We start from the raw sequence: 56073 nt of genomic DNA, 5'->3' as shown, positions 1-56073 counted from the left end.
CGCGCACCTGGGGCACGGTCATGTCCAGCTCTAGAGCAATATCTTCAACCTTGGCGGTGCGACCTTTTTCCTGAGAAATCTTGCGCTGGGCTTTTTTGATTTTGTTCAGCTTTTCGGTAATGTGCACCGGCAGGCGGATGGTGCGGCTCTGGGTTGCGATCGCGCGGGTAATCCCCTGGCGGATCCACCAGTAGGCATAGGTGCTGAAGCGATAGCCCTTAGTCGGGTCGAACTTTTCGACGGCGCGCTCCAGGCCCAATGTACCTTCCTGAATTAAGTCCAGCAGCTCCAGGCCGCGATTCTGATATTTCTTGGCAACTGAGACCACCAGCCGCAGGTTAGCCTTGATCATATGCTCTTTCGCCCGCAGGCCGTTGGCCTTAGCCTGATCGAGCTCAGCCACGGAAAGATCGGTAAGCTCAGCCCATTCCCGCTTGCCCTGAGCCAGAATCGGCTTGAGTTCAGCGATGGGAACCTCAGCCACCCGCGCCCAGCGCTCCAGGGAAGGCCGATGGCCAAGCTGAGCCGTCAGCTGATCGCAGGTATCAAGCAAGCGCACATAGATCTGGAGAATCCCCCCCTTTTCCGCTTCGGTCTGACGGCGGTTGAGTAGCTCAATGTACTGCTGCACATACTGCGCCTCAGCGACTTCTTCGTCTCGCTGCAGCAGGCTGACCCGGCCAATTTCCTGGAGGTAGAGCCGCACCAAATCTGTCGTCTGGCGCGGGATTGGCTTTGCCTCGGAGCTGTCGGACCCGTCTGAGTCATCATCTGAACCTATTAGCGATTGAATTTCAAAATCGCTGGGTTCCCCATCCTCATCGCCAGGCTGATGGGCGGCTTCCGTCAGGGCGGCAGACGCGACACTGCTGTCTTCTTCGGCACTGGGATAGTAGGACGTCGCTTTCATAGGGTTTATGGATAGCTTCAAGGGGGTATTAGACTTCTAATTGGGGTTATTGTGCCCAGTCCCGAACCTAGGAAAACAGGAATGTTCAGGATATCGCTAACTATCTGTCCAATCACACAGTCTGCTGCGTAGAGTGGCTTCAGCGTAGAAGCACTGATTTCCTGACGCAGAAAATGCGGATTTGGGCTCGATTGACGACTGTCTAATCGATACCTATAAGCAAATCTCAGTTCGAAAAAAACGTTCGAGCAGCTATTCCAGGTTTCTCACTGGCACAAGGCTGGAAACCGCCAGAGTATCTGTCTAAAAAACTTTGGAAAATCAGCTCAAAAAGCTTTCTGAATAAGGAAAATGCTGCTTTCTGTAGCCCTGATTTAAAGCCGGAAGGTGGCCCTCAAACTTGAAAAAAAGCAGGTGATTTAGCCGCCGCCAAAGCGATCTGTCACATTTGTTGAAGCGGGTCAAATCAGGCCGCGTCGTCAATCACCGCACTGCGGTCGAGCAGCAGCAGATCGCGGAGCTGATCCGTATCCAGCTCGGTTAGCCACTGCTCACCGCCGCCCACAACCTGTTCAGCCAGGGCTTTTTTGCCCTCGATCATGTCGTTGATGCGCTCTTCTAGCGTTCCCGTACAGACAAATTTATGCACCTGCACATTGCGGGTCTGGCCGATCCGAAAGACCCGGTCGGTGGCCTGATTTTCCACTGCCGGATTCCACCAGCGGTCGAAGTGAAAGACGTGGTTGGCCCGGGTCAGGTTGAGGCCGACGCCCCCTGCCTTGAGGGAAAGGATAAACAGCTTGGGACCGTTCGGGTCCTGCTGAAAGCGGTCTACCATGGCCTCGCGGTTTTGCTTAGAGGTGCTGCCGTAGAGAAACATCGCCTCTTCTTTCAGATGGGCTTCGAGGTGGCGCTCTAACAGCTTGCCCCACTCGGCAAACTGGGTGAAGATCAGAGCGCGATCGCCCTCGGCAATCACCTCCTCCAGCATTTCATCTAGCCGCTGGAGCTTGCCCGATCGGCGGTACTTGCCAAGCGAATCCTGCTTGAGGAACTGGGCCGGATGATTGCAGATCTGCTTTAGCTTGGTCAGCAGCCCGAGAATCAGGCCGCGCCGCTGCACGCCCTCGGCCTCGTCGATGGTGCTGAGCGTTTCCTCCACCAGCTTTTGATACAGCCGGGCCTGCTCGGCGGAGAGTCCGCAGAAGACAGTCATCTCCTGCTTTTCGGGCAGGTCTTGAATGATGCTGCGGTCGGTCTTAAGCCGTCGCAGGATAAAGGGCTGCACCAGCGATCGCAGCGTCCGCAAGGAAGCCGTATCGCCGTAGCGCTCAATTGGTGTAGCAAACCGCCGTCGGAAGAAATTCTGCGGCCCTAAATAGCCTGGGTTGAGGAAATCCATAATTGACCAGAGCTCCGACAGCCGATTTTCCACCGGTGTTCCGGTCAGGGCAATGCGAAAATCGCCCTCCAGCTGCCGCACTGCCTGGGACTGCCGAGCGTCAGCATTTTTAATATTCTGCGCTTCGTCCAGTACTAGACCGCGCCACTGCACTCGCTTCAGGTCCTTCAGGTCGCGGTGTACCAGGGTGTAGCTGGTAATAATCAAATTGGCCTTGGCCGCTGCCTTAGCGAAGGTCGCACCGCGGGGACGCTTATCGCCGTGATAGACCAGCGTCTTCAGCTCAGGACCAAAGCGCCGCACTTCGCGATCCCAGTTGGTCAGGACAGAGGTCGGGCAGACTAGCAGCACCGGGCCGTCCAGCGCCTTCTCCTGCCGCAGGTAAAGCAAAAAAGCGATCAGCTGAATCGTCTTGCCCAGACCCATATCGTCTGCCAGGCAGGCCCCTAGCCCCCACTGCTCCAGGAAAGCCAGCCAGGAGACGCCGCGGGCCTGATAGGGGCGAAGCTGACCATGGAAGCCGTCGGGTTCCGTCATCGGGTCGAGGGTCTGATTGCCAGTGGTCAGCGTGGTAATCAGATCCTCGAGCTGGCCAGACGCTTCAAACTTGACCACCGGCAGCTTATCGATCAGCTGATTGTCGCCGGTGCTGATGCGCAGTGCATCTTCGACCGACAGCTGATTTTGCGCCTGCCGTTTGGCAAAAAAATCCTTTGCCGCCCGGACATCCTGCGGCCTCAGCTCCACCCACTGGCCGTTGATTTCTACCAGCGGCGTGCCCTGGGTCACCAGCTGATTAAACTCTTCCTGAGTGACGGTTTGGCCGCCAATCGACAGCTTCCAATTGAATTTTAGCAGGCTCTGGAGCCCCAGCCGCTGCTGCTGGCGACCGGGCGCAGCAGCGCTGACCTGGAGTCCCAAACGGCTGTTTCCCTCGGCGTTGGAATCGACCAGGTTCGAGGGCAAAATCACGCCGAAGCCATTGTCCTGCAAGCGCCAGGCCGTCGCCTTGATGAACTGGTAAGCCTGAATCGGGTCGAGGGTGCAGGATTCTGGGCTCTGAGTGGTGAGCGATTCTTTGATCGGTTCGTACAGTCGAGCAGCTCTGCCCAAACCGGCCAGCAGCGTTTCCTGAGGGGAGTCAATACAGCGATCGCGCTGACAAAACCGGTCCACCGGATGCTGCCAGACCGTCGCCGCATCGACCCGAAAAGACTCGTCTGCGGTTGCCTGCAGCCCGTAGTGTAATGTCCAGTCGAGCTGGCCAGAGGGGGGTGGCTCCAACGCCAGGCAGGTGCGAAATGCAGCTACCGCGTCGCCGACGTTTTGCAGCGGGGCGGTCCAGGTATTCAGGGCGTCGTTGAGGCGCACCAGCCCAGCGGGGGGCGCTTCAAAGTGTGGATTCTTGGCCGCTAGCGCATTCACCCATTCCCGCAGCGGCAGGTCCTTACTCAGGGTTGCATTGGCGGGCAGGGGCTGGCTCTGGGCCACAGTGCGAACCTGATGACTGACCAAGGTCTCTAGAAAACTGCGGAGCAGCGGCTGGGGCGCGGCAGGGAGATTGACCCAGGGCGCCAGGGATGTTTCCTTAGCCAGGGCTTCGGTCTGATAAAACCGGCAGGTGAGGGGCATGCGATCGCTAAACTGCTGTAGCCGGGTCTGGTCTACGGCGCTGTCGAGCAGGATCTGCCACTGCGCGATCGCGCCTTTGCGGTCGGCGCTAACGGTCGGAATAAACTTAGCCCGCACCAGCAGGTCCAAACCCCAGCGGGTGACGTGCGACCAGTAGCGCAGCTCGGCCCCGATGATTGAGCCGCTGTCGGCCAGCCCCAACGGCAGGCTGTTGAGCAGCTGCATCGCGGCAGCGGGCGGCAGCAGCAGTCCCTCCACCTGCCAGGGATAGAGCACGCTGTCGGCAGCCGAAGGCTCCGATGCTTCGGCAGAATGCTGAGGTAGAACGCTATCACTCGACCGCTGAGCGGGCAGCGCTACGGTCAAAGACTGCCAGTGAGTAGCGGTCTTGGCCTTTACTACTGTGCCACCGGTACGCTTGCTGCGGCTGGACTGGGGCACCGTCAGATAGTCAAGCAGCCAGCCCAGATCAAGCGCCTCCGGCAGGGACTGCTGAGCTTGAATCAGATCGGCCAGCTCGTCGCGACTCACCTGGTAGGGGTAGGTCGGTACCGGTTCGGTCATTCCCTCGGCGTCTAGCCGCCGCCAGGTTTCACCCCAGAGGAAAAACCGCTGCAGGTCTGGTCGCCAACTGCCGTGTAAGATTGCCATGCAGAATCAGTCACTCAACGTCATCAAAGTCATCAAAAATTTGGAGCCAGCTCAGGTTTCGAACTGCTCATAGGCCGCGACGATGCGCTGTACCAGCGGGTGGCGCACGACGTCGGCCTTAGTCAATTCACAAAAGGCGATGCCGCTCACCTTGGCCAGAATGCGAATCGACGCGGCCAGCCCGGAGTCCTGATAGCGGGGCAGGTCGGTCTGGGTGACGTCGCCAGTCACCACCATACGAGACTTGAACCCCAGGCGAGTCAAGACCATTTTCATCTGAGCTGGCGTCGTGTTTTGGGCTTCGTCCAGAATCACAAAGGCGTTACTCAGGGTGCGACCGCGCATGTAGGCCAGCGGCGCAATTTCGATGATACCGCGCTCCATCAGGCTGGGAATTTTCTCCGGGTCGAGCAGCTCATGCAGGGCATCGTACAGCGGTCGCAGGTAGGGGTTGACCTTCTGCTGGAGGTCGCCCGGCAGAAACCCCAGGCGTTCGCCTGCCTCGACGGCAGGGCGGGTGAGAATCAGCCGCTCGTACTCATCGTTCAGCAGCGCCTGCACGGCCACCATCGCTGCCAGAAATGTCTTGCCAGTGCCAGCTGGGCCGGTACAGAAGGTCAGGTCGCTAGAGCGCAGGGCCTGCACGTACTGGCGCTGCCGAAAGGTCTTGGCCCGAATCGTTTCGCCCCGGCGGGTGCGAGCGACGACGTCTTTTTGTAGGCTCTCTAGCTCGGCTTCGCGGTGGGTATCGAGGGCGTGGATCGCCGTCATGATATCCGCGATCGCAACCGTCTGCCCCTGCCCCCAGGTCGGCTCCAGCGTCTGAACAATCCGGCGGCTGCGGTCCATTTGAGTCTCGGTGCCGATAATTGTCAGCTCACTGCCCCGAAGCACCAGCTTGGCCCCGGTCTGCTGGGCAATGCGCCTGAGATTTTCCTCATGGGGGCCGGCCAGCGCCATGGCGATTTCCGGACTGGAAAATTCAAGCTTAAAAGTATTTCCCATGCGATCGCAGACTGCAAATGAGGGCCATAGAGCGAGCCGAATCGCTATTGCTGACGGCGCTTGGGTGGACTGTAGGCAGGTCGCGATCGGCGATCGCTAGACCGAGGCTGCCCACCCCGCTCCTGGCTGCCGCCCGTGGGCTCTCCGTAGACGTTCAAATTTGCCGTAATGTCATGGAGCTTTCCCGTCGCCATGACCACATTGCGAATCGCCTTGATGTTGCGTCCGCCGCGGCCAAATACGCGCCCCTTGTCTTCACTCTCGTCAAACGCCAGGCGAATCCAAATCCGCTTCCCGCCCGATAGGGATTCAAAATGAACTTTTAGGGACTCTGGCGCGTCTAAAAAAGGCTCTACCAGATATCGCACCAACGCTTCAAAATCAGGTGTGGTCACAGAACCCAAATCTAGCTACTCAGCTGCTCGTAAACGTTTGCCCGCTTCAAAATATGCTCAACCGTCTTGGTCGGCTGAGCGCCTTCTTTTAGCCATTTGACGATGGCAGGTACCTCTAGCCGGGTCTCGTCAGTCCGGGGGTTGTAAAAACCCAGCTCTTCTAAAGGCCGACCGTCGCGCCGATCCTGTGCCTTCATCGCGACAATTCGATAGCTAACCTCGCGCTTTTTGCCGTAGCGCTTCAATCGCAATTTAATCATGAACTTCCGAAAAACCTATTGGCAACGCCATTACAGTCAATATTCAACCTTTTGAAAGCAGTCCACAGCGGTGCGGAATGCCCTAAAGCACTTAATCATATCACCTACTTCCCCCTGGTGACCGTACCCAGGCAAAAACGGCCTAAGCTAGACTGCCTAGACTGCTTTGCCTTCGATGCCAAAACCTAGCCGTCTGTCAAAGTTCTTTCCTCAGGTTTCCAGTCGGATTGCTAGTCCTCATGGTCTTCGAACGGATCGCTGAGCTGCTTCCCCGGGGGGCCAAAAGCCGTGTAGACGGCGAAACCAGTGAAGCCGAGGACCAACGTCCCGACCGAAACGATAAGAACTGTTGCAGAATCTATCATGATGCTTAAGCTTTTAGCGACACTGATTTTATGATATTAGATATTACAGAATATTAATCAACGTTTATCACAGGTAACCCATGGCACAGCGCACGCGGTTGGGCAATCTTCTCAAGCCCCTAAACTCTGAATATGGAAAGGTTTCCCCAGGCTGGGGAACGACGCCCGTGATGGCTGTTTTTATTTTGCTTTTCCTAGTTTTCTTGCTGATTATCCTTCAGCTTTACAACTCTTCACTCATTCTCAACAACGTCAACGTTGATTGGAGAAGTCTCGGTATCTAACACTTGCCGAGACAGGTTGCTGAGCCGAGCTGAATGAACCTGGTCTCATGAACGTTGCCAGGAATATAGGGTGAATATGTTCGGTCTTGGGCTACCCGAATTAGCGCTGGTGCTAAGACTGGCGCTAATTCGGGTTGGCCTAATATACTTTTTATTCTTCAGGTAAGCTGATTAGATAGCTGCTTGAGAGCAGCGCTTTTGTACTTGGGAGACCTGATTTCATGAATATTTTCGGCATTGGCCTGCCTGAGATGGCGCTGATCATGGTGGTGGCGCTGCTGGTGTTTGGTCCGAAAAAGCTGCCTGAAATTGGTCGGAGCGTGGGCAAGGCGCTGAAAAGTTTTCAGGATGCCTCTAAGGAATTTGAGACTGAGTTTAAGAAAGAGGCTGAGCGAATTGAGAAGTCGGTCGCTCAGCCGATGAAGGCGACATTAGAAAAGCCCGAACCCAAAGCCCTTTCGCCCGAAGCGACGAGGACAGAGGTGGCGGCTGAAGTAGAGGATAAGGAAACCGCGATCGCTCAATCTCCGACAGAATCTGCTCCCACAGAATCCGCTCCTAACGAATCATCAGAAGACTCGCCGGACGCGGCTGACAAGGTCGAACAGCCTGCTGCCTAAGCGCTATTGAAACGGAGTGCTCCATGAATGCAGCTGAAGCGGGGGATGCAGCTGAAGCGGGTCAGATCCGACCGCGCCTGATCGTCGGACTGGGGAACCCCGGGCCGAAGTATGACCGAACTCGCCACAATATCGGCTTTGAAATCCTAGACAGGCTGGCCAAAAGCCGGTCGGTTTCGCTCGATGAAAATCGGCGGTTTCAGGGGGTAGCGGCTGAGTTCCGGTCGGCTGAGCAAGATCGCATCATTTTGCTGAAGCCGACGACCTATATGAACCATTCGGGCCGGGCCGTCCGGGCCGTAGTGGACTGGTATAAGCTCGACCCTGGCTCAGTGCTGGTGATTTACGACGATATGGATCTGCCCGTCGGTAAGCTGCGGCTGCGACTCTCCGGCTCGGCGGGGGGCCATAACGGCATGAAATCGATCATTTCCCACCTGGGGACTCAGGATTTTCCCCGGCTGCGGGTGGGCATCGGCAGCTCAGAGAAGGGGAGCGACAATGCGGTGATTTCCTACGTTCTCGGTCGGTTTGGCCCCGATGAGCGGAAGCTGATAGACGCAGTCATTCCGGTGGCGGTTGACGCGGTGGAGATAAGTTTGTGCAAGGGCGTTGAACCGGCGATGAATTTCTACAACGGCAAAGAAATTGCGGTTTGAGCCCAGAAAACCCCCAGAAAACCTCCAGAAAACCTCCAGAAAACCTCCAGAAAACCTTGGTTTTACGAAACGGCGATTGTAAACTTGTGTTAACAGTTTCGTTGTTGATATCATGCTGCGTCGCCATTTAATTCAATCGCTGCTGGCCTTTGGCTTGATCAGCCTGACCCTAATGGGCTGGGTCAATCCGGCTTATGCTCTGGGCGGGCCACAAATTCCCCTGGGCGAAATCGCCCCCGATTTTTCCCTGCCGACCAACAGCGGCGATGGCGAAGTGGCGCTGACGGACTATCGCGGCCAATGGGTGGTGCTCTATTTTTATCCCCGCGACTTTACTCCCGGCTGCACCCTGGAGGCTCAAAGGTTTCAGCGCGACCTGGGCGAATATCAGGCCCGCAATGCTCAGGTGGTGGGCGTTAGCGCCGACAGCGTCGATTCTCATGCGGAGTTCTGCGATGCCGAAGCGCTGACCTTTCCACTGCTGTCCGATCCGCAGGGAGAAGTTAGCCGTACCTACGGCTCTTGGATTAGTCCCATGTCAATGCGGCATACCTACCTGATCGATCCGGATGGGATATTGCGCGATCGCTTCCTAGGCGTTCGGCCTCCTATTCACAGTGCCGAAGTCCTGGCCCGGCTGGATGAATTGCAGGCGCGGCCCAACGTTTGACCGACAGCCGCTAGAATCGAATTAGCTGTCAATGATATTCACAAGGAATCTATGTCAACCCTGGCTTTAACTAGAGATAATGTTGAGCAAGTGCTCGACGAGCTGCGCCCCTATCTGATGGCCGACGGCGGCAACGTGGAGCTGGTAGAGCTCGACGGCCCCGTGGTGAAGCTGCGGCTGCAAGGGGCCTGTGGCTCCTGCCCCAGCTCGGCCATGACCCTGCGCATGGGGATTGAGCGGCGGCTGCGGGAGTTCATTCCTGAGATTGCTGAGATTGAACAGGTTGTCTAGCGAAACGCAAACAGCTGCTGTGGCGCGCTAATGCGCCGCAGCAAATCCGTTTAGTCGGGTAGGCATTGGATCTGTAGAAAGCTTGCAGACGAGATGCCCGCCCGACTACAGCGTTTCCTTGCCGGGTGAGGTACAGTCAATGGCCTAGACTCAAGGACGTCGCGGCTGTTTGCGTACCTCACTAGCTTCAGAAACGCTGTATTGTGGTTTATCGGCACGATAGGCTGAAACGATGCTCGATTTAAAGCAAATTCGTGACAATACGCAGCTGGTAGCGGCAGCATTAGCGCAGCGGGGGGAGTACGACCTGGGACCGCTGTTGGAGCTGGACGCTCAGCAGAGAGCGATTGAAGGTCAGCGATCGCAGCTCCAGTCCCGTAGTAACGAAATTGGCAAAGCCGTCGGTCAGAAAATTAAGGCCGGTGCCGCGCCCCAAGGGCCAGAAATAATGGCGCTGCGGGACGAGGGCAACCAGATTAAGCAGCAGCTAAGCGAGCTGGAGCCCCAGGAACGCGACCTCAAGGCTCAGATTGAAGAGATTTTGCTCAGCCTACCCAACCTGCCCAGCGACTCGACGCCGGTGGGCCAAAACGAGACTGAAAATGTCGAAGTGCGGCGCTGGGGTGACGAGCTGATTCCCCCCGATGACGGTCGCTTGCCCCACTGGGAAATCGGCGAAAAGCTAGGGATTTTGAACTTTGAGCAGTCGGTTAAGATTTCCCAGAGCCGGTTTGTGACGCTGATTGGAGCGGGGGCGGCGCTGGAGCGGGCGCTGATTCAGTTCATGCTGGACCGGCATATCCGGGCAGGCTATACCGAGATTATGCCGCCCTACCTGGTGAATTCCCAGGCGCTCACCGGCTCGGGGCAGCTGCCCAAGTTTGCCGAAGAGAGCTTTCGCTGCGATCGCGATGACCTCTGGCTTACCCCCACCGCCGAGGTGCCGCTGACCAACCTGCATCGCGACGCCATTCTGTCTGCCGAAGACCTGCCGCTCTACTACTGTGCCTATACGCCCTGCTTCCGCCGTGAGGCTGGCAGCTACGGGCGCGATACGCGGGGCCTGATTCGGCTGCATCAGTTCAATAAGGTTGAGATGTACAAGTTTGTCCATCCCGACCAGTCCTCTGCCGAGCTAGAAACGCTGACCCAGGATGCCGAAGACATTCTTCAGCTGCTGAAGCTGCCCTACCGGGTGTTAGAGCTCTGCACCGGCGACCTCGGCTTCTCCGCGACCAAAACCTACGACCTGGAAGTCTGGCTGCCGTCCTCAGGTAAATACCGCGAAATTTCCAGCTGCTCTAACTGCCTAGACTTCCAGGGGCGTCGGGCCAACGTCCGGTTCAAAGATCCCGGCCAGAAGGGGACGCACTATGTCCATACGCTGAACGGGTCTGGCCTGGCGATCGGTCGGACGATGGCGGCAATTTTAGAAAACTATCAGCAGCCAGACGGTCAGGTGGCCGTGCCGGAAGTGCTCCAGCCCTACCTCCAGCGCGAAAAGCTCTAACCTGCGGCAGAACGGGGCTTCCACCGATCCCCACCCGGCCTTGTACAATAAGAAAAGTTAACCTTAGCAATTTAGATTCCGCGTATGTCCGTTCTGGCCGCGATCGCAGTTCTCGCTCTCCTTATCGTTGTCCACGAGCTCGGCCACTTCACAGCGGCCCGGCTCCAGGGGATCCACGTCAACCGCTTCTCGATTGGCTTCGGGCCAATCCTATGGAAATATCAGGGAGCCGAGACCGAATACGCGCTGCGGGCCTTTCCTCTGGGCGGCTTTGTCGGCTTTCCAGACGACGATCCCGACAGCAAAATTCCCGAAAACGATCCGGACCTGCTGGGCAACCGACCCATTCTGGATCGGGCCATCGTGATTAGCGCTGGCGTCATTGCCAATCTGGTCTTTGCCTACTTAGTGTTTGTCGTGCAGTTTGGGACGGTCGGCGTACCCGAAAGCTTCAACCTTCAGCCTGGGGTCGTGATTCCCCAGGTCATGTCTGACCGCTCACCCGCAGCAGAAGCGGGAATTAAGGCAGGTGACATCATTATCGCGGCTGAGGGCCAACCGCTAGAAGGGAACGAAAATACCATTCAGAAGCTGATTCAGATTATTCAGGCCAGCCCTAACCAGCCGGTCGATCTGACGATTCAGCGGTTTGACCGCGAGCTAGACGTTACCGTTGTCCCAGAAGCGGGTCCGGATGGTAATGCGGTAATCGGCGTCCAGCTTCAGCCCAACGGCACCGTTACCTACCGTCGGGCCAAAAATCCGATCGAAGTCTTGACGATGGCCGCCCAGGAATTTCAGGGCATGTTGGAGCGGACTATTCAAGGGTTTGCGACGCTGTTGACCAATTTTTCTTCGATGGCGAGTCAGGTGGCAGGCCCGGTCAAAATTGTGGAGCAGGGCGCTGGACTGGTTTCTGATAATGCCGCCAGCTTATTTCCTTTCACCGCCATCATCAGCATCAACCTGGCTATCATCAACATTCTGCCGCTGCCGGCCCTGGACGGCGGGCAGCTTGCCTTTTTGCTGATTGAGGCGCTGCGCGGTAAGCCACTGCCTTCTCGGGTACAGGAAAATGTGATGCAGACGGGCCTGTTTCTGCTGCTGGGGCTGGGCCTGTTTCTGATCGTGCGCGACACGACTCAGCTTGAGGTCTTTCAGCAGTTTCGCCAATAAATCTGCCAGTAAATCTGCCAAGTTATTTCAGTGAGTACCGCGCCTCCTAAACGCCTGACGAAAAAACAGCGATCGCTGGAAATCCTAGCTCAGCTCAAGCAGCTTTACCCGGAAGCGCCCTGCTCGCTGGATTATGAAACGCCGGTGCAGCTGATGGTGGCGACCATCCTCTCGGCTCAGTGCACCGATGAACGGGTCAACCTGGTGACGCCAGCTCTGTTCGAGCGATTCCCCAATGCCCAAGCGCTGGCCGCCGCTGATATTACCGAGCTAGAGCAGCTGGTACGCTCCACCGGCTTTTATCGAAATAAGGCCAAAAATATCCAGGCCGCCTGTCATAAAATTGTCACCGAGTACGGCGGCGAAGTTCCCCGGACGATGGCGGAGCTAACGGGGCTGCCGGGCGTAGCGCGCAAAACCGCAAACGTTGTCCTGGCCCATGCCTTTGGCATTCACGAAGGGGTAACGGTTGATACCCACGTCAAGCGTCTGACCAATCGCTTTGGTCTGACTAAGCACAGCGAACCGATCAAAATCGAGCAGGATCTGATGAAGCTGCTGCCCCAGGCCGACTGGGAGAACTGGTCGATTCGGCTGATCTACCATGGGCGGGCGGTTTGTTCGGCTCGCAGTCCGCAGTGCGATCGCTGTACCCTGATTCCGCTCTGTGCCGCTGGCCCCAAACTGCTGAAGGCCGCTGTCGAGAAGAAAACAACCAGTCGAAAGCCTAAAAGCAAGCCCAGCGCTAAGGCGCAATCCTAAAGCTAGCTCTCAAAGTTGACCAAAGGTGGCAGAAAACTACCCCAGCCGGTTTACAGAAGCCGGTCTAACCCGCTACCATTAGAGACTGTGATTAACCCAAACTAAACCGCCAAAATAAACCGACAGTATGGCCAAGAAAAGCATGATTGTGCGCCAGAAAAAGCGCGAAAAGATGGTTGAAAAGTACGCCGAGAAGCGTGAAGCGCTGATGCAGCAGTTTGAAAACGCCAGCAACCAGGCAGAACGGCTGGCCATTCACCGTAAGATTCAGCAGCTGCCCCGCAATAGTGCTCCCTCTCGGCTGAATAATCGCTGCTGGCTGACAGGCCGCCCCCGGGGCTACTACCGCGACTTTGGTCTGTGCCGCAACGCTATGCGCGAGATGGCCCACCAAGGACTGCTTCCTGGCGTGGTTAAATCTAGCTGGTAAGGCTCAGTTTCAGCCTCTTGGCCAGAATATTAGATAAAAGCGTTGGATGTATTGCATCCGACGCTTTTATTATTTTCACAGAGCTATTGACTAATTACCGCAGCAGCGCTCGATGCCTAGGCTATCGAGCAGCAGATCGCCGACGGCATTGGCCACAGCAAATTCGCTGTAAAAGCTCTTAGAAAAGTCATAGCCCTGCATCTCAGTCAAGACGGCCATGACGAGGGCGTTCAGGTCGGTTTCGCCTTCAAGCCGGTGGCGGGTAAAAACCTGGGAAGCTCGGGCGGCAATGTGAACGTTGATAATCTCTGGCAAAAATTCTTCGTCTAGCCACTGCTGAAGCTTTGTCTTCAGCCACTGACCTTCCTGCTCAGCATCTTGGGCGGGAGGAAGTGTTACCGATTCGATGGGTTCAGCCATAGCCGTCTATTTTGGCCCCTGCTGATCGGGCTTTTGACCTTTAACATAGCAATTATATCCACCTCAGCTCACGACCGGATGGCCTTCTCAATTCCCCATATCCTCCAGTGCTATGCCCAGGGATATTTTCTGATGGCCGATGAAGAGCAGGAATCGCTGTCCTGGTACTCCAGTCGACAGCGGGCGCTGATTCCCTTGGATAGCCGTTTTCGCTATCCCAAGTCGCTGCGTCGGACGTTGAATCGGGACTGCTTCACCCCAGCCATCGATCGCGCCTTTGCGCAGGTGGTGGAGGGCTGCGCCGACCGAGAGACGACCTGGATTTCCGACGAGCTAAAACAGGTTTATCACCAGCTGCATCGGGCTGGCTTTGCCCACAGCTTTGAGACCTGGCAGGGCGAGCAGCTGGCCGGAGGCTTTTTGGGCATCGTCCTGGGTGGAGCTTTTATCGGTGAATCGATGTTCTACCACATTCCTGAAGGGTCCAAAGTGGCGATGGTGAAACTGGTTGAGCATCTGCGTCAGCGTAATTTTCTGCTCTTCGACGCTCAGATTATGAATCCCCATCTGGAGCGCTTTGGCGCCATCGAGGTTGACAATATGACTTACGAAGAGACGCTGTACGAGGCGATCCAGCGTCCGTGCAAGTTTGTCTGACGCTGACGCTAATACAGCACAACGCTGCGGATGGATTTGCCTTCTTGCATCAGGTCGAAGCCGTGATTGATTTTCTCCAAGGGCATGGTGTGGGTAATCAGGTCGTCAATGTTAATTTTGCCGTCCATGTACCAGTCCACAATTTTTGGGACATCTGTACGTCCCCTGGCCCCACCAAAGGCCGAGCCGCGCCAGACCCGCCCAGTCACCAGCTGAAACGGTCGCGTGGCAATCTCCTTGCCGCCCTCGGCGACGCCAATCACCACGCTTTCGCCCCAGCCCTTATGGCAGCTTTCCAGCGCCTGGCGCATGATGTTCACATTGCCGATGCACTCAAAGGTGTAGTCGGCTCCGCCCTTAGTCAGCTCAACCAAATAGGGCACCAGATCGCCGTCAATCTCTTGGGGATTGACGAAGTGCGTCATGCCAAATTTTTCAGCCAGCGGTCGTTTAGCCGGATTGATGTCTACGCCGACAATCATATTCGCCCCGACCATGCGGCAGCCCTGAATCACATTCAGACCAATGCCGCCCAGCCCAAACACAATCACGTTCGAGCCGGGTTCGACTTTGGCCGTGTTCACCACCGCGCCGACGCCTGTAGTGACACCGCAACCGATGTAGCAAACCTTGTCGAAGGGCGCGTCTTCACGAATTTTAGCGACGGCAATTTCGGGCAGGACGGTGTAATTGGCAAAGGTGGAGGTGCCCATGTAGTGATAGAGCGGCTCGCCATCCAGCGAAAAACGGCTGGTTCCGTCCGGCATTAGTCCCTTACCCTGGGTGGACCGAATGGCCTGACAGAGATTCGTTTTCTGGCTCAGGCAGTATTCACAGTTCCGACATTCCGGCGTATAGAGCGGAATCACGTGATCGCCAGGTTTAACGCTGCTGACGTCAGGGCCGACTTCTACCACAATACCTGCGCCCTCATGGCCCAGCACCGCCGGAAATAGTCCTTCCGGGTCTTTGCCTGAAAGCGTGTAGGCATCGGTGTGACAGATCCCGGTCGCCTTGAGTTCGACCAGCACTTCCCCCGCTTTTGGCCCTTCTAGCTGCACCGTTTCAATCGTTAGCGGCTGCCCTGCTGCGTGCGCCACTGCTGCTTTGACGTCCATACATTGCCTGCCTTTGACTTACTCAGTCCTTAGCTTATCGGAAACCTGAGTGGCTCTAACCACGGCGCGTAAACTTTGACAGCGCAGCAGCTCGATAAAGGTAAGCGGACGGCGTTCCAGCTCTGCAATTCCCTCGGTACCCTCAATTAGGTACTGAGCAGACTCGGGCAGGTTGTATCCCCGCCGCTGGGCCACTCTCAGCGCAGATTCGTCAGCTGTAATCTCCGCCTGGGTGCCGCGACTGCTGCGCCAGACTTGAGCTCCGGCAAACGCCGTTAGCCCGCCCGCCGTTACCAGACCAATCGCATCGCCCTGGGCCAGTTCGAACAGAGCGCCGAAGAGACCCGCGATCGCAACCCCCTGATAGATATCCACCTTGAAAATTCGCACCGCCGTCAGCCAGCTTACCTCCCGCAGAAAAACCAGGTCGCGCTGGGGCTGGGGCAGCTGATGCCACAGATCAAAATTAATGAAGACCGGGTTTTCTGGCTTCCAGGGCTTAGGGAATGGCGACTGGATTACCTTCGCCGCATCGGTCGCGGTTTGAATGCGAACCTTCATCCGCCCAGTGGCCGACATCAGGTCGCGCAGGCGGGGAATCTCGTTGCTAAAGCTCATGGGGTGCTAAACTTTTCCACACAGCGAACAAACAGCTCTACCCCAACCCCCAGCGCCGTTTCGTCAAAGTCAAAGCGGGGATGGTGGTGGGGATAGGCCAGCCCTCTGCCGACGTTGGCCGAGCCCAGGAAAAAATAGCAGCCGGGCACGGACTCCAGGAAAAAGGCCATGTCTTCGCCGCCCATGGTCTGGCATTCGGGCACGATCCCCACCGGTGTTTCAACCACCGACAGCGCCACTGACCGTACCAGATCGGCCAGCTCGGGATGGTTGACGACTGGCGGGTATAGGCGCTGATAGTCGAGTTCATAGCTAGCGCCATGGGCCTGACAAACCCCGGCGATAATCTGCTCAATCCGCTGGGGAATCAGTGTTGCATAGTCGCGATCGTAATATCGGACGGTGCCGCTCAGACGGGCGCTATCGGCAATTACGTTCACTGCCGTCCCCGCGTTAAACTGACCAATTGTGACCACCGCCGACTTCAGCGGGTCGATGTTGCGCGACACAATCGTTTGTAGCGCGTTCACCACCTGCGCCCCGACCACGACCGAATCAACTGTCTGGTGCGGAATCGCGCCGTGTCCGCCCTGGCCCTGAATCGTGCAGTGGAAAAACTCCGTCGCCGCCATCAGCGGGCCGCTGCGCACCCCAACCGTTCCCAGGGGCAAATTATTCCAAAGATGCAGGCCAATAATCGCATCGACGGCTGGATTTTGTAAAACGCCCGCCTCAATCATCGGCTTAGCGCCGCCGGGGCCTTCTTCGGCAGGCTGAAAGATAATTTTGACGGTGCCGCGGAAGCGATCGCGGTTCTGCATCAGATATCGGGCCGTTCCCAGAGCAATCGTCACATGGCCGTCGTGGCCGCAGGCGTGCATTTTGCCCTCGTGCTGCGAGCGATAGGGCACCTGGTTCAGCTCCTGCACGGGTAGCGCGTCCATGTCGGCCCGAATCGCCAGCACCGGTCCCGGCTGCTGGCCCAGGATTACCGCGACTATGCCGGTTTTGGCAATCTGAGTTTGGTGCTCAATGCCCCACTCGCTCAGCTTATCGCTGATAAAGCCCGCCGTGATTGCCTCCTCAAACCCCAGCTCCGGCTTCTGGTGTAGCTGCCGCCGCCAGGCCACCAGCGAATCTTGCAGATGCTGAATGTCGGGGCGCACAGCCGAGAAATCAGTGGTCAGCGGAGGAGAAAGCGCAATCATGGCCAGTCGCGAATAGAGATGAGATTCCTATCTTGACAGATTTTTTGAAGTCGGTTCAGGTTCAGCTTAGACCCCTTAATTAGACCCAGTAGGGCTGGGGCATTAGCGCCTCCAGGTCGAGCTGGGCCGCTGCGTCGGCCAGGGCCGTCAGGTCAGTCGGATCTGACAGGTGGGGCAGGATGCCTAGAATCGGTACCCGCGTCAGCGACTCAATTAGCTCGGTGGGCGTCCAGTCGGCAATCTCGGCCTGGGTACGCGGCTCCCGGCAGTTGAGCACGATGCCCTTGAGGTTGACCCGGGCCTGCCGGGCGAGGGCCACGTTGGCGACGGCTGCCGCGATCGCGCCCAGCCGTACTGTCACCACTAGCACCACCGGCAGCCGCCAGTCTGCCGCCAGGTCGGCTACGGTCAGCTCTGCTGTGAGCGGTGAGCCCAGCCCCCCAGCGCTCTCCACCAGTACCCAGTCGCGCTCAGCCATCAGCTGGGATAGGGTCTGCCAGGCGACGGCCAGATCCACCTGCCTGCCTTCTTTCGCAGCGGCCAGGGGCGGCGCGAGAGGAGCCTGATAATAGAGAGGATTGAGTTCTGCCGCGGTCTGGTCGAGCTGAAACAGCCGCTGATAGAGTTCGCGATCGCCCACCCCGGACTGGACGGGTTTGCAAACGCCGATGCGGTAGCGATCGCAGTACTTCTGCCAGTAGGCCACCAAAGCCGTTGTCAGTAAGGTTTTGCCACTATCGGTATCGGTTCCGGCGACAAGTAAGGCTTTCACAGTTTCTCGGGACGTTTGCTCATTTTGCTCAATGGGTCTGGCGGGCCTACTGACCCTCAAGCTGCGCGGTGACGGCAATGTCAAGGGTGAACTCGGCCTCACCCTCAGATTTCACGTCGATGAAGTAGTCGCCCCCCTCTGGCAGGTAGCTCTGCCAGAATAAAACATCTTCGGCATCTGCCATCATTCTGCCGCCCGGCAGCCGCACGTCAAACTTAGCAGGCCCCTGGGAGTTACTGATCTGGACGGTCATAATCTGCCCCTGCTGCGCGTTGACGACATAGCGCCGAATCTGCTCGGAACTAACGCTGTTGGCATAGCGGGCGCTGCTCTCGCCGCCGGGGAACTGTACCCGCTGCTGCGAAATGCTGGGCTCCGGGTTGGCTTCGGGCTTGGGCTCTGGCTTGGGCTGATTTACATCAGGGGGATTAGCGTCATCGGGTGAGCCCTGATCGGGATTGTTTTCGCCTGTCGTCGGAGGATTAGTCAGGTTTAGGTTGAGACTGTAGTTGCTACTCTCCAGTCCACGCACCGGGCTGAGCTGCACCGTATATTCACCGGCCTCGCTGAGCCGACCGTTCCAGCTGGCGACCCGCTTAGCCCGGTTATTGACAGCCTGCCCGTTAGGCCCCAGTACCGTTAGCAGGACACCTTCTCCGTCTAAAGCTACCGATAGGGTTTGGCCTGCTTCAGCAGGAAAGCGATAGTTGACCGTGTCGCCTTGGCCCACCGAACCCTCAACCGTCTGGGCGCTACCCGGTGTCAGGGTCAGCGGCTGGTCGTAGTCCACTGGCTCAGTCGGCACTGGATCGGGGGTTGGCGTACCGACCGTGGGCGTCGGCGTAACGGTCGGCATCGGCGTTACCGTTGAGTTAGGGGCCACATCCGAGTTTAGGGCACTGACTACGGCCCAGCCGCCAATTCCGGCTACTAGCGCTAACCCTACGCCCATCGCCGTTACGGCCCAGGGATTTTCGAGCAGAGAAACGCGCTCCGGCGGCGGGGCCACTCGGGTTGGTCGAGCCGGTGTGGGCCGAGCTGTTGCGGGCTGAGCAGCGGCGGTAGCCGGGGGTTGGGGGCGTCCCACCGCTACGGTTCGCAGCTCAGATGTAGAATGAGCGGCGGTGGTTCCAGCTGACGGCGGTACGGCGATATTCCCCCGGCTATCGCTCAGCGCCTGTACCATTTCGCGAACGTTTTGATAGCGATCGCCCGGGCGGTAGTTCAGCGCTTTGTTCAGTACCTGGGCGAAAGCAGGACTCGCCGAGGCATAGTTCTGCCACTGCCAGGTATAGCTCGTATCGTCAAATAGGGCAGCCGGTTCCTTTCCGGTTAGCAGGACTACTGCGGTTACTGCCAGCGAGAACAGGTCGCTGCTTGGATAGGCCCGACCCGCCTGCATCTGTTCGCTGGGCGCATAGCCCGCTTTACCCACAGTCGTCGCAGCGGCAGCTGTAGAGGCAAACTGAATCCGGGTGACGACTTCTTTGACGACACCAAAGTCAATCAGTACGGGAAGCTGATCGGCGCGGCGCAGAATAATATTGTCGGGGCTGATGTCGCGGTGAATGATGCCCTTAGCGTGGATATGCGCCAGCACTGGCAGCAGCTGCTGAAGAAACTGCCGTACCTCGGTTTCTGAGAATGCCTTGCCCTGGTACTGCCGCCGATCGAGCAGCTGCCGATAGGTGACGCCCTCGACATAGTCCTGAACCAGAAACAGCCGCTGGTTTTCTTCAAAGGTGGCGCGAAACTGGGGAATCTGCGGATGGCTAATCTGATAGAGAATTGCGGCTTCCCGCTGGAACAGCTGTGAGGCTTTGTCGGTAAAGCGATCTTCGCCCTGTACCGGGACAAACTCTTTAAGCGCGCAGGGCTCGTTGAAGCGGCCTTGGTCTTCGACCAGATAGGTTCGGCCAAAGCCGCCCTGCCCTAGCAGCTGGACTACCCGATAGCGATTTTGTAGAACGGCTCCTATAGATATCGCAGACGGCATAAAAAACTCTATCCAAAAATAATCTAATCTAACGGTTAAACGGGGCTTAAATGCGATCGCCAATGGCTTAATCAGTTTACTCTATGGTTTCTCCGGTTAGCTCGATGGCTTTACCTCTAGCAGATTTACGGAGTCCAGCTGATTCGACATGGGGCTCGGCCAACCTAACAGTCTGGCTACGGCTGGCAAATCTCAAACAAAGTCAAATATTATAAGTTTCTAAAGCGGCAAAGTTTAGTGACACAAACACCCGGGGAATGCTGAAGGTATCAAACCATTCCTACTTTTGTAGGCGGCAAATGAGATGAACTATGGTGTTACCCAAGCCGCAGCCTCTAACGGGTCAGATCAGGTGTTAGAGACCTGGCCTGCTTGCCTGCTAGCAGGCCCCTCGGCGGCTGAGCGAGACCAGATCCGCGAAGCCTACCTGCTGCCTAGAGGTCTGCTCGGCTCCGCCGCAGTCCCCCTGTTCGACGAGGCGACTCAAACTGCATCGCGTCTGCTAAATGCACCAATCTGTCTGTTCAGCGTGGTCAACAGTCAATGGCAAATCTTTAAGTCAGCGGTCGGGCTCTCCAACCTGGGCCTGATGAATCAGCTGGCGGCAGCGCGTCAGATTGCCCGCAGCGAGTCTTTCTGTACCCAGGTCGTCGAAAGCGGCAAAGTACTGATGATTGCTGACACCAACCAGCATCCCGCCTTTGCCGACAGTTTGCTGGTGCAGCAGTATGGTGTTCGAGCCTATCTGGGTGTGCCGCTGCTTACCGCTGACCAGGTTTGTATCGGAACCCTGGCGGTGATGGATTTGCTCCCGCGCCAGTTCACCCCCCAAGACGTTGCTTTCCTAGAGCTGAGCGCCCGTTGGAGCCTAAGCGAATTTGAGCAACAGTACCGGCTACAGGAGCCTGAGAAGCCGCCGGTAGCGGCAGCTAACGAGCCTGAGAAAGCTGCGACTACCAGCACCACCATCGATGCGGCCCGGCTAGCGCTGATCTCGCAGCTGACTCAGGATCTACGCAATCCGCTTACGGCCATCACCGGCATGGCCAGTATGCTCAGCCGAGAAATTTACGGTTCCCTCACCCAGAAACAGCAGGAATACGCCAGCATTATTCTCAACAGCAGTCAGAATCTGCTCACCCTAGCAGATGAAATCATCGACCTCAGCGTTCTAGAAACCGGACAGCCGCTATCTCCGGTAGCATTAGATGTCGAAATGCTTAGCCAGCAGGCTCTGCGACCATTGGAAAATCTTGCCCAGTCGCGAGAAGTTGACCTCAAGCTGTCAGCAGAACCCGGTTCTCGGCTATGGACATTAGACAAACAGGTGATTAAGCCACTCATCTATCACCTCACCTTCAGCCTGATTTTGCTCTCAGAAGCGGGTAGCACGGTACGGCTACATATTTCTCGTAAAGCAGACACCCTCAGGCTAACCTTTTGGGTCTCCAATCCCTGGCTGGGGGAAAACCTCCCCCAGCCCGTCGTTGCCTGGATTCAGAGCAGCCTAGTCGCCGATTCTAGCAGCCAGCCCCAGTCGGATGCGGCTCGACCGACCCTAGGCCTAATGCTGAGCCGCTATCTAGCTAACGTCCATCAGGGCGAAACAATTCTGCAAGGGTCAGAGCACAGCGGCTACCGCTACGTGATTAGCTTGCCGACAATCAAAACGCCGTAGCGCCTGCTGGCGCTCAAAACGTCTCAGCCTTCAGTGGCTTCTTGGCCTGCTGACGCCTGACTTGAATCAGTTCAGCCCCGATGCTAACCGCGATTTCTTCCGGGGACTGCGCCCCGACCTGAAGGCCAATGGGTGTGTATAGGGTAGCTAAAACAACCGCTGGAATCCCCTCTGCTTTAAGCTTACTGAAAACTTGTTGAATTCGTTTTTGACTGCCAATCATGCCGATATAGGCACAGTGGGGCGCGGCGGGAGTGAACAGGGCTCTGAGGGCAGTTAGGTCGTGCAGGTAGCCGCGGGTCACCAAGGCAACATACAGATGGCCTGTAGGCTGCGTCTGGGCCAAAGCCGTCAGGGCGGTCTCGATCGGCTGATTAAAAATCCAGCTGGCCATGGGGAAGCGCTCGGCGCTAGCAAAGTCGCTACGCTCATCAGCCACCGCCGTCTGGAACCCGATCATCTGCGCGACCTGTGCCAGCGCCATACCGACATGCCCTGCACCTACAATGAGTAGCACTGGGGCCGGGATAATTTCTTCGATCAGCAGTTCCAGACTAGCTGCTCCAGCCGATGTCCGAGTCAGCCGTGAACCTCGATAGCTGTGGGGTTCTAGAAGATTGAGCTGAATTGGCTGGTCAGCCGCTGGCGCGATTGGGGTGGTCAGCTGCATTCCCCGTCCGCTCGCCAATCCAGCTAAAATGGCCTCAACTGTCTCAATCGCGGCAGTCCCCTGCCAACGAGCTAACCAGACTCGCATCGAGCCGCCACAGACCCCCTCAGCCGGATGCTGAGCTGAGCCTGTTAGATCTATCGTAACGGCTTGAGCTTGGCCGGTCTCTTTCACTTCACGGGCCTGCCAGATAACTTTGGCCTCGCCCGCGCCGCCGCCGATTGTCTCGTAGGTCGCCCAGTCGTTCCAGATCAGCATTTTGGCTCCCACTTTGCGGGGGACGGAGCCTTTGACCTCGATTACTGTCGCGAGAACGACCGGCCCCTGTCGCAGCTGGTCCAAAAATTTCTGATAGAAGCGTTGGGAATTCATGTAGATTCAGCCTGCGCGATAGGTGCTTCGCACAAGCAAGCGATCGCGTTCCACACCCGCTCTGGAGTCATCGGCAGTTGGGTCAGACGGACGCCTGTGGCCGCCGCCACAGCATTGGCGATGGCTGGGGCGGCGCAGTTGGTACCGATTTCACCAATCCCCTTAGCACCGAAAGGGCCGTAGGGGTCGTGGGTTTCTAGCAGGATCACCTCAGTCGGTGGCACTTCTTTGGCCAGGGGCAGTCGGTAGGTGCGGGGGGCTGGGTTGAGCATTTCGCCCTGGGCATTCCACAGTAGCTCCTCTTGCAGCGCATAGCCCAGTCCCATCACCAGGCCGCCCATCGCCTGGCCTTCGCAAATTCGTGGGTTGATGGCGCGACCGATGTCGATCGCCTGCACCAGCCGCAGCAGCGTGATTTGCCCGGTTGCGGTATCGACTTCAACCCAAGCTCCTAGGATGGCAAAGGTGAGGGAGGCATGGTCAGACGCATAGTCACGCTCGGCGGTGAGAGGAGACGATAGGGTACTGAAGGCATCGGCAGGCGTTTGCTGGATCTGCGATCGCAGATCCTCAGCCGCAAGCCGTGCCGCCTGGCCTGAAATAAACAGGGTGGCGGAGGCATAGGAACCGCCGTCAAAGGGGGTGCGGTGGGTATCAGCGCTAATCAGGTCGATCTGCTCAACGGTCGTTTCCAGCACCTCGGCGGCAATCTGGCGCAGCGTCGTGTCTGAACCGGTGCCCACATCGACCGCGCCGGTGCGCATTTCGTAGCGGCCATCGGGCTTGAAGGTAAGGCGGACGGTGGCCCGGTGAATTTTCGCTAAGCCGCTGGCCTGCATAGATATGGCAAAGCCTATACCGCGCGGGCGGCTACGGTCCTCAGCCGGCAGGGCAGTGGATGAATCGGCTAGTGCCTGGGTAACCCGGTTCAGGGCTTCATCTACGCCAGAGCTACCGACGACGTGAAAATGCTCGCGCTGGCCTAGGATAATTTCGTCCTTGGGGGTAATCAGGTGGCGGCGGCGCAGCTCCACTGAATCCAGGTCTAGCTTAGCGGCCAGCTCGTCTAGCAGGGTTTCCACCGCAAAGCTGCCCTGGGTCGCGCCGTAGCCACGAAAGGCCCCGCCCGGCATGGTGTTGGTGTAGACGGCATAGCCGCGATAGCGCTGATTGGGGCAGCGGTAGAGTCCCAGGGGAAAGCAGCCGGTCAGGTAGATCACCTGGCCGCTGTGGTTGCCGTAGGCCCCGGCGTTTGCGATCGCGTTCAGCTCCATGGCCGTCAGCGTGCCGTCGCGCTTAGCACCCAGCTTCAGGTGCAGCTGCATGGCGTGGCGGCTATTAGTCGCGGTGAATTCTTCCTGGCGGGTAAACACCCAGCGCACCGGGCGGCCCGTGTGCAGCGTCGCCAGGGCACAGAGGTCTTCGCAGATAATCTCCTGCTTATTGCCAAAGCCGCCGCCCATCTTGGGTTTGTAGACCCGGACATTTTCTACGGGCAGGTCAAACAGCCAGGCCAGTCGGCTCTGGGCATAGAAGGGCACCTGCGTGCTGGCTCGCACCACCAGTGTTCCATCCGGGTCGAGCCAGGTGATGGCGACGTGGGGTTCCAGGTGAAAATGCTGCACGGCGGGCAGCTCGTAGGTCCGCTCTAGGATGATATCGGCGGTGGACCAGCCCGCTTCTAGGTCGCCCTGGTCCAGGCTGACCGTACTGCTAACGTTATGAGCCGCATCGGCAATCTGAAAGGAGTCAGGTTCATCGTGCAGACAGGGCGGGGCAGCAGCTGTAGGCAGTGGCAGCGGCCAGGCTTCGGCAGCCAGGTCACCTAGGGCGACGACAGGGTCAAAGACGGCGGGAAGGACTTCGTAGTCCATTCGAATCAGTTCGCAGGCCCGTTCCGCCAGAGCGGGCGAGTCAGCGACCACGGCGGCAACGCGATCGCCGACGAAGCGCACCCGGGAGTCGAGCAGATAGTGGTCGTGGGGGTCCGGAACTGGGTCACCGTGGCCGGCCGTAGAGTAGGCCCGGCGCGGTACGTCGGTATGGGTAAAGACGGCGTGAACCCCTGGTAGAGCCTTGGCCTCGGTCGTGTCGATGCTGCGGATCCGGGCGTGGGCATGGGGCGATCGCAATACCTTCAAATGCAGCAGCCCCGGCGGTGCATAGTCGTCGGTATAGACCGGCTGGCCGGTGACGATGTCCGGCCCGTCCTGTTTGGCCACGTTCTGGCCTACGCCCTGGTTACCCGTATCCGCTGTCGGCTGGGTTGCCGCTACCGGTATTTGCTTCCCTTCACAAATGCTTTCTACAATCGCTTGGTAACCGGTGCAGCGGCAGATATTGCCATCCATCGCGGCTCGGATCTCTGCCAGATTGCGACCCTCCATCTGGGCGGCGCTGAGGATCATTCCAGCCGTGCAAAAGCCACATTGAAAGCCCTGCCGATCGAGGAATGCCTGCTGCATCGGGTGGAGCGTATCAGCTGAAAGTCCTTCCAGGGTGGTTACCGCTTGACCCGATAGCCTGCGAGCCGGATAGAGACAGCTGTGGATGGGCTGCCCGTCTACCCAAACCGTGCAGCTGCCGCAGTCGCCGCTTTCGCAGACGCGGTGGACGCTGGCGCAGCCCTGATCGCGGAGGCAGGTCAGTAGACTCGTTCCTGGTAAGCAGTCTGCAACAATCGGTGTTTGGTTGAGTGAAAAGTGGACTGACGCTGTCATTGTCGTTCTGATTGGGCGGCGCTGGATCATTCGCTGCCAAGCTCTCGCAGCCCGCGCTCGGCCAGGACTCGCGTCACCTGTCGGCGGTAGGGCCTACTGGCGCTGAAGTCATCGAGGTAGGTGGTAGCAGCAATCTGGTTGTCTATCGCCGGGCCGATCGCTGCCAGTTCAGGTAGGCTCGAAAAGGTCAGTAGCCGGGGATGGGAGAGGCTACCGCCAAGGGCCAGGCGAGTTTGGCCAGTCTTGGGGCAGCGGGCGGCGGCGATAATCGCGATCGCGACCCCAGCCGAGGCGACATAAATCCGCTGAAAGCTGACCCGCCAGGTCAGGAATTCAATCGGAATGCGAACGCTGCGAAGCAGCTCGCCGGGAGCCAGTACCGTCTGCCGGGCTCCGGTTTGAAAATCTTTGGCCGCGACTGTCCTCACTGCCCCAGCCGGATCGAGCAGCTCATACTCTGCTGCCAGGGCCACCATCATCGGGGCGAAGGGGCTGGCGGGTAGGGCTAAGCAGAGATTGCCCGCCAGCGTTGCCGAATTGTGAACTTTGAAAGAGGCCAAGGCTCGAATCGCCTGCTGAAGTCCTTGCACTGCCGTCCATTCCGAGGGATAGCTAAAGGTCTTGAGCTGGCTGAGGTGGCAGGTTGCACCAATGATCAAACCGGTTTGATTGGCCTCTACTTCATTCCAGCCAAGCGCCCCCAGGTCAACCAGGGTATGGAGCTGGGGCTGGGGTTCACTAAATAGCCAAGTGCCGCCGCCCAGCCAGGCATAGCCCGGCTGCCAGCGGGGCAGCTCTTGCGGAGATTGGGGGCAGAGGTAGGCGGTTAGATTGTTGAGATCCATGAATTTGGAGCGGCTGATGGCGCTAAGGGCAGCGCAGCGTGAAATAATCTTTGGCCGCTTTATTCTATATAGCAGACCTATGCTGAGCAAATTGAGACATCAGCTACCCTTTAGCCGGGTCAGGACGACTATGCCATTGCTCTGCTTGACCTGAACGGATTTTCGCGGATTCATGCAGGAACAGTGCCGCCACCAGAAACTGTCGATAGGCCCAGCAGGCTAGTCGGTAACTCGGGAGACCTTGACTCGATGTCGGCTTTTCTGCTGGGCCTGTTCTAGCGCCCGTCGAGCAGCGTCGAGCAGAACCTGCTCGCTGTTGGTGGGATGGTCACGATCGGCAATCGCGCCCCCCACCGCCGGGTCAACCTCGGCCACCGTACCGTCCTTGAGCTGCAGCGGCTGTTCGGTTAGGGCAGTCTCCAAGGCACTGGCATAGTCCTGGACGCTGCCCAAGTCATAGCCGGTGAGCACGCACATAAATCGTCCCTCAGAGTCGCTAAACAGCCAGCTATCGACTGTGATATTGCGCTGGATCACCTGCGCGATCGCGGCCCACAGCTGCGCGTCTTGCATCGAAGTGGTGCTAACGCTGCCCGTCGGCTGAGCCCGCTGCGTTTGCAGCAGCAAAAGTGCCAGTGACTGATACTGCTCACTGCCTTGCTGGAGCTGCATCTCGTGGAGGAGGGCAGCCAGCGTTTGGGGGAGCAGGCGACTGTCGATTAAGTGAGTCGCTGGATTAGTGAGATCTAGCGCCTGTAGCAGACCCTGATAGCTCTGCCGCAGGGACTGTAGGGTGCGGCCTTGGGTGGTCATCTGCTGTTCTTTGGAGCTCAGCTGCGATTCCAGGCTGGCGGCCTGCCGCTTAGTTCGAGAAACCCGCCAGCCGCCTTTGACAATAGCGGGTGTTGCCACCAACAGGCCAATGATAAAGCCGATGGCGAGGGTGCCCAGCAGCACCAAAGCCAGGGAACCTTGCAGCTGCCAGATCAGAAAATTGAGCGTAACCAGGCTGTTATTTTGTAGGGCAAACAGGATTGCCAAAAAGGCAATCACCAGCGCAAAAATAATTAATATCGGCATAAATTTTAGACAGAAGGAAAGGACTCTCTATAATTAATCAACCCTAAACTATCTCTACGGGCAAGGCACTAACGACAGAGAACCGCGATGAGCAATTTGACAGGAATCTGGCTTGGCACCTACTGGCAGGCCGATAGCCCGACTCGGTTTGAGGCGACGTTTGCCCAGGCGAGCAATAGCCTGAGCGGTCGTATCCTCGACCAGGGGCCGCTAGGTGAAGCCTCAGTCCAGGGTGAGGTGATCGGGCGACGGGTGACCTTTACCAAGCAGTATCTCGGTAATCAGTTTAATGCCATTCGCTATACGGGTACCCTGTCCGAAGATGGCAATCATATTGACGGCCAGTGGGTGCTCGATTCCAGGCATTCTGGCCCTTGGGAAGCCCATCGAAACGATCAGGATCTGGCCTCAGAGTTTAGCAGCTATGTCCAGAAATCGGCAGCTGAATCGACTCAGGACCCGGCGAAAGTCCCAGCAACCGTGAGCCGTTTTGGCGACGGCAGCGGGAGGAGCACTACAGATGTTTGAGAACTTCTGGCAGCAGTTCGGGGGGTAAATGAGTCAGCGCCTGCTGCTGTCCTTCCAACCCCAGGATTTCGTAATGCATTTGCAGGTTACTCACCAGCGCTTGCAGTAGCGTTTGATAGATTGAGGCTTCTGCTGTCTGACCGCTGATGGCTTCCAGGTAGTGGTGCAGCGACTGTTGTAAATGCTGACCCGTATTCGCCGCAGCCGCTTGGGCAAGCTGCTCGTGCAGCTTGCCCAAGCAGTGGTGGATGGCGTGGGGGTCCAGCCCTGACATCGGCTGCGGCGCTCGGGCTGTCGCTGCTAAGGACGCCTCGTAGGCCAAGACGGCATTTTGCTGATAGCACTGCTGCTGCGGTGCTGCTGGTTCGTACTGATTGGCTAGATCCCAGTAGGCAGAGCCAAGATTGCTGTAGGTTGAAGCGCAGGCAGTCGGGTCGGTGTGGGGGGTACGATAGTTCAGCGCATCGCGATAGGCTGCGATCGCGTGCTTCAGTAAAAAGACCGGCCGCTCGTGCTTAGACAGGCTCCAATAGGTAATCCCCAGATTATTTTGAACGGCGGCATAGTCCAGCGGAGCCTTTTCTGGGTGATAGCTGCGCAGCGCTTCGTTATAGGCCGCGATCGCGCGATGCAGATAGAACTGGCCGTTCTCGTGATGGGAGAGCTGCCAGTAAACCGAGCCTAGACTGTTTTGCAACAGCGCATATTCTTCGGGCTGATGTTCTGCTGAGCAAAGCGTCAGCGCCTGGCGATAGGCGTTGACGGCGTGCTTCAGAGCAGCAGCTGACTCGTCATAGCTGGCAATGGCGCTGAAGACCGCACCAAGGTTGCTGTAGAGCCGGATCGCAATCGGCGACTGGAGCTGGCGATTGACCTTCTTCAAGGCGGCATGATAAATCTGGGCGCTGCGCTGCATGCCACTTAGGGTGGACTGCCGGTCCTGGGACTGCTGCGCCTTCAGCCAGTACAGTGTTCCCAGGTCATTGGCGCTGATGCACCAAGCTGCATCCTGCTGACTCAGGCCTTGTAGACCGGCCTCGTAAGCCGCTATGGCGGCATCGATTAGCTCGGGACGGGCCTCCCCAGACTCGATCCGATCGCGGTAGCGGTCGGCCTGGGCGATCTGCTTGGCAGCGGTCGAGGGAGCTGACTGTATCCTAACCGAGGCGCGCGACGGCGCGAGCGGGCTCGAGTCGAGCGGCGGGGATGACGGCTGACAGATCGTGTCGGCGTTGCTGGGCTCTAATGGCTCAGTTACGATCGCGGCGGCCTCTATCCGGTTGTCTAGACCTGCCAGATCTTCTGCCAAAACCTGCCAAAGATGCTGTACGGTAGGAGGGGCGGACGACGTAGCGGCCGGGTCGGAGGCCGACTGCATTAGAGGTTCACCATAGAGCCTACCGCCCGCTGGTCTGCTTGGTGGGGAATCCTCCTGACTGGCTGCCTCCGGTTTTCGCGCCGTTACGTCATTGGGGTGTTCGAGAATGGGCGTAGGATCGCCCGAAAACTCGAAAACGCGGCTGCGCCATTGCCAAAACTGGGGTGCTGACTGCTGAATGGCCCTGAACCAGGGCCAGGGTAGCCAGATTAGTAAACTGCTTTCTAAGCAGGGCAGCAGGGTTTCAATTTTATTGAGCGACTGCAAAAACTGATGCTGTAGCATCGCCGGCTGGCGTGTCATCTGCTCGATGCCCAAAATTTGCAGATTAGGTATCGCATCATCGCGCTCCAGAGTCGATGCCTGCTGAAGCCACTTTAGGATCTGAGCCGGCAGATCGGGTACATCTGCCTCAAAGATCAGCCGTTCTAGTCGGGGACATTGCAGCTCATCCGGATTTATTCCCAGCCGGGGATCTATGCCCTCGGGCCGATTGGCTGAGAGCGGCTGGGCCATATCAGCTTCAAGCTGGTCGGCGAGCTGGTTTTGTAGCCCAATATCGTCGCCTACTGCGATTAAAATCTGCCGCCGCAGGTTAAGCCCAAGCGCCAGCTTCAGGTGTTGATAGGTGCGCTGGTTCAGACCCAAGATTTTACGAGAGGTTAGCTGAGTTGCGGTCACAAAGTTGCCTTAGGTATCTATGATGATGTCCTTACATATACCTACTCTTTTCTATGCTTTCTTTCCAGGTCAGGAATAATTTTGCTATTTATCTCTATACACAATGGCTGACTTTATGGCAGGCCAACCGCTGGGCCAAATTCTAACGGCCGCAACGGCGGCCTGTACAGTCTGCGTAAGCCGCTGGCATTTGCTATGCTGAGAGCTTTAGGGTGTTTTTTCTCCATCCCTTAAACGCAATCCCAACGCACTATGACCTCTTCGGCCCAGTCTTCTATTCGTCAACAGCATCCGCTGATTCAGCAGCTGGCCGATCGAATCGAGTCTCTCTGGCAGAGCTATCTAGAGCTTTCTCCTTATTATTTGCCAGACAATCTAGGCTACGTTGAAGGTCGGCTGGAAGGCGAACGGCTAACGATTGAAAACCGCTGCTACCAGGCCCCTCAGTTTCGCAAGCTGCATTTAGAACTGGCCCGTCTAGGAGATTCTCTAGATATTTTGCACTGCGTCATGTTTCCGCGAGTCGAATATGCTCTACCGATGTTTGGCTGTGATTTAGTCGGGTCGCAGCACCAGATCAGTGCGGCAATTGTCGATCTTTCCCCGACCAGTTCGGCGGCCTCCGGTTCCGGAGCTGGAGCGCCTCGCCTGTCGGCTGCCTATCGCGAAGCACTGACCGATTTGAATTTGCCTATGTTTTCCCAGGCGCGATCGCTGCCCGCCTGGGGTAAGATTTTCTCCGAATTTTGCTGCTTTGTGCGGTTGACCGATCGGGCTGAAGAAAAGCAGTTCTTAGCACGAGTAGAATCCTACCTGCGGCTCCACTGCCAGCAGGCCCGGGCCACGCCAGCTACGCCGGAGCAAGCTTCAGCCCTGCTAGCGGGTCAGCGCCGCTACTGTACTCAGCAGCGCCAGAATGACAAAACTCGCCGCGTCCTAGAGAAAGCGTTTGGGGCAGCCTGGGCAGAGCGCTATATGACGACCGTTTTATTCGATCTGCCAGAGGAGGACTAAGGGCCATGGGGATACCGAACTGTCATGTCCAGGAAGCGGCGTCGGAGCCGGTTTTGTCAGCCGGAGCGATGGCGACGCTAGAGCCGATTGCGCAGCCCGGTAAGCTAATCGTTTTTACGGGGCCCAGCGGCGTCGGCAAAGGCACTCTGCTGCGGCGATTGCTACAGCTGCATCCGGTTCTCTACCTATCGATTTCGGCGACGACCCGGCAGCCCCGGCCCCACGAAATTCACGGTCAGCATTACTATTTCGTCAGCCGCGAGACCTTCGAGCAGATGATCGAGCGCAGCGAGCTGCTGGAATGGGCCGAATTTGCCGGTAACTACTACGGTACGCCCCGGGACCCGGTGGTGGAGGCGGTTGAGCAGGGACGCTGGGTAATTTTAGAAATTGAGCTAGCGGGGGCGCGGCAGATTCGTGATACGTTTCCGCTGGCCCAGCAGATTTTTGTCCTGCCGCCGTCAATTGAAGAGCTGGAAACTCGCATTCGGCGGCGAGCTCAGGATTCGGAAAGCGCGATCGCGCGGCGGATGGCCCGCGCCCGGGTAGAGATCGATGCGGCGGACGAATTCGACTTCCAGATCGTCAATGACGACCTCGACCAGGCCATCAGCCAGTTGGAGACGGCCCTATTCGTCGAAATGCCGGCACCAGCGGAAATGCCCATCAAAACGTCGCTAGAACTATCTGCCGAACCCGGTGACTAGCGCTTTTGCATTAGCCTGACGGTCGAGAGATACTGATTGAGGAAGGGTAAGCCGCCGATCGCGGGCAGGACATAGCGCGAGGTGCAGAGCAGTCCCAGCGCTGCGCCGGTCGCCGCGCTGAAGTAGGGTTCATAGAGCGCAATTAGGGCCGCGTCGCGGGTGCCTACCCCGGCAAAGGTGAGCGGCAGCAGCCCCGCCAAAATCGCCAGCGGCGACAGGGCTAGGTTGGTCACTGGGTTGACCCAAGCGTTGAGCGCTAGGATAAAAAACCAGATTTGCAGCAGGTGGAGAAACCAAACAAAGATTGAGGTCAGGGCGATTTTGAGCAGCTGGGCGCGATCGCTCCAAAAATAGCCGTGCATTTCCCCCCAAGACGTCTGCAACGTTTCCAGCTTGAGGCTAATTTTGCGGGGCGTCAGCCGCCGAGCCAGCCGAAAAAACGTCTGGGCAAAGGCCCGTGAGCTCAGCAGCAGTAGTCCTACGGTCAGACCGCCGACGATGCCGACGGTCATGACAGCAAAAAAGGCATCTTTGCGCGGATAGAGCAGTAGCCCAAAGGCGCACCAGAGCAGTAGCGAGAGCATGTCGCAGGCTTTTTCAAAGACGACAATCGAGAGCGATAGGGAACCGCTGAGATTGCCGCGCTCGCGCATAAAGTAGGCTTTGGCAATATCGCCCATCTTGGACGGCAGCACCATGTTCAACACGCTGGCTGCCAGAATCAGCTTATTCGCTTCCCACAGGCCAATCGTGGCCTGCGGCGGCAGCAGCTGCTGAAGCCGCCAGGCAGTGAAGCCGGTAATCGGAATCACCATGGCTAGGCTGACGATCATCCAGGCGATATGGCAGTCTAAAAAAACCTCAATCAGCCCGCTAAAGTCGATACGGGTGTAGATAATTACCAGAATGGTCAGGCTGACGAGGATGGAGATGAGGCGTTTCATAATGTTCGCTCCAGACGCAGGGGTTGACCCGGGGAAAGCTGCTGGACGGCAGCGGTGAGGTCGAGCCAGGGCTGGAGCTGACCGGCTTGAAAGGTGCGGCTCATGACCACGTAGATCGAAGTTTGGTCGGCGGCAATCCCAGCAGAGACTAGGTTTTCCCAGGTTTCGGCCCGGAGCTCATCGGTCACCTGCCAGGTGCCGTCGCGCCAACGAAACTGGCGAGTGAAGTCGAAGGGAGCAGGCTTCTTGCCGGTAATCAGCACCTTTTGCAGCAGCTTGCGAATCAGGTTGGGAAAGAAGCGGCCAACGGTATACATCACCGCTCGCAGAATAATTAAATTCAGCGTCGTCATCTGCTTTTGTTTAGCCCAGCCCAGGGAGCCGCGCAGGACGATCTCGTCTGGACCCACCTCAATCTGGTAGGGACCGACCAGATGGCCGACGGCGTTTTTGAGCGCTCCCCCCTGGCGCACTAGCAGCGAAAACTGCGTATCAGATAACACCAGCCGGTCGCCGCGAAAGAATTTAAACGCGCCGCCCTTGTTCAGGGCCAGATAGAGCTTGGTATCCTGCCGTTGCTCAATCAGTACCCGCGCCTCCTGTAGCCAGACCCGTCCCGGCGCGGGCTGCTTGGTAGGCGGGCGCTCCAGAACAAAGGCTTGCCAGGCCAGCAGATAGTTCCAGGTGTGGTGTCCGACGATGTGGTCATCGGCATAGCAGGCTCCCAGCCCCCGTGCCAGCCCTTCTAGAAAGCGGTCATTCACGCTTAGCGCCTCGGGTAGCCAGCGTCCGACCAGCTCAAAACCATGGGGGAAAAAGTTGTAGGTATTGCGGCTGGTATATTCGCCGCCGTAGGAGCCGTCGGGATGGACGAAATAGGCTGCCAGGGTAACGCCTTTCGCGATTGCGTCCCTGAGCCGTTCGCTGGGCTGCAAATCGTACACCCTAGCTAGACACGACAGGGTCAGGGTATGATAGCCAGGGTCGCAGCCCTCATATTCTTGAAACCAGCCCTCGGGGTTTTGCCAGGCAAAGACCCGGTCCAGTCGCTGCGCGATCTCGTCCTGCCAATCTTCGCTTCCCAACAGCTGCGAAACCCGGATCAGACACAGCACAATCAGCGCCTGGTGGTTGGTTAGCCGACCGCTCTCATGGTGGTGAGCCAGCCAGTTGGCCCGAGTCCGAAAAAAGTCTAGCGCTGCTGGGCTGTCTAACCCCAGCAGCTCGTAGCTTTCGACGCAGGCTAGGAGCGAAAAGGCCGCTGCTCCACCGGCCCGCTCAAAGGGAAAGTAGTCGTCGCAGGAACCGTCGGCGTGGGCGCTGCGGGCCGCGTAGAGAATCCCAGCCAGCACCCAGTCTCGAATGGTCGGCTGCTGGTAGTAGAGATTGTTTGGCAGCGGCAGGCTATAGACCAGCGCTAGCGGCCAAACAAACTCCTGCGACATGCCGCTGGGAAAGTCGATAATTTTGTATTGCCAGAAGTTGCGGTCAAAGCAGCCGTAGGTCGGGCTGTGGGGATTGCGATCGAGCAGAGTTAAAATTTTTGGAATTTGGTCTAAAGCCGCCTGGGCAAATAAATCTCGTTGAGTCATGAGTGAAAAAAAATGAATAGGGATGGGTTCGACCGGGTCCTGCCTCAGGGCTCTCAGGGCTACTCTAGCGGGTAAACATAGCAGTGAGTTTTCCCAATCTCTTGCCAGCCCTGCTGCTGCATGAACGCTTCTCCAATTGCCTGCCAGCCGCCGAGGGGTGTAAAGTCTGGTACTAAATTAGGCGGTCTTTGAACAAGCGCCTTGATTCCAGCGGCTTGGAGGTCGCGATAGATCTGAGACCGTCGTTCCGGTTCTGCCGTCCAAAATTCTACCGGGCTCGGAATCTCTGCCGCGATCCGCAGATTTGCTAGGTAGGCCCAAAAGTAGTGATCGCCAGCCCGATAGGCGCCCAAAATGGCAATTTTGTCCCCAGACTCTAGCCCCAACACCTGCATCCCCTGAGCAATCTTCCAATGGGTAGGCGTGCCTGGCGCGGGCCAGCTGAGCTGAGTCAGCAGCAGTAGGATTGAGCCTACGGCAAAACCCGATAGCAGCCGCTTTTGAACTGCGGTGTTAGGGAATGTCAGACTGTTGAATAGACCCAATGCCAGTAGGATAACAAAGCTCGCAATCATCCGGGAACGAACGTGAATGAGCATGAGACTTCCTAGACCGGCAGCGGCAGGCAGTAGCAGCAGCCAGTTAGCAGCCAGTGCCATTAGGGATGCCTTGATGCGACCGCTCGCCACCAGCAGCAGTAGATAGACAAATAGTAAAAACCCAGCAAAAATTCGATAATACTCGATGATATGCTCCCAAACCGTGGCGATTTGTCGGCTCAGGTTAGGCTGAGCAATCAGACCGGCATACCAATAGGACGGATCGTATCCGCGCCCAAAGGTGTTTGGAAAGGGATCGCTAAACTCGTAGACCGCAGGCGACTCAGATAGCAATGTCAAGGGATTTTGCGGAGTCCCAGTGCCGTCACCGCCAAGCCAATAGGCACTTGGAATACCGCTGATGTTCCAGGCATAGTTAAGGCTACCTGCTTCACCAAAGGAAAGTTCTCCCTGCTTGAGCGAAATAGCGGTGACTAGAGGTGTCGCAATCAAGCCAAATACTAGCAGGGCCGTGATCGCTTTGGGTATGATCTGCCGCGATGGCCAGGCCGCAAACAAACCCATCCCCCAAAAAATCAGCGCCATGGGAAACAGAATAGCTTTTGAAAGATACCCAAACCCCATGACCGCCCCTAGCCCAATGAAGGCTCCCCAGCTTGGCCGAACTTGAATTTTCAAAATCAGCGCCATTGCTAGATATACCCAGCTCGCCACAAGCATGTCGGGAGTATCTGTAGCGACCCCAATTAAGACTAGGGTTGACCAGAGAAAAAGCGTATAGCCAAGCGTCAGCCAAATCCAGTTCGGAATCAAAAGTTGCTCAGGATGCCTGCGTCTTTGGTCACGATGAAAGCGAATGAGCTGGTGCAGAAACAGGCTAAAGTTCAGTAAGCAGAAGCAAAAGATCAGGACATTAGCGGCTTTAACTGCTAAGAAGATCCAGTAGTCAGACGGCTGCATAATTGCTAAAACGCTAGCTATAATCAGTCCATAGAGAGGGCTGAAATAGCCATTCACAGCTGTCTGCCAGTCTCCAGAGAGGTAGGCTTTACCAATATCTAAATAGGCAATGGTATCGCCTGAGAACAGATCAAAACGGCTGTTCCAAGCCTGAAGGCCGCCTAAGCCAACGGCTACAACAGCGAAGCCAAACTGAATCCAAAAATGAGAATTCTTGAGTGCAAATCGCTTGTTCATTAGAATTCATCGGCCTCTGTCAGACCGCTAAGGCTTTTTCACGGTTCGGGATGCCATATGAGACTCAATTTCGGCTCGCCGCAGCCGCAGCTGGACATCTTCTAACAGCTTGCGATTAACGGCGAGCAGATCGGCAATCAGCCCAAACACCCAAAGCTGTGACCCTAGTAGGATCAAAATAGCCGAGAGGATAAGGCTAGGTACATGAGTCCGAGAGGTGCCGCCGAAATAGAGGATGAGCCAGCGAACGCCGAGGAAGAAGCCGAGCGAGAAGGGAATGCTGCCAAACAGGGCAAAAAACCGCAGCGGCTTATAGGTGATAAAAATGCGCAGCATGGTGAAGAGAGATCGCCGCACATAGGCCGAAATACTTTTAACCAGTCGCGACGGTCTGAGATAGCCGTTGGTGCGAATGGGAACCGAAACCACAGCCATGCCCCGCTGCCCCGCCTGGATAATCGTCTCTAGGGTATAGGTATATTCGTTGAAGACATTGAGCTGTAGTGCCGCTTCCCGGCTGATGGCGCGAAAGCCGCTGGGGGCGTCGGCGACTTCAGTCCGGCTGGCCACCCGAACGGCCCAGCTGCCCAGCTGCTGAAGCAGCTTTTTAGTCGGGCTGAAATGCTCAATAAAGCGGATGGGTCGGGCTCCCACAACCATTTCGGCCTCTCCGGCCAGAATCGGCCCGATCAGCTTGGGAATGTCGGCGGCGCAGTACTGATTGTCCGCATCGGTATTGACAATGATATCGGCTCCTGCCTTCAGCGCAGCTTCTAGCCCAGCCATAAACCCCTTGGCTAGGCCCTGGTTGTGGCCGAAGCTGACGATGTGGTCAACCCCCCACTCCTGCGCGACTTGAACGGTCCGGTCTAGACTGCCATCGTCAATAATCAGCCACTCGACCTGGTCGATGCCCGGCAGCTGGCGTGGCAGCTCAGAGAGGGTAACGCCTAGCGTAGCCTCTTCGTTGTAGCAGGGAATTTGAATAATGAGCTTAGTCATCCGGCCAATTGCCCACTCAATAACTCAGAGCCTATCAAATCCTGTTCTGAGGTCATACCGGTCAGCACCAAGATTTACAGGAAACTTAAATTTAGCCTGCAGCTTTTACCTACGGTTCCCCACTGAGTCATTAAATATCAGGCTAAGTCTGCGGCGGGTCAGATCTAGCTTGTTAAGAGCCCTGCGGCGGCACTCGCTCGAAGACCAGGAGGGATTCAATCACTGACTTCACCAGCGGCGCTGCCACCGTTGAGCCGTAGGCGTTGTCCCCCTGGGGCTCGTCAATCACAGCCAGCACCACATAGCGGGGATCGTCCACTGGAACGATGCTGACAAAGCTGGTAATGCGCTGGTTGCCGTACTGTCCAAATTCGTTTGCCTTCTGGGCTGTGCCCGTCTTGCCCGCAATTCGATAGCCGCTAATCTGGGCCGGTTTGCCGGTGCCGTCCTTGACGACCGCTTCCATCATCTCCAGCACCTGCTGACTGACGCTGGGATCAAAAACCTGCTTGGGGGCTGGACGCTGTGGCTGCCAGGTGAGCTCACCGGCCTGATTAACTAAACCGCGAACCACATGGGGCGTTACCAGTTTTCCGCCATTAGCTAGCGTCGCCTGGAGCTGGAGCATCTGCATCGGGGTTAGCGAAAAGCCCTGACCAAAAGCCGTCGTGGCTGCTTCGATCCCCTTACTAACAAACTCTGAGCGATCCTTGAGCTGGCCTGCGGTTTCGGCGGGCAGATCGACCCCGGTTTCCTGGCCAAGTCCTAATGCTTCAAGGGCGCTATAGTAAGCCTCGCGATCCATACCCTCCATAATATGGACCATGCCGACATTGCTGGAGTAGCGCAGCACATCGGTAATTGAAATGGTGCCGTGACCGCCCGAAACGCTGAAGTCCGAGTTTTGAATCGTCCACCCTTCGTAGGGAATACGGCCTTCGTCGTAGAGCTGATCGTCGGGGTTAATCACGCCGGCCTCTAGCGCGATCGCGATATTGATGGGCTTAAACGTAGAGCCCGGCTCGTAGAGATCGCTGACGGCCCAGTTCTTGAACTGCTCAACATCAGCATCGTAGTAGCGGTTGGGATCGTAAGTTGGCGATACTGCCATAGCCAAAATTTCGCCGCTGGCGCTGTCCATCACCAGTACCGTTCCTCGTTTGGCCCTATGCTGGGCGAGGGTGCTGGCCAGATTCCGCTGGGCGACACGCTGCAGTCGGCTGTCAATGGTGAGCTGTAGCGACTGGTCGTCTTTCGCTACTACCGGGGGTAAACCCGCTAGGCCAGGGGTTTGATCGGGTTCTTCATACAGCAGCTGGTCCTGATAGCTGTATTCCAAACCGGCCTGAGCCGTCCCATCATAGTCGATATAGCCGACCACCTGGGCCAGCAGCTCCTGATGGGGATAGAGGCGCTGCTGGGCGGGCAGCAGGTCGATGCCATCGAGCTGAAGACCCCGAATGCGTTTGGCAGTTTCTTCAGACAGGTTGCCCGCTACCCTAATCCCGGTTTCCTGCTGGCCAAACTGCTCTAGCAGCGCCGTCGGCTCAATCTCGACTAGGCTGCTGAGCTGGCTCGCGACCTCCGGCAGCGGCTGGTTAAACATACTCGGATGAACAAACAGGGTATAGACCATCCGATCGACGGCGACTACGTTGCCCTGGCTGTCTATTACTGGCCGCCGAGCTGCTCGAGATACGCTATAGATTTTTTGCTGCTCTCGGGCCATCGCCAGCAGCTCTGGCCCTTCTTCTAGCTGGAGCTGGGCCAGCTGCACCGTCAGCCCGACCATGGAAAAGAGCAGCAGCCCCCAGACCATCATGAGCCGCAGTCGCGGCGCTTGGAGCGGTAATTGGGTCGCTCTGGTCGCTCGTCGCCGGAAAAACTTAGAAGTGCGGCGACGGGACCGACTGCGATCGCGGGTAGAAACCATATTGGCGTGGTGAGGCAAAGGGGTTGGTCAATCAGGTCGCTCAGTAGCCCAGCGGATGAGGCATTTCCACCGTAGCGAGGGGGCTGACGGGACTGGGTTCAACGGGCTCGCGGCTGGGCTCAGGGGTCAGAAAAATGGTGTCGCTGGTCTTAAAATCTTGCAGCTTAGCAGCGGGGCTTTCTGCCTGCTCGGCGATAGACTGCTTTAGGGCTTCATTGGCCGAGGTCATCTGCTGAGCCTGGCTCTCTAGCCGATCTAGCTGACGAGAGGTGCGAGTGACCGCACTGTCGATATAGACCGTCCAGCTATAGGTCGCGAGCGCAGCGGCGACCAGACAGCCCGTCCCTACGGTGGCTCCTTGCTGCAGCCCGCCGAGTACCTTCAGCCATAGCGGCAGTCTGGGCTGTGTCGGCAGGGAAGTGACGGTTGAGTGAAGCCGAGCGATTGAACGTTCAGATGGACGGGCAGTTGAGCGTTCAGCAGGAGAATTTCGCCGCCGCGCTGTTCGCGGCACCGCCGTCTGCCTCATCCGCGCCGATGGTCCAGGAGTGGAAATTGAGCGACGGGCAGCTGGAGTCTGCGGATCGGGTTTGACGGCATAAACCATGTATTTTCTCCTGAATAGGACGATAACAGTACGCTTACGGCAAGAGGGCTGATAGGGTCGAAGGATCTGGAAAAGTGGGATAGCAAAAACGCGATCGCGAAATCAATCGCGCCTGGCCTTCCGCACAGACAAGTCAGAATCTCGCAGTCAGAGCAATTAAAAATTTACGAGAAATCATGCGCCATCCTACCTTGCTGGGGAACAGACGACAAGGGGACTGAACAAAATAGGTTAACCCCCAGAAAAAAGCTCAAATAAAAGCCCTCCTGAGCGGCGAAAATCCGTTTCAGGAGAGCATAAAAGCCAGCTCATTCAGGGGTTTAGCACCGTTCAAAGTCGGTTTAGATTTTTGTGCCACAGTCCGGGCAAAAGCGGTTGGTCGATGGATTTTTAGCGCCGCAGTGGGTGCAGTAAGTCAGCTCGATCGCCCGGTCCAACATGGCTCGCTCTGGCAGGCCCACCATCTGCGCGTTGTTTTTCCCAGGGGGAATCATGGGATAGCAGTTTTCGTCCCGACGCACCCGCACATCCATCAGCACTGGCCCTTCGTAGGCCAGCATTTCAGCGATCGCCGCCGCCAGCCGATTGGGATCGCGCACCGTCATTCCCTTCACCCCAAAGGCCTGGGCCAGCAGCTCAAAATCGGGCATGCCAACTTCCATATTGGAGGAGGAATAGCGCTCTCCAAAGAACGACTGCTGCCACTGCCGCACCATGCCCTGCCAGCCGTTGTTGACAATTACAGTCTTAACATCGATGCCGAACTGTGATAAAGTACCGAGCTCTTGTAAATTCATCTGAAAGCTGGCGTCGCCGCTGATGCAGATCACCTGCGACTCGGGCAGCGCCACTTTTGCCCCCATAGCTGCGGGTAGCCCAAAGCCCATCGTCCCCAGACCAGCGCTGGAAATCCACTGCCGCGGCCCGTTTTTGAGGAACTGAGCCGCCCACATCTGGTGCTGACCGACATCGGTGGTGTAATAGGCGTAGGGGGCCTGCTGAGCTAGTTCAGTAATCACCGACTGAGGCGAAATCTGATCGGCATAGCGCGGCACGTTGAGCGGGTAGTCCTGCCGCCAGTTTTCAATGCGATCGCGCCATTCTTGAGTGTTGGCCAGGTCTTGAGCTATACCCGCTTCTTCTAGCCGCTCAATCAGGCTCTGCAAAACGCGCTTCACATCGCCGACGATGGGCACCTCCGGCACCCGGTTTTTGCCCACCTCAGCCGGGTCAATGTCGATATGGATCACCTTGGCCCGTGAGGCAAACTCGTCCAGCTTGCCGGTTACCCGGTCGTCGAACCGGGCGCCAACCGCAATCAGCAGGTCACATTCGCTGACGGCAAAGTTGGCATAGGCCGTCCCATGCATTCCCAGCATTCCTACGGCTAGCGGATGGTGTTCGTCGAACGCACCTTTGCCCATCAGAGTCGTGGTCACGGGAATCTGAAAATGCTCGGCCAGCTGGCGAATTTCGGCATGGGCACCGGACGCGATCGCGCCGCCGCCGACGTAGAGCAGCGGGCGCTTAGCCTGCCGAATTAGATTAATCGCATGGAAGAACTGTCTGGGATTGCCCTTGGTCGTCGGCCGGTAGCCTGGCAGCTTTACCTGGCCCGGCTCGACCGGCACATAGTCAAACTCCTCGATCCCCACATCCTTAGGAACGTCAATCAGCACCGGGCCGGGCCGCCCGGTCTGGGCAATGTAAAAGGCTTCGGCCACAATCGCCGCCATCTGCTGGGGATCGCGCACCACGTAGGAATGTTTCACAATCGGCAGGGTGATGCCGTAGATATCGGTTTCCTGAAACGCATCGCTGCCAATCGCTGCCCGCGCTACCTGACCGGTAACCACCACCATCGGGATCGAATCCATCTGGGCTGTCGCGATCCCCGTGACCAGGTTAGTCGCCCCGGGGCCAGAGGTGGCAAAGCAGACCCCAACCTGCCCGGTTGCCCGGGCATAGCCGTCTGCCGCGTGGGCTGCGCCTTGCTCATGCCGGACCAGAATATGCCTTAGGTCTCCCGCTTCTTCAGCCTTGAAAAGCTCGTCGTAAATCGGTAGGATGGCCCCGCCGGGATAGCCGAAGATATGCTTGACGCCATGGCGTCGGAGGCTGTCGATCAGCGCGAATGCACCCGTCGCCCGTTGGGTAGCCTGATGAGTTTGCACTTGCATAGGAGACTTTCTTAGGAACGCTTCAGAAAAAGGGAATGGTTGCCTATTTTACCAATCTGGTCGGGCCAATGGCCTCACCCAGCTTTGGAGAACATCCTGAGCCTGACTGGCTCGGTCACTCTCTTAAAGTGACCCCAAAACCGGTCAGCCTCTACACCTGCAACCTCAAAATTCCTCACTCAGACCGAGAGTCCTAAGATGGGAACCTATCTATTACTGTAAACCCTGATACAACCCTCAGCGCATTTGATGTCAGGTTCTGTTGATAATATGCCTAATTATGTTGATTACAGCTGCCTAAGCCAGCACAACTTTACCGCTCAGGTAGTCTTGCAGCTGCTGGGTATGGTCGTGGGCGAGGTCATCCAGTGGAATTTCTTCCAGAGCAAAGGCTTTGACATCCATGATTTCAGCCGTGTCAAAGATTTGGAACCTGCCGTCTACCTGAGCTTCTAGCGCAACGCAGACGGCATGGAAGCGAGGATCGCGCTGGGGGGCTGAATAGATCCCCACTAGCCGACCGACCGATAGCAGCTTCAGCCCGGTTTCCTCCGCCAGCTCTCGCTTAGCCGCGGTGGGAATGTCCTCCCCCCAGTCCACGATGCCGCCGGGCAGACCCCACAGACCGCTATCCCGTCGCTGAATTAGCACAATCTGACCATTCGGCAGCACAGGTATGATGCTGGTGCCCAAAATCGGGCGACGCAGCAGCAAACCCAGCAGCGTTCTTGTGGGTCGCCATAGCTGCTGCATTACGCTCATGACGAGGAAGCTAGTGCCTCGATGTCGGCTAGCACTTCGCTGGCGTGGGCCTCAGGCTTGACCTTGCGATAGATTTTTTCGAGCTGGCCGTCCGGATCAATCACAAACGTACTGCGGCTGATGCCCATGAACTCTTTGCCGTACATTTTTTTCAGCCCGTAGCTGCCGTAGGCGCTGGCGATCGCTCCCCCCTCATCCACCAGCAGCGGAAAGGGCAGGCTGTGCTTAGCGATGAATTTACCGTGTGATATGGCGTCATCCGTACTCACACCCAGCACTGCCACGTCTTTATCCTGATAGGTGTCGTAGGCATCTCGAAAGGCGCAGGCTTCCTTTGTACAGCCCGGCGTGTTGTCACGCGGATAAAAGTACAGAACGACTCGTCGGCCCTTAAAATCCGCCAGGCTGACCTGATTGCCCTCGGCATCGGGCAGGCTAAAATCGGGAGCGGGATCGCCGACGGCTAAAGTCATAAAGGCTCACTGAAGAACTGTCTAGCTTAGATTGTATCCCTTGGGACAGAGGGCCAGCGCACAAATAGGCAGCCTTCAGACTCACTTTAAGATCGGCTTTACTAAAGGCAAAAACTGAGGTACCAGCGCTTCTTGACTCACGACTAAAGTCGGGAAGGGAAGACTGCCGTAGTCTTTGCCAACCTCCAGGGGAAAAATGTCCGGCCGATCGAGGGAAACCCAGGTTGCTCCAGCTGCCTGAGTAATCACCCAAACTGCGGCAATGTCCCAAATCTTTGGCGTGGCCTCGGCTGCTCCCAGGCCGACCCCGGCGGCAACGGTCAGCAGGTTATAGGTTGCGACGCCCAGCATCCGAATTTTGCAGGGAAAGGGCTGCTTCAGTACGGCGGTGCTGCGAGCGCAGAGGCTAAACAGCTGGTTGCCCGAGGGCGCAGCGGCGGAAGTCTGAATCGGCTGATCGTTGAGGAACGCCCCAGTCGATCCATCTAAGCCAGAATTTCCCATCCAGAATCCATGAAAATGCTGGCGAATTAGGGGGAAGTAGACATGGCCAAATACCGGTGTCCCCCGATAGAGCAGTCCCAAAGAAATGCCCCATAGGGGAACCCCCCGGGTGAAGTTGGTGGTGCCGTCGATCGGATCGATTACCCAGCACCAGTCCTGTTCAGGAAAGATGTGGGACTGTTCCTCGCTAAGTACGCCGTGGTCGGGATAGGCAGTGGCAATGCGCTCACAGAGTTCGGCATCGGCCCAACGGTCGAACTGGGTGACCAGGCTGCCGTCGGCTTTTTCGTCGGCCTGGGCCTGGCCAAAGGCGGACAGCAGCTGTTTGCCTACGGCAGCGGTTGTCGATTGGGTAAAGTCGGGCAGAGTCGCCCACAGATCGGTCATCAGGGTCTAAAAGTCAGAATTTAGGGCGCTGGGGGAGCAAGCTGAAATCTTAGTCTAAATCGCTTTCTAGCGCGGCGGTAATTGCGGCTTTGGCATTGAGCTGAAATTCGCGGATATTCACGCGGCTGAGCAGCGCGATCGCAATTATCATCCCCACGGCCTGGGTCAGAAACACCAGCGCATAAGCTGGCAGCTGCTGCTCTTCCGGAATGGGACCGACCGTAACCAGCGCCATGCCCCGTTTGCCCAAGGTCAGCAGACCGCCGCCCAGCAGGGTCGCGCCGCCGCGAGCCATGGCCTGAGCCAGTCCCCAAGCGCCGATGAAAGTACCCGCTGTCTCCGCCGCCGTGAGGTCGAGCATCAGCACAATCGACCCCGTCGTCAGTACCCCCGCCGCCAGGCCAAACAGCCCGACTGAACCCATTAGCAGCGGCGGCTGCGCCGTCAGCCCGGTCAGGGTAAGCAGCACTAAACAACCCGCGGCGGCGCTACAGCCCAGCTTCACCGTACGCTTTTTACCCAGCCGCGGCACCAGCAGAAAGCCCGCCGCTATGATGCCTAGCAGCGTCCCCAGACCAAAGTAGGCATTGAGCTGGGTGGTCTCGGCAATTTTCATGCCAAAAATCTGGCCGCCGTAAGGCTCCAGCACCGCATCCTGCATAAACAGGCTGAGGCTCAATACCAGCAGAAAGCAGAAAAACAGGCCGGTCTGCCGGCTCGCCGTGAGGATCCGCAGGGCACGGCCCAGGGTGATCTGATCTTCACGATTGGCGGCCCGCGATCGCTGTTCCAAGTGAGAATATTTCTTCTCAATCCCGACCGTGCTAAAAATTGCTAGGCCGCAGACGATGGCGGGCGCAATGATGAATAGCCGATTGATAGAGCTTTGGATCTGCGCCAGAGTGGGCACATCGCTGAGCGAGTCCAGCACCTTCACCGTAATAATCACCCCGGCAATGATCCCCACCATCAGCATCGACCAGCCAATGCCAACTAGCCGGGACTGGGTCTGCTCATCGGAAACATCGACCAGCAGTGCCGTATAGGGGGTCGATGTCGAAGACAGCGCTAGCCCGTAGAGGGCAAACATCAGCGCCAGCAGCCCCACCCAAAAGATATTCGTCAGGCTCCACTGCCAGCCCGTTTCAGCAATACTCGCGGCCAGCCGCCAGACCACCTGCACCGAGAGGAATGCAGTCACGGCCATGGAGATAATCCCCAGCCAGATGTAGCCGCTGCGGTGATGTCCCAGCAGCGGTCGGGTGTCGGAGAGCTGACCAAACCAAACCCGGGCCGGGGCCATAAACTGATGCACCGCGATCGCGCCTGCTGCGACTAGGGCGGGCACCCTAAGCTCGTCGATCATCACCCGGTTGAGCACGCCCAGGGTGAGCAGCGACATAATCCCTAGCCCCATGTTGAACATGCCCAGCCGCAGCATGGTGAGCAGCCCCAGCTGCGGTACAGCGGCTGCTTCGGATAATTCTCTGGGCACTGCCCCAGGTGGAACTGAGGATGGAATTTCAGGGTTGGACATAGAACTGGAATAGCAAGAGTTCTGTGCAAAGCTGCGATCGCGATCGCCTGCTCACCAGCATAGGCGCTAAAGATTGGCACCCGCCAGTTCCGTAAAGTAAAAAAACAGGAGGCAGACGGTGTCTACCTCCCGATCGATTGATCAACCTCTTAGAAGCGCTCAGGCGGATGGATCTCAAATGAAATAGACTTTGCCGCTGCCGATTCGGGTGCTGATTTTGACGCGGCGGCTTGGGAATTAGGAACCTGAGGAATTTCGAGGTCTGGAGCTGTGGACGAGTCATTTTGAGTTAATGGTTGGGTCGGAGATGCCGCTAAAGTCTGATTTCGACGGGCATTGCTGGCCAGTGCCAGCCCGACTCCGCCCAATACGGTCAGCGGCGTAGACAGTTCCAGACCGGCCCCACCCATCGCGCCACCGATTAACTGCATGAGCCACTGAAACAGCTCAGCCCCAACCAACAGAAATAAGAAGCAGGTCAGCCAAAATTTCACTTTTTCATGCCCCCATATCGTGCTGCAAAGGCTCTGTTGCAAAGCCTAACAGTGGCTCCCCAATCGAGTTCAAGAGCGCCTAAGACCGCTCAAGAACGCTAGAGTAGAGAACGTACAAAGTTTATCGCAACCCGTCAAGAGTCACCGTGAAAGCATCAGCCGCCTCATTTAAAGGAATTACGCTCCTCTCTAGTCGCGAGATCGAAGCGATGCGCAAAGCCGGTCAGCTAGCGGCGCAGCTCCTCGACCATCTAGCGCCGCTGGTGCAGCCCGGCGTTAGTACTCTGGAGCTGAACGATGAGGCCGAGCGCTGGACCCAGGCCCATGGCGCAATCAGCGCTCCTTTGGGCTATCCGGGTGCATCGGGGGTAGCTGACTTTCCGAAGTCAATCTGCACCAGCGTCAATCAGGTCATCTGCCACGGCATTCCCAACGCCAAGGAAATTCTGAAGGACGGCGACATCATCAACATTGACGTGACACCCATCTTAGACGGCTATCACGGCGATACCTCCCGCACCTTTCTGGTAGGCGATCCCTCACCCTTGGCCCGGCGGCTGGTGGCTGTGACTGAGGAATGTCTGGAGCGGGGGATTGCCGCAGTGCAGCCTGGCGGTCGGGTCGGCGATATCGGCGCGGCGATTCAGGAATATGCCGAAGAGCAAGGCTTCTCTGTGGTTCAGGACTTTGTTGGGCACGGCGTTCATCGCACTTTTCACGCCGAGCCCCAGATTCCCCACTACGGTACCCGGGGCAAGGGCAAAAAGCTGCGGGCTGGGATGGTGTTTACAATTGAGCCGATGATCAATGAAGGCACCCACGAGGTTGAGCTTTGGGACGACGGCTGGACAGCGGTGACTAAAGACGGTAAACTTTCGGCCCAATTTGAGCATACGCTCGCCGTTACCAAAACCGGCGTTGATGTGCTGACCCGCAGCCCGGTCGCAGTCGTGGTTTAGACATTTACGGGTTTAGATGTCTTTAAAGGTTTTGTAACGGGGGTTAGTTAAAGGTGGCTCAAGTCTGGGTGAGACCTACCCTAGGCATCGGTCTAATCGCCCTGCTCAGCCTCTCTAGCTGCGCTTCGCAACCGGCCTCGTTGCCTGAGACCGCATCGCCTGAAGCCAAATCGTCCGAACCTGCCCTATCTGAAAACAGTCCTGACCTGGCTAACGTTATCGACGTCGCGGCATCGGGTGATGCCGGTGCCTACACCCTGGCGGTGACGATACGCAGTCCCGATATCGGCTGCGATCGCTATGCCGACTGGTGGGAGGTCCTCAGCCCCGACGGTACGCTGCTCTATCGACGAATTTTGGCCCACAGCCATGTCGATGAGCAGCCGTTTAGCCGCAGCGGTGGCCCCGTCGCTGTGCAGCCCAACGACTCGGTGATCGTTCGGGCGCATATGAATCCTGACGGCTATGGTGGTCAGGCAATGCAGGGATCGGTGGCAGTGGGCTTTACGCCGGTGGCGCTAGAGCCGGACTTTGCGATCGCGCTAGCAGACAGCCCTCCTCTACCCGACGGCTGCGCCTTCTAGCCTTTGACTCCAGTTAGGCTGATCGCTGCGATCGCTGCCATTCCCAACTGAGCCTCGACATTAAAATCATCGAGGCATAACCATTCGGCGTTTTTATGCATTCCCGCAAAATCCCTTCTGGCATGAATCCCTCAGATTGATACAGCCGTCTAGCCCGGTCATTCTTCTCCATCACGTCGAGCCAGAGCCGATGGGCGGCCTGCGTCTGAAAGGCCCACTGCTGCAACAGCCGCAGCGCCGTTCGGCCATATCCCTGACCTTTTTGGGTGATGACCAGGCGACGTAGCTCCAGGCTACGATTTGGGTTCTCAAGACCGGCTAAAATAGCGTAGCCAACCGGCACTGGATCGCCCGTACTATTAACGGATAGGCATTCAGCAATCCAATGCTGCTCGTCTAATTCCGTTAGCGCTTGCCGATGACGGTCTAGCGTCCACTGGCTGACAAAAGGTGCATTCTCCGGGTGCTGTTCTGCAGTTAAGACAAAAGGAAAGTCTTGAGCCTGAGTCGGTCTGAGCACCAGACCGGCGGCTCTAAGCTGGTTGGGGTTTGACATCGGATGCCGGTGTTTTTAGATCAGCAGCCTGTCCTGGTATCCTATTTTTCCCAAGCGGTGAAAAATACCGAGACTATCAGCGGTTGCTCCTTTTCGGGCCGTTGTGACCTTCAGGATAATCTGACGGGTGAGGTTTCAGCTAGCGTCCTATGGCATTATCATTGGGCAGCGCTGCTTCAACCTGTTCTGGCCGCAACTATCTGGCCGCATCTACCGGTTCGTCTAGATTGAGATTCGCTCAAAATTGATCATGCTCCATCATTTTCGGGCCTCCGGGCTATTGCAGACCGGGCTTAAAACCTTGAGCTACCGCTCACTGCCCAGCAGGCAGGATTGCTTTGGCCTGCCGCAGCGCTATCCTATGGCTGCCTGGGAGGTGGCATGCGCTTAGCTCAGAAAGTAGCGCTGGTCACCAGCAGCGGCCCTGGACCCTGCCGAGAGACCGCTAAGCTATTCGCGCGGCAGGGGGCTCGGGTCGTGGTCTGCGGCCGCAATGCGGAGCAAGGACGAATGACGGTTGAGCAAATCCGACAGGCGGGCGGCCAGGCAAACTTTTTTCTAACTGATATCTCCCTCGCCGCCGATGTCAAAGCGACCGTCGATGAAACGATCGCGACCTACGGACGACTAGATATTTTGTTCAATCATGCCGGTCATACCCACGCCCAGGATAGCTCTGTGGTTGAGCTGTCTGAGGCCGTCTGGGATCGGGTGATCGAGGTGAATTTGAAGGGAACCTTCCTCTGCTGTCAGTATGCGCTACCGTTTCTCCGACAGTCCGGCAGTGGCTTAGTGATTAACCTGGTTGTGTCAGAGCCAGGACAGGATAAGCGATCGCAGTCCGCGATCGCGATCAGCCGAGGTGGGGTGCTGGCGATGACGCGCGAGATTGCCAATGAGTTTGCCCAGCGCAACGTTCGCGCCAACCTAATCTGGTTAAGCCCGGCGGGGGCTGATGCTGAGTTTATGCCGGGGCTAGAGCAGCCGCGATCGCTGCTAGCTCGCCAGGTGATGTACCTACCGGAAGCATTAGCAGCAAGCCCCAACCGGTTTGAGCAGGCGGCCCAGGCAGCGCTATATTTGGCGAACGAGCGGTCGGAAACGACCGGAGCCGTCGTCATCGTGGGCAGATCGAACGGTGGGGGTTAACCCGCTCCAGACGCTCAACCCCAGACGCTCAAACTTGGATCATTCAAAATGGCTAGAATCAGGCGCTTTCATTTAGGCAGGCTGAGGGTCTTCAGACAGATCGTAGTCCCCTATCCAGACCGCAGACAGCAGCTCTAGCCCCCGCTGTGTGAGCAAAATATCGTCTGCGCAGACCGTCGCATCGCTGAGTTCGCCACCAGCTGCTAGGACAAGATCAATAATCCAGTCGTAGCAGGGCTGGGCCGTGGGATGCCGCATTAAGCGCTCTAGGCGGGCCTGCTGAGATAGCGACAGTCGCTGCTGGAGCAGCAAATAGAGGGGCACGCCCGTTCGCTGCTCGACGCCAGTCAGGACCTGTTGCACGTAGCTCGCAGCTGGGGCGTCGTCTAGGCTGACCAAGCAATCTTCCAGCCGGGCCAGCATCTGCCCGACGAAATCGACGCCCAAATGCGCGTTCAAATAATGGCCTGGCTGCTCCAGGTCGGTTTCCATCATGTCGCAAATGCTTGACCAGTCCAGATCTGGATAGGCTCGTTGCAAGAGCTGGAAGCCGCGCTCGTTAATTCGGCAAAGCCTGGCTTCTAGGTCACAGGAAAAATCTGTGCCGGGCTGGGCTCCTGCTTCTACAAGCATTTGAAAGAGCTGGACAACTTCAACGTGCATGGCTGACAGCGGGCGATCGCGCCTTAGATTGGCCATAGAGTAGACGGGATGACGAACAGCCGTCGTTCACAGTTAACCTTTTGGGCCGTGTGTCTCTAATTCGCTTAACGCTAGCTCAGACTGACTAGGTATACATACCTAAAAAGATGGATTTTGGTTCAACACAGCTGACCGGCTAGACCGTTAGCCAGGTTTCGTTAAGGCTTCCTGATAGGCAGCGTAGACCGCCCGGACGTGGTACCAGTTGAGAAAAATCCGGGATAGCTCTTCGGAAAGCTGGGGTCGTCCGCTGCGGATCAGCCAGCGTAGGACCGGGGCCAGGCTGCGTTCATTCAGCGTGCCGCCGCCGGAGAGCAGTCCCCAGAGCAGCCGGTGAAACCAGGTGAGCTGGATCATCAGCCGCACGTCAAAGGTAGGGTGCTTTTGATAAAACACCAGTCCCATCCGCGCCCGCTGGATTTCTTTGTCGATCAGCTCAGGCAGATCTTCGACCGAAAAGGGCGGATGCCAGTGATAGCCGACCGCTTCGGGACATTTCAGCAGGCTCAGGCCCAAATTTTTGAGCCGGACGCCCAGCTCCAGATCTTCCCAGCCGTACTGGGTAAACTGGGGGTCAAACAGGCCCGCTGCCATCAGCCAATGCTTCGCGATCGCGACGTTGCCCGTTGCGAAAAACGCCTGGGAATAGTCCGTCAGCTTGAAGGGCTCAGCGGTGGGCCGGTCAAAGTTGCAGGTATTGACGACACGGCCATAGGTAAAGGCACGATCGTTTCCGTGGGTCTGTCGGTAGGTCTGAAGGCGCTCGGCGTGATGCTGCAAGAATGAGTCTAGGATGACCAGATCGCTGTCAATAAAAACAATGGTGTCGCCCTTAGCCTGCTGGACGCCAACATTACGCGCGATCGCGGCGCCCCCATGGTCACACTCGAACAGCCGGAGGTGGGGAAAATCGGCCGCATTTGCTTGCAGCCAGGCCACCGTGCCATCGGTGGAACCATCGTCTACCAGGACGACTTCGTAGCCCGTGACCGGCCCAGCTGGGGCAAGAGTCTGCTGCTCTAGGGCGCGCAGGCACTTGGCTAAAATCGGTCGGCGGTTGTAGGTGGGTATGACAACGCTAAAAAACATGGCTGAGGGCGTTGGGGCCTGGTTTCAGGGCAATTCTGTCGGCCATTTTGGGATGGCGTCCCCTATCATAGCGACCAATTGTCATCAGATGATGGAACGACTTTTGGGATCGGCAGGCTGGGCTGTAATAATAAGAAGCCGTTAATCCTATTCATCAAGCAGGTCCCATGAGTCGAGCAAACAAAGTCGTTTTGGCATACTCGGGCGGGGTCGATACTACCGTCTGTATTCCCTATCTTAAAAAAGAGTTTGGTGTGAAAGAGGTGATCACGCTGGCGGCGGACTTGGGACAGGGCGATGAGCTTGAACCGATTCGCAAAAAAGCGTTGGACTGCGGCGCTTCGGAATCCTTAGTCAGCGATGTGACGACAGCGTTTATCGAAGACTACGCCTTTCCTGCCATTCAGGCCAACGCCCTGTACGAAAACCGCTATCCCCTCTCCACGGCGCTGGCCCGACCGCTGATCGCTAAGCTCCTGGTAGAAGCCGCTGAAACCTATGGGGCAGACGCTGTGGCCCACGGCTGTACCGGCAAGGGGAACGATCAGGTCCGGTTTGACGTCGCGATCGCGGCCCTCAATCCAAATATCAAGGTGTTGGCTCCGGCCCGCGAATGGGGTATGGGCCGAGAAGAGACGATTGCCTATGGCGAACAGTTTGGCCTCAGCTTCCCGGTTAAAAAGTCGTCTCCCTACAGCATCGACCGCAACCTGCTGGGCCGCAGCATCGAAGCCGGGCCGCTGGAAAATCCCTGGAACGAGCCGCTGGAGGAAGTCTTTGCGATCACCACCGCGATCGCCGATACGCCCGACCAGCCCGAATACATTGAAATCGGCTTTGAGCAGGGCAAACCAGTTAGCCTCAACGGCCATGCCCTAAGCCCGGTGGAGCTGATTACCCAGCTCAATCAGCTGGCTGGCCGCCACGGCGTCGGCCGGATCGACATGATCGAAAACCGGCTGGTCGGGATCAAGTCTCGCGAAATCTATGAGGCCCCGGCCCTGCTCGTGCTGATCGCCGCCCATCGAGATCTGGAAAGTCTCACCCTGACGGGCGACGTCACCCACTATAAGCGCGGCATCGAGCAGACCTACAGCGAACTGATTTATAACGGCCTCTGGTTTAGCCCCCTCAAGGCGGCCCTAGACGCTTTCATCCAGCAGACTCAGGCTCAGGTTTCAGGCACCGTACGAGTCAAGCTATTCAAAGGCAACGCTACCCTGGCCGGGCGTAAGTCTACCAATGCCCTCTATTCGGAAGCGCTGGCGACCTATAGCGCTGACGACCAGTTTGACCATCGGGCTGCTGAAGGATTTATCTACGTCTGGGGGCTACCGACTCGGGTGTGGGCAGAAAAAACCCGCTCAGCCAACCGTTAGCGGCGGTCTGACGGCATTAAAAATCCTGGTTTATGGCTCAATAAACGCCGATTTCTGTGCTATTGTGGGGGTCAGTGACGGGAAGCTCATTTTCGGCAGGGTCTCTGAGTATATTTAGCATATATTTAGCAGGCTATTCTTCCAAAATTTGGGCTCTCGTCTCTTTCAATGTTTGGAGAGAGGCTACAGGCCATGTCAATTTACGTGGGCAATTTGTCCTACACGGCTACAGAGGAAGATCTCGAGCAGGTTTTTACTGAGTACGGCAAAGTCAAGCGCATTACGCTGCCGACCGATCGTGAAACGGGTCGCCCCCGGGGATTTGCTTTTGTCGAGATGGAAGAAGAAGCTCAGGAAACGGCGTCGATCGAAGCCCTGGATGGAGCTGAATGGATGGGTCGTGAGCTGCGAGTCAACAAGGCCAAGCCTCGTGAGCAGCGTCGGAGACCCCCTTCTGGAGGTGGCTGGAGCTAGATAGACTCTGAATTTTGTTTGAATTGTCTTTCGTGACCGCTCGGTAATTTGATCCAAATCAGGAGGGGCAGGCAAAGCGTCTGCCTCTTTCTGTTTTGTTTGCCTTAAGATAGAAAACTGGGAATAGAAAGCCGAAGCGGCTAAGCTACCGCTCACTAGCTAACGCGAACCGAACAGTCTCAATAATCAATATTTTAAACGCTATTTAAGGAGGTGATACGGCATGGCTCAAGTTGTCCTCGGACAGGACGAGAATCTCGAAGCGGCGCTCAGACGGTTTAAGCGCAAGGTTGTGAGAGCGGGCATTTTTCAAGATATTAAGAAAAATCGATATTTTGAAACACCGCCTGAGAAACACAAGCGTAAAGCGCTAGCAAGACAGCGTCAGCGCAAGCGGCGATCACGGCGGTAGCTCGCGGCAGCCCGTCAGCCTCTAGCCTTGGGCTTGGCCTGTGGCTAGGGGCAATCGCAGGTTTGTCGCCTACCTGTCGCGGCTTCAGCTTTACAGAGATTGTATGAATTCACGCCGTTTTGTCCCCGATGGCGGCTCCAGTTAGCCATAATTGAAGCGCATAGCGACTCTTTTCTAGAGGCCTCCTGATGACGAACGGTGTTTACATCCTGGCCAATGACGTCGTTCAAGACCAGCTGATTGCGCTCCTCAACAGCTTAGAACGCAATGTTGGCGCTGACCTACCGGTGTGTGTTATCCCCTACGACGACCGCACTGAGCTGTGCCGGCAGGCGACCCAAGACCGGCCCCAGGTGCAGTGGTTTGACGATGCAGCCATCTTGGAAAAGTGGGAGACCTATGCCGCCCAAATCTGGCAGGCCCATCCTACCGCCTATGCCGGCTGGCAGCAGCGCGGCGTGCGAGGTGTGAATCGGCTAGGAATGCATCGCCGGTTTTGCTGTTTTGACGGTCCGTTTGAGCGCTTTATCTATCTCGATGCCGATATTTTGGCCATGGGCTCATTTGCGCCGTTTTTTGCCGCCTTAGACCACTGCGATTTCGTCACCTACGATTTTCAATATAAGGACCTTAGCCACGTCTATGACGTTCAGGCTAGCCAGCTGACTGAGGTATTTTCGCGATCGCGCCTAGAGACCGAAATTTTTTGTGCCGGGCTGTTTGCGTCTAAGCGGGGACTGTTTAGCGATCAGCAGCTGGCGACCCTGCTGAACCAGCTCCAGGCCGGAGACGCTGCCATCCTCTATCCCAACGGCCCGGACCAGTCGATTTTGAACTACTTAGTGATGAAATCGAACATTAGGGCGATCAACCTGGCTCGCAGCCTGCCTGCCGAGCGGCGCACCGGCTGCTGCGTCACCTCGCCCCATTTTATAGAGCAGGACCACGTCCTGTTTGACCAAGGCGAACCGCTCACCTACCTGCACTACATTGGTGTGGGTTCCGGCTATTTTCGCCAGCTGTGCGAAGGGCAAAACATCGGCTTTCCTTACCGCGACCTCTTTCTCTACTACCGCTATCTGCACGCGCCTGAGCAGCGTCCGCAGTTCTCTGGTTCACCCCGTGACTACCAAAAGCCCGCTCAGAGTAAAGTGCAGCGACTGCTTAAAAAAGTTGGGCTGGCCGCTCGATAGCGGACTGTTCACCAGGGCAGCCGACTCCCATCCCAGGAAAAGAAAGCGCCGCTGTCGGTCGCTTCCAGATTTTGCAATACCTCGATCAGCTGCTCGACCGTGCGCTCGACTGAAAACAGCTGCTCGGGCGGCAGGTTGCGCTGAAACGGCTGGGACAGCTGCGTATCCGTGGTACCCGGATGGAGCATGACCACTAGGGTCTGAGGGCTTTTGCGGCGGTACTCAATCGCCGCTGTCTTGAGTAGCATATTCAGTGCGGCTTTAGAGGCGCGGTAGCCGTACCAGCCGCCCAGCCGATTGTCCTCGATGCTGCCAATCTTGGCCGAGAGGGTGGCAAACCGGCTGCGCTCTGAGTGATTGAGCAGCGGCAGCAGCAGCTTGGCTAAGAGAATCGCGCCAACGCTGTTGACCTGAAAGTAGCGCAGCAGGGGCTCGGCCTGGATCTGCCGCAGGCTTTTTTCCGGCTGCTGAGCCCCGTCATGGAGAAACCCCACACAGTTGATCACCAGATGCAGGCGTTGAGTGGTCGTTTGGATTTTGGCGATCGCGGTGGCAATCTGAGCTTCGTCGGTGATATCCATCGGCAGGCAGTGCAGCCGACGCGGAAACTGGTCGGCGAGCGCAAGCAGTGCTGCCGCTGAGTCAGGACGGCGATAGGTCACGAACAGCATCTTTAGCGCAGGTTCTTGCAGCAGGCGGCGAACAAAGCCCAGGCCAATGCCCCGACTTGCCCCCACGATCAGGGCGCTGGCGTTCGCGATGCCTGGAAATAAACTCATATTAGTGATTAGTTTTTTGTATAGAAAAATACATTTTCCTCAGACTTTCCTCAGGTTTGGCCGGTAGTCTTTGAGATAGGGCCGTTCGAGCCCCGCGACTCACACCCAGATAAGGACATACCATGCAGGCTAAGTTATACCGCACTTACACGCTCAATCGGCTACGCCAGGACGCGCGCAGTCTGGTTGCCCAGGGCAAAATCGACCGGCAGCAGCCGATCTATGTCCTCTGCCAGTTTATCTCTGGTCGCGATTGGGAATGCGCTGAGCAGCAGCTAGCGCAGAACGACTATCAGACGCGAGATCGCATTGGTGACTTGTTAAGTTAAGCCCATTGGAGGGGTCAGTTTGAGCAGCTAGCCTGGAGACATTGACCCGTCGCTGCTCACCAGCGGTAAGTAAACATGGAAAGTGCTGCCGACGTTGACCTGGCTGCTGACCGAGATTTTGCCCCGGTGCTGTTGCGTAATCGCTTTGACAATCGCCAGCCCTAGCCCGCTACCGCCAATCCGGCGCGAGCGGGCTTTGTCGGCTCGCCAGAAGCGGTCGAACAGACAAGGAAACTCGGCCTCGGCAATGCCAATACCGGTGTCAGCGACGCAGACATGGGCCGAACGGCGGCTTTGGCTGAGGGTAACGATGACCTGACCCTGGGGGGTGTAGTGCAGCGCATTTTGAATTAGGTTGGCAAACAGTCGGCTGAGCGGCAGCGGATAGCCCAGTACGCTGAGCATCGCTTTTTCTTCGAACTGAAGCGCGATCGCTTTAGCCTGGGCCGCCGGGCGGTGAAACTCGACAGTCCGGTGCAGGAGGGCATTGAGATCGACCTTTTGGGGGGGGGCAGCGATCGCCTGAGCATCCATCCGGGCCAGCAGTAGCAGGTCTTCGGCCAGGGTATGAAGCTGGGTCGCCGCGCTGGCGATCGCGCTGAGCTTTTTTCGATCTTTGTCATGTACCCGCTCAGGATGTTTTTGCATCACCTCAACCGAAGTAGTAATCGCCGTCAGCGGCCCCCTGAGTTCGTGGGAGGCATCGGCGGTAAACTGCTTCAGCTGTTCATAGCTGCGCTCCACCGGATGGATCGCTCTTTGGGCCAGCCAGAACCCGCCCAGCCCGGTCAGCCCCAGGGCCAGACTGCCCC

The 56073-nt window shown here is 57.3% G+C and carries 56 protein-coding genes and 1 pseudogene (1 of these 57 only partly in view); 23 read left to right on the top strand and 34 right to left on the bottom strand.

Translation table 11 applies throughout. The annotated features are described in order from the left end of the window. The 6 genes from sigC to psbN all read right to left on the bottom strand — a co-directional run. Positions 1-910 carry the 5' portion of an RNA polymerase sigma factor SigC gene (sigC, locus tag IQ241_RS04115; RefSeq protein WP_228021367.1) on the bottom strand. The gene continues 359 nt to the left of window position 1, outside the view, so only the first 910 of its 1269 coding nucleotides appear in the window; it begins with the start codon at positions 908-910; its stop codon lies off the left edge, out of view. A gap of 466 nt (positions 911-1376) precedes the next feature. Beyond that, positions 1377-4595, bottom strand: coding sequence for a DEAD/DEAH box helicase (locus IQ241_RS04110; RefSeq protein WP_193905146.1), 3219 nt, complete (start codon positions 4593-4595; stop codon positions 1377-1379). A 51-nt stretch (positions 4596-4646) separates the two neighbouring features. Then, a complete protein-coding gene (locus IQ241_RS04105; protein WP_193905145.1) occupies positions 4647-5600 on the bottom strand; it encodes a PhoH family protein in 954 nt (317 codons plus the stop codon). 44 nt (positions 5601-5644) lie between these two features. Continuing rightward, complete coding sequence (locus IQ241_RS04100; protein WP_322743571.1) at positions 5645-5995, bottom strand: KH domain-containing protein; 351 nt, start codon at positions 5993-5995, stop codon at positions 5645-5647. Between the two features lie 11 nt (positions 5996-6006). Then, the gene (gene rpsP, locus IQ241_RS04095; RefSeq protein ID WP_193905143.1) at positions 6007-6255 is read right to left on the bottom strand and encodes a 30S ribosomal protein S16; all 249 of its coding nucleotides are present in this window, start codon (positions 6253-6255) and stop codon (positions 6007-6009) included. A gap of 230 nt (positions 6256-6485) precedes the next feature. Further along, the gene (gene psbN, locus IQ241_RS04090; protein WP_193905202.1) at positions 6486-6617 is read right to left on the bottom strand and encodes a photosystem II reaction center protein PsbN; all 132 of its coding nucleotides are present in this window, start codon (positions 6615-6617) and stop codon (positions 6486-6488) included. 83 nt (positions 6618-6700) lie between these two features. On the opposite strand from psbN, the gene psbH reads away from it, so the two are divergent. The 9 genes and pseudogenes from psbH to rpsN all read left to right on the top strand — a co-directional run bounded on the left by psbH (position 6701) and on the right by rpsN (position 13022). Continuing rightward, positions 6701-6904 (top strand): photosystem II reaction center phosphoprotein PsbH, encoded by a 204-nt coding sequence (gene psbH / locus IQ241_RS04085; protein WP_193905142.1) that lies wholly within the window; start codon positions 6701-6703, stop codon positions 6902-6904. Positions 6905-7125: 221 nt separating this feature from the next. Next, positions 7126-7368 (top strand): annotated as a pseudogene (locus IQ241_RS26320) (TatA/E family twin arginine-targeting protein translocase); the annotation flags it as partial. Positions 7369-7547: 179 nt separating this feature from the next. Beyond that, complete coding sequence (gene pth / locus IQ241_RS04075) at positions 7548-8183, top strand: aminoacyl-tRNA hydrolase (protein WP_193905140.1); 636 nt, start codon at positions 7548-7550, stop codon at positions 8181-8183. A 112-nt stretch (positions 8184-8295) separates the two neighbouring features. Further along, a complete protein-coding gene (locus tag IQ241_RS04070; RefSeq protein ID WP_193905139.1) occupies positions 8296-8853 on the top strand; it encodes a peroxiredoxin in 558 nt (185 codons plus the stop codon). A 51-nt stretch (positions 8854-8904) separates the two neighbouring features. After that, positions 8905-9144, top strand: a complete 240-nt coding sequence (locus IQ241_RS04065) for a NifU family protein (RefSeq protein WP_193905138.1) — start codon at positions 8905-8907, stop codon at positions 9142-9144. 232 nt (positions 9145-9376) lie between these two features. Beyond that, positions 9377-10654, top strand: coding sequence for a serine--tRNA ligase (gene serS, locus IQ241_RS04060; protein WP_193905137.1), 1278 nt, complete (start codon positions 9377-9379; stop codon positions 10652-10654). 84 nt (positions 10655-10738) lie between these two features. Continuing rightward, positions 10739-11830 (top strand): RIP metalloprotease RseP, encoded by a 1092-nt coding sequence (gene rseP, locus IQ241_RS04055; protein ID WP_193905136.1) that lies wholly within the window; start codon positions 10739-10741, stop codon positions 11828-11830. Between the two features lie 30 nt (positions 11831-11860). Beyond that, positions 11861-12592 (top strand): endonuclease III, encoded by a 732-nt coding sequence (gene nth / locus IQ241_RS04050; RefSeq protein ID WP_193905135.1) that lies wholly within the window; start codon positions 11861-11863, stop codon positions 12590-12592. Positions 12593-12719: 127 nt separating this feature from the next. Then, positions 12720-13022, top strand: a complete 303-nt coding sequence (gene rpsN, locus IQ241_RS04045) for a 30S ribosomal protein S14 (RefSeq protein ID WP_193905134.1) — start codon at positions 12720-12722, stop codon at positions 13020-13022. Between the two features lie 90 nt (positions 13023-13112). Here the strand turns inward: rpsN and IQ241_RS04040 are convergent, their stop codons facing one another. Further along, entirely contained in the window at positions 13113-13442 is a 330-nt protein-coding gene (locus IQ241_RS04040) for a hypothetical protein (protein ID WP_193905133.1), read from the bottom strand. A 78-nt stretch (positions 13443-13520) separates the two neighbouring features. On the opposite strand from IQ241_RS04040, the gene aat reads away from it, so the two are divergent. After that, the gene (gene aat, locus IQ241_RS04035) at positions 13521-14099 is read left to right on the top strand and encodes a leucyl/phenylalanyl-tRNA--protein transferase (protein WP_193905132.1); all 579 of its coding nucleotides are present in this window, start codon (positions 13521-13523) and stop codon (positions 14097-14099) included. Positions 14100-14107: 8 nt separating this feature from the next. Here the strand turns inward: aat and IQ241_RS04030 are convergent, their stop codons facing one another. The 5 genes from IQ241_RS04030 to IQ241_RS04010 form a co-directional block, all read right to left on the bottom strand. Next, positions 14108-15217, bottom strand: coding sequence for an S-(hydroxymethyl)glutathione dehydrogenase/class III alcohol dehydrogenase (locus IQ241_RS04030; RefSeq protein WP_193905131.1), 1110 nt, complete (start codon positions 15215-15217; stop codon positions 14108-14110). An 18-nt stretch (positions 15218-15235) separates the two neighbouring features. Continuing rightward, complete coding sequence (locus tag IQ241_RS04025; protein ID WP_193905130.1) at positions 15236-15835, bottom strand: DUF3318 domain-containing protein; 600 nt, start codon at positions 15833-15835, stop codon at positions 15236-15238. Beyond that, the gene (locus IQ241_RS04020; protein ID WP_193905129.1) at positions 15832-17043 is read right to left on the bottom strand and encodes a M20 metallopeptidase family protein; all 1212 of its coding nucleotides are present in this window, start codon (positions 17041-17043) and stop codon (positions 15832-15834) included. Before IQ241_RS04020 ends, IQ241_RS04025 begins: the two co-directional genes overlap by 4 nt. 79 nt (positions 17044-17122) lie before the next feature. Then, positions 17123-17815 (bottom strand): dethiobiotin synthase, encoded by a 693-nt coding sequence (bioD, locus tag IQ241_RS04015; protein WP_193905128.1) that lies wholly within the window; start codon positions 17813-17815, stop codon positions 17123-17125. Positions 17816-17861: 46 nt separating this feature from the next. Continuing rightward, complete coding sequence (locus IQ241_RS04010; RefSeq protein WP_193905127.1) at positions 17862-19811, bottom strand: serine/threonine-protein kinase; 1950 nt, start codon at positions 19809-19811, stop codon at positions 17862-17864. A 304-nt stretch (positions 19812-20115) separates the two neighbouring features. Between IQ241_RS04010 and IQ241_RS04005 the strand changes: the two genes are divergently transcribed. Further along, on the top strand, positions 20116-21489 hold the full coding sequence (locus IQ241_RS04005) for a GAF domain-containing sensor histidine kinase (RefSeq protein ID WP_193905126.1): 1374 nt from the start codon (positions 20116-20118) through the stop codon (positions 21487-21489). Between the two features lie 13 nt (positions 21490-21502). Here the strand turns inward: IQ241_RS04005 and IQ241_RS04000 are convergent, their stop codons facing one another. The 4 genes from IQ241_RS04000 to IQ241_RS03985 all read right to left on the bottom strand — a co-directional run bounded on the left by IQ241_RS04000 (position 21503) and on the right by IQ241_RS03985 (position 27176). After that, a complete protein-coding gene (locus IQ241_RS04000) occupies positions 21503-22531 on the bottom strand; it encodes an XdhC family protein (protein WP_193905125.1) in 1029 nt (342 codons plus the stop codon). Then, the gene (locus IQ241_RS03995) at positions 22528-25251 is read right to left on the bottom strand and encodes a molybdopterin-dependent oxidoreductase (RefSeq protein WP_193905124.1); all 2724 of its coding nucleotides are present in this window, start codon (positions 25249-25251) and stop codon (positions 22528-22530) included. The genes IQ241_RS04000 and IQ241_RS03995 overlap by 4 nt, the downstream gene beginning before the upstream one ends. A gap of 26 nt (positions 25252-25277) precedes the next feature. Continuing rightward, a complete protein-coding gene (locus tag IQ241_RS03990; protein ID WP_193905123.1) occupies positions 25278-26096 on the bottom strand; it encodes an FAD binding domain-containing protein in 819 nt (272 codons plus the stop codon). A 219-nt stretch (positions 26097-26315) separates the two neighbouring features. Then, complete coding sequence (locus IQ241_RS03985) at positions 26316-27176, bottom strand: LapA family protein (RefSeq protein WP_193905122.1); 861 nt, start codon at positions 27174-27176, stop codon at positions 26316-26318. Positions 27177-27263: 87 nt separating this feature from the next. Between IQ241_RS03985 and IQ241_RS03980 the strand changes: the two genes are divergently transcribed. Then, the gene (locus IQ241_RS03980) at positions 27264-27704 is read left to right on the top strand and encodes a hypothetical protein (RefSeq protein WP_228021365.1); all 441 of its coding nucleotides are present in this window, start codon (positions 27264-27266) and stop codon (positions 27702-27704) included. On the opposite strand, the gene IQ241_RS26130 is transcribed toward IQ241_RS03980, so the two are convergent. After that, the gene (locus IQ241_RS26130; RefSeq protein ID WP_193905121.1) at positions 27691-29763 is read right to left on the bottom strand and encodes a tetratricopeptide repeat protein; all 2073 of its coding nucleotides are present in this window, start codon (positions 29761-29763) and stop codon (positions 27691-27693) included. The genes IQ241_RS03980 and IQ241_RS26130 overlap by 14 nt on opposite strands. Before the next feature lie 252 nt (positions 29764-30015). Between IQ241_RS26130 and IQ241_RS03970 the strand changes: the two genes are divergently transcribed. Beyond that, positions 30016-30777 (top strand): phycocyanobilin:ferredoxin oxidoreductase, encoded by a 762-nt coding sequence (locus IQ241_RS03970; RefSeq protein ID WP_193905120.1) that lies wholly within the window; start codon positions 30016-30018, stop codon positions 30775-30777. Between the two features lie 68 nt (positions 30778-30845). Then, positions 30846-31484 carry a guanylate kinase gene (gene gmk, locus IQ241_RS03965; protein WP_193905201.1) on the top strand — a complete coding sequence of 213 codons (639 nt, stop codon included), beginning with the start codon at positions 30846-30848 and terminating at the stop codon, positions 31482-31484. Here the strand turns inward: gmk and IQ241_RS03960 are convergent. The 7 genes from IQ241_RS03960 to ilvB form a co-directional block, all read right to left on the bottom strand. Then, positions 31481-32428 carry a lysylphosphatidylglycerol synthase transmembrane domain-containing protein gene (locus IQ241_RS03960; protein ID WP_193905119.1) on the bottom strand — a complete coding sequence of 316 codons (948 nt, stop codon included), beginning with the start codon at positions 32426-32428 and terminating at the stop codon, positions 31481-31483. The two genes, gmk and IQ241_RS03960, sit on opposite strands and share 4 nt — an antisense overlap. Continuing rightward, the gene (locus IQ241_RS03955) at positions 32425-34020 is read right to left on the bottom strand and encodes a hypothetical protein (RefSeq protein ID WP_193905118.1); all 1596 of its coding nucleotides are present in this window, start codon (positions 34018-34020) and stop codon (positions 32425-32427) included. The genes IQ241_RS03960 and IQ241_RS03955 overlap by 4 nt, the downstream gene beginning before the upstream one ends. Positions 34021-34079: 59 nt before the next feature. Continuing rightward, a complete protein-coding gene (locus IQ241_RS03950) occupies positions 34080-35777 on the bottom strand; it encodes an acyl-CoA synthetase family protein (protein ID WP_193905117.1) in 1698 nt (565 codons plus the stop codon). 27 nt (positions 35778-35804) lie between these two features. Next, positions 35805-36779, bottom strand: coding sequence for a glycosyltransferase family 2 protein (locus IQ241_RS03945; RefSeq protein ID WP_193905116.1), 975 nt, complete (start codon positions 36777-36779; stop codon positions 35805-35807). A 172-nt stretch (positions 36780-36951) separates the two neighbouring features. Beyond that, on the bottom strand, positions 36952-38730 hold the full coding sequence (locus IQ241_RS03940; RefSeq protein WP_228021364.1) for a peptidoglycan D,D-transpeptidase FtsI family protein: 1779 nt from the start codon (positions 38728-38730) through the stop codon (positions 36952-36954). A 22-nt stretch (positions 38731-38752) separates the two neighbouring features. Then, positions 38753-39319, bottom strand: a complete 567-nt coding sequence (locus IQ241_RS03935; protein WP_193905115.1) for a hypothetical protein — start codon at positions 39317-39319, stop codon at positions 38753-38755. Between the two features lie 341 nt (positions 39320-39660). Next, a complete protein-coding gene (gene ilvB, locus IQ241_RS03930; protein WP_193905114.1) occupies positions 39661-41499 on the bottom strand; it encodes a biosynthetic-type acetolactate synthase large subunit in 1839 nt (612 codons plus the stop codon). Positions 41500-41534: 35 nt separating this feature from the next. On the opposite strand from ilvB, the gene IQ241_RS03925 reads away from it, so the two are divergent. Then, a complete protein-coding gene (locus tag IQ241_RS03925) occupies positions 41535-41696 on the top strand; it encodes a hypothetical protein (RefSeq protein WP_193905113.1) in 162 nt (53 codons plus the stop codon). Between the two features lie 100 nt (positions 41697-41796). Here the strand turns inward: IQ241_RS03925 and IQ241_RS03920 are convergent, their stop codons facing one another. The 5 genes from IQ241_RS03920 to IQ241_RS03900 all read right to left on the bottom strand — a co-directional run bounded on the left by IQ241_RS03920 (position 41797) and on the right by IQ241_RS03900 (position 45593). After that, positions 41797-42252, bottom strand: coding sequence for an NUDIX domain-containing protein (locus IQ241_RS03920; RefSeq protein ID WP_193905112.1), 456 nt, complete (start codon positions 42250-42252; stop codon positions 41797-41799). Positions 42253-42257: 5 nt separating this feature from the next. Further along, positions 42258-42734, bottom strand: coding sequence for a thioredoxin-dependent thiol peroxidase (gene bcp, locus IQ241_RS03915; RefSeq protein ID WP_193905111.1), 477 nt, complete (start codon positions 42732-42734; stop codon positions 42258-42260). 81 nt (positions 42735-42815) lie between these two features. Beyond that, positions 42816-43625, bottom strand: coding sequence for an inositol monophosphatase family protein (locus IQ241_RS03910; RefSeq protein WP_193905110.1), 810 nt, complete (start codon positions 43623-43625; stop codon positions 42816-42818). Between the two features lie 49 nt (positions 43626-43674). Then, a complete protein-coding gene (locus IQ241_RS03905) occupies positions 43675-45162 on the bottom strand; it encodes a BCD family MFS transporter (RefSeq protein WP_322743569.1) in 1488 nt (495 codons plus the stop codon). Between the two features lie 149 nt (positions 45163-45311). Then, entirely contained in the window at positions 45312-45593 is a 282-nt protein-coding gene (locus IQ241_RS03900) for a hypothetical protein (protein ID WP_228021363.1), read from the bottom strand. Positions 45594-45802: 209 nt separating this feature from the next. Here IQ241_RS03900 and map point away from each other — a divergent pair, with 209 nt between their 5' ends. Then, on the top strand, positions 45803-46615 hold the full coding sequence (gene map, locus IQ241_RS03895) for a type I methionyl aminopeptidase (RefSeq protein WP_322743568.1): 813 nt from the start codon (positions 45803-45805) through the stop codon (positions 46613-46615). A 53-nt stretch (positions 46616-46668) separates the two neighbouring features. Next, a complete protein-coding gene (locus tag IQ241_RS03890; protein WP_193905108.1) occupies positions 46669-47199 on the top strand; it encodes a hypothetical protein in 531 nt (176 codons plus the stop codon). 13 nt (positions 47200-47212) lie between these two features. Here IQ241_RS03890 and IQ241_RS03885 read toward each other — a convergent pair whose 3' ends face one another. Further along, on the bottom strand, positions 47213-47755 hold the full coding sequence (locus IQ241_RS03885) for a GNAT family N-acetyltransferase (RefSeq protein ID WP_193905107.1): 543 nt from the start codon (positions 47753-47755) through the stop codon (positions 47213-47215). Between the two features lie 381 nt (positions 47756-48136). Here IQ241_RS03885 and IQ241_RS03880 point away from each other — a divergent pair, with 381 nt between their 5' ends. Further along, the gene (locus IQ241_RS03880) at positions 48137-48904 is read left to right on the top strand and encodes an SDR family NAD(P)-dependent oxidoreductase (RefSeq protein ID WP_193905106.1); all 768 of its coding nucleotides are present in this window, start codon (positions 48137-48139) and stop codon (positions 48902-48904) included. A 72-nt stretch (positions 48905-48976) separates the two neighbouring features. Here the strand turns inward: IQ241_RS03880 and IQ241_RS03875 are convergent, their stop codons facing one another. Together IQ241_RS03875 and IQ241_RS03870 are read right to left on the bottom strand one after the other, a co-directional pair. Beyond that, entirely contained in the window at positions 48977-49603 is a 627-nt protein-coding gene (locus IQ241_RS03875) for a hypothetical protein (RefSeq protein ID WP_193905105.1), read from the bottom strand. A 147-nt stretch (positions 49604-49750) separates the two neighbouring features. After that, on the bottom strand, positions 49751-50695 hold the full coding sequence (locus tag IQ241_RS03870; RefSeq protein ID WP_193905104.1) for a glycosyltransferase family 2 protein: 945 nt from the start codon (positions 50693-50695) through the stop codon (positions 49751-49753). Between the two features lie 167 nt (positions 50696-50862). Here IQ241_RS03870 and IQ241_RS03865 point away from each other — a divergent pair, with 167 nt between their 5' ends. The 4 genes from IQ241_RS03865 (at position 50863) to IQ241_RS03850 (ending at position 54153) form a co-directional block, all read left to right on the top strand. Further along, a complete protein-coding gene (locus IQ241_RS03865) occupies positions 50863-52074 on the top strand; it encodes an argininosuccinate synthase (protein ID WP_193905103.1) in 1212 nt (403 codons plus the stop codon). 192 nt (positions 52075-52266) lie between these two features. Further along, positions 52267-52548: an RNA recognition motif domain-containing protein gene (locus tag IQ241_RS03860; protein WP_193905102.1), complete on the top strand. Its 282-nt coding sequence runs from the start codon at positions 52267-52269 to the stop codon at positions 52546-52548. Between the two features lie 223 nt (positions 52549-52771). Then, positions 52772-52960 carry a 30S ribosomal protein S21 gene (gene rpsU / locus IQ241_RS03855; protein ID WP_006455111.1) on the top strand — a complete coding sequence of 63 codons (189 nt, stop codon included), beginning with the start codon at positions 52772-52774 and terminating at the stop codon, positions 52958-52960. A 188-nt stretch (positions 52961-53148) separates the two neighbouring features. Beyond that, positions 53149-54153: an Npun_R2821/Npun_R2822 family protein gene (locus tag IQ241_RS03850; protein WP_193905101.1), complete on the top strand. Its 1005-nt coding sequence runs from the start codon at positions 53149-53151 to the stop codon at positions 54151-54153. Between the two features lie 8 nt (positions 54154-54161). Here the strand turns inward: IQ241_RS03850 and IQ241_RS03845 are convergent, their stop codons facing one another. Beyond that, on the bottom strand, positions 54162-54932 hold the full coding sequence (locus IQ241_RS03845) for an SDR family NAD(P)-dependent oxidoreductase (protein WP_193905100.1): 771 nt from the start codon (positions 54930-54932) through the stop codon (positions 54162-54164). Positions 54933-55054: 122 nt separating this feature from the next. On the opposite strand from IQ241_RS03845, the gene IQ241_RS03840 reads away from it, so the two are divergent. Then, positions 55055-55261, top strand: a complete 207-nt coding sequence (locus IQ241_RS03840) for a DUF4327 family protein (protein ID WP_193905099.1) — start codon at positions 55055-55057, stop codon at positions 55259-55261. 27 nt (positions 55262-55288) lie between these two features. On the opposite strand, the gene IQ241_RS03835 is transcribed toward IQ241_RS03840, so the two are convergent. Beyond that, a partial coding sequence (locus IQ241_RS03835; RefSeq protein ID WP_193905098.1) for a sensor histidine kinase occupies positions 55289-56073 on the bottom strand: 785 nt, incomplete at its 5' end.

It is taken from the genome of Vasconcelosia minhoensis LEGE 07310 (assembly GCF_015207255.1).
Classification (GTDB): domain Bacteria; phylum Cyanobacteriota; class Cyanobacteriia; order Phormidesmidales; family Phormidesmidaceae; genus Vasconcelosia; species Vasconcelosia minhoensis.
Note: the sequence above shows the minus strand (reverse complement) of the source record. Positions and strands in the feature narration are given on the sequence as shown.

Bases quoted from the DNA above. Each gene is read 5' to 3' on its own strand.
- IQ241_RS04110 (WP_193905146.1), bottom strand. From the start codon at position 4,595: ATGGCAATCTTACACGGCAGTTGGCGACCAGACCTGCAGCGGTTTTTC.
- IQ241_RS04105 (WP_193905145.1), bottom strand. From the start codon at position 5,600: ATGGGAAATACTTTTAAGCTTGAATTTTCCAGTCCGGAAATCGCCATG.
- rpsP (WP_193905143.1), bottom strand. From the start codon at position 6,255: ATGATTAAATTGCGATTGAAGCGCTACGGCAAAAAGCGCGAGGTTAGC.
- psbH (WP_193905142.1), top strand. From the start codon at position 6,701: ATGGCACAGCGCACGCGGTTGGGCAATCTTCTCAAGCCCCTAAACTCT.
- pth (WP_193905140.1), top strand. From the start codon at position 7,548: ATGAATGCAGCTGAAGCGGGGGATGCAGCTGAAGCGGGTCAGATCCGA.
- IQ241_RS04070 (WP_193905139.1), top strand. From the start codon at position 8,296: ATGCTGCGTCGCCATTTAATTCAATCGCTGCTGGCCTTTGGCTTGATC.
- IQ241_RS04065 (WP_193905138.1), top strand. From the start codon at position 8,905: ATGTCAACCCTGGCTTTAACTAGAGATAATGTTGAGCAAGTGCTCGAC.
- serS (WP_193905137.1), top strand. From the start codon at position 9,377: ATGCTCGATTTAAAGCAAATTCGTGACAATACGCAGCTGGTAGCGGCA.
- rseP (WP_193905136.1), top strand. From the start codon at position 10,739: ATGTCCGTTCTGGCCGCGATCGCAGTTCTCGCTCTCCTTATCGTTGTC.
- rpsN (WP_193905134.1), top strand. From the start codon at position 12,720: ATGGCCAAGAAAAGCATGATTGTGCGCCAGAAAAAGCGCGAAAAGATG.
- IQ241_RS04040 (WP_193905133.1), bottom strand. From the start codon at position 13,442: ATGGCTGAACCCATCGAATCGGTAACACTTCCTCCCGCCCAAGATGCT.
- aat (WP_193905132.1), top strand. From the start codon at position 13,521: ATGGCCTTCTCAATTCCCCATATCCTCCAGTGCTATGCCCAGGGATAT.
- IQ241_RS04030 (WP_193905131.1), bottom strand. From the start codon at position 15,217: ATGGACGTCAAAGCAGCAGTGGCGCACGCAGCAGGGCAGCCGCTAACG.
- IQ241_RS04025 (WP_193905130.1), bottom strand. From the start codon at position 15,835: ATGAGCTTTAGCAACGAGATTCCCCGCCTGCGCGACCTGATGTCGGCC.
- IQ241_RS04020 (WP_193905129.1), bottom strand. From the start codon at position 17,043: ATGATTGCGCTTTCTCCTCCGCTGACCACTGATTTCTCGGCTGTGCGC.
- IQ241_RS04010 (WP_193905127.1), bottom strand. From the start codon at position 19,811: ATGCCGTCTGCGATATCTATAGGAGCCGTTCTACAAAATCGCTATCGG.
- IQ241_RS04005 (WP_193905126.1), top strand. From the start codon at position 20,116: ATGAACTATGGTGTTACCCAAGCCGCAGCCTCTAACGGGTCAGATCAG.
- IQ241_RS04000 (WP_193905125.1), bottom strand. From the start codon at position 22,531: ATGAATTCCCAACGCTTCTATCAGAAATTTTTGGACCAGCTGCGACAG.
- IQ241_RS03995 (WP_193905124.1), bottom strand. From the start codon at position 25,251: ATGACAGCGTCAGTCCACTTTTCACTCAACCAAACACCGATTGTTGCA.
- IQ241_RS03990 (WP_193905123.1), bottom strand. From the start codon at position 26,096: ATGGATCTCAACAATCTAACCGCCTACCTCTGCCCCCAATCTCCGCAA.
- IQ241_RS03985 (WP_193905122.1), bottom strand. From the start codon at position 27,176: ATGCCGATATTAATTATTTTTGCGCTGGTGATTGCCTTTTTGGCAATC.
- IQ241_RS03980 (WP_228021365.1), top strand. From the start codon at position 27,264: ATGAGCAATTTGACAGGAATCTGGCTTGGCACCTACTGGCAGGCCGAT.
- IQ241_RS03970 (WP_193905120.1), top strand. From the start codon at position 30,016: ATGACCTCTTCGGCCCAGTCTTCTATTCGTCAACAGCATCCGCTGATT.
- gmk (WP_193905201.1), top strand. From the start codon at position 30,846: ATGGCGACGCTAGAGCCGATTGCGCAGCCCGGTAAGCTAATCGTTTTT.
- IQ241_RS03960 (WP_193905119.1), bottom strand. From the start codon at position 32,428: ATGAAACGCCTCATCTCCATCCTCGTCAGCCTGACCATTCTGGTAATT.
- IQ241_RS03955 (WP_193905118.1), bottom strand. From the start codon at position 34,020: ATGACTCAACGAGATTTATTTGCCCAGGCGGCTTTAGACCAAATTCCA.
- IQ241_RS03950 (WP_193905117.1), bottom strand. From the start codon at position 35,777: ATGAACAAGCGATTTGCACTCAAGAATTCTCATTTTTGGATTCAGTTT.
- IQ241_RS03945 (WP_193905116.1), bottom strand. From the start codon at position 36,779: ATGACTAAGCTCATTATTCAAATTCCCTGCTACAACGAAGAGGCTACG.
- IQ241_RS03935 (WP_193905115.1), bottom strand. From the start codon at position 39,319: ATGGTTTATGCCGTCAAACCCGATCCGCAGACTCCAGCTGCCCGTCGC.
- ilvB (WP_193905114.1), bottom strand. From the start codon at position 41,499: ATGCAAGTGCAAACTCATCAGGCTACCCAACGGGCGACGGGTGCATTC.
- IQ241_RS03925 (WP_193905113.1), top strand. From the start codon at position 41,535: ATGGTTGCCTATTTTACCAATCTGGTCGGGCCAATGGCCTCACCCAGC.
- IQ241_RS03920 (WP_193905112.1), bottom strand. From the start codon at position 42,252: ATGCAGCAGCTATGGCGACCCACAAGAACGCTGCTGGGTTTGCTGCTG.
- bcp (WP_193905111.1), bottom strand. From the start codon at position 42,734: ATGACTTTAGCCGTCGGCGATCCCGCTCCCGATTTTAGCCTGCCCGAT.
- IQ241_RS03910 (WP_193905110.1), bottom strand. From the start codon at position 43,625: ATGACCGATCTGTGGGCGACTCTGCCCGACTTTACCCAATCGACAACC.
- IQ241_RS03905 (WP_322743569.1), bottom strand. From the start codon at position 45,162: ATGTCCAACCCTGAAATTCCATCCTCAGTTCCACCTGGGGCAGTGCCC.
- IQ241_RS03900 (WP_228021363.1), bottom strand. From the start codon at position 45,593: ATGCAGTTAATCGGTGGCGCGATGGGTGGGGCCGGTCTGGAACTGTCT.
- IQ241_RS03885 (WP_193905107.1), bottom strand. From the start codon at position 47,755: ATGTCAAACCCCAACCAGCTTAGAGCCGCCGGTCTGGTGCTCAGACCG.
- IQ241_RS03880 (WP_193905106.1), top strand. From the start codon at position 48,137: ATGCGCTTAGCTCAGAAAGTAGCGCTGGTCACCAGCAGCGGCCCTGGA.
- IQ241_RS03875 (WP_193905105.1), bottom strand. From the start codon at position 49,603: ATGGCCAATCTAAGGCGCGATCGCCCGCTGTCAGCCATGCACGTTGAA.
- IQ241_RS03870 (WP_193905104.1), bottom strand. From the start codon at position 50,695: ATGTTTTTTAGCGTTGTCATACCCACCTACAACCGCCGACCGATTTTA.
- IQ241_RS03865 (WP_193905103.1), top strand. From the start codon at position 50,863: ATGAGTCGAGCAAACAAAGTCGTTTTGGCATACTCGGGCGGGGTCGAT.
- IQ241_RS03860 (WP_193905102.1), top strand. From the start codon at position 52,267: ATGTCAATTTACGTGGGCAATTTGTCCTACACGGCTACAGAGGAAGAT.
- rpsU (WP_006455111.1), top strand. From the start codon at position 52,772: ATGGCTCAAGTTGTCCTCGGACAGGACGAGAATCTCGAAGCGGCGCTC.
- IQ241_RS03850 (WP_193905101.1), top strand. From the start codon at position 53,149: ATGACGAACGGTGTTTACATCCTGGCCAATGACGTCGTTCAAGACCAG.
- IQ241_RS03845 (WP_193905100.1), bottom strand. From the start codon at position 54,932: ATGAGTTTATTTCCAGGCATCGCGAACGCCAGCGCCCTGATCGTGGGG.
- IQ241_RS03840 (WP_193905099.1), top strand. From the start codon at position 55,055: ATGCAGGCTAAGTTATACCGCACTTACACGCTCAATCGGCTACGCCAG.